At 71.7% G+C, this 45,376-nt stretch carries 34 protein-coding genes and 3 pseudogenes; 25 read left to right on the top strand and 12 right to left on the bottom strand.

Translation table 11 applies throughout. The features are described 5' to 3' along the window. Positions 1 to 202: 202 nt before the first annotated feature. Entirely contained in the window at positions 203 to 1,225 is a 1,023-nt protein-coding gene (locus tag JNW87_RS05020; RefSeq protein WP_109803842.1) for a DUF4331 family protein, read from the top strand. A gap of 111 nt (positions 1,226 to 1,336) precedes the next feature. On the opposite strand, the gene uxaC is transcribed toward JNW87_RS05020, so the two are convergent. Next, positions 1,337 to 2,776, bottom strand: a complete 1,440-nt coding sequence (gene uxaC / locus JNW87_RS05015; protein ID WP_238453196.1) for a glucuronate isomerase — start codon at positions 2,774 to 2,776, stop codon at positions 1,337 to 1,339. 177 nt (positions 2,777 to 2,953) lie between these two features. Here uxaC and JNW87_RS39275 point away from each other — a divergent pair, with 177 nt between their 5' ends. Genes JNW87_RS39275 through JNW87_RS04965 form a run of 11 tightly spaced genes read left to right on the top strand, consistent with a single transcriptional unit; the run spans position 2,954 to position 13,966 of the window. Further along, entirely contained in the window at positions 2,954 to 3,490 is a 537-nt protein-coding gene (locus JNW87_RS39275; RefSeq protein WP_309233906.1) for a LacI family DNA-binding transcriptional regulator, read from the top strand. Beyond that, the gene (locus JNW87_RS39270; RefSeq protein ID WP_255543440.1) at positions 3,433 to 3,942 is read left to right on the top strand and encodes a LacI family DNA-binding transcriptional regulator; all 510 of its coding nucleotides are present in this window, start codon (positions 3,433 to 3,435) and stop codon (positions 3,940 to 3,942) included. Before JNW87_RS39275 ends, JNW87_RS39270 begins: the two co-directional genes overlap by 58 nt. 60 nt (positions 3,943 to 4,002) lie before the next feature. Continuing rightward, entirely contained in the window at positions 4,003 to 5,220 is a 1,218-nt protein-coding gene (locus tag JNW87_RS05005; protein WP_109803839.1) for an ABC transporter substrate-binding protein, read from the top strand. Further along, on the top strand, positions 5,217 to 6,368 hold the full coding sequence (locus tag JNW87_RS05000) for an ABC transporter ATP-binding protein (RefSeq protein ID WP_238453195.1): 1,152 nt from the start codon (positions 5,217 to 5,219) through the stop codon (positions 6,366 to 6,368). The genes JNW87_RS05005 and JNW87_RS05000 overlap by 4 nt, the downstream gene beginning before the upstream one ends. Next, a complete protein-coding gene (locus tag JNW87_RS04995) occupies positions 6,365 to 7,294 on the top strand; it encodes an ABC transporter permease (RefSeq protein ID WP_109803837.1) in 930 nt (309 codons plus the stop codon). Before JNW87_RS05000 ends, JNW87_RS04995 begins: the two co-directional genes overlap by 4 nt. After that, positions 7,294 to 8,187 carry an ABC transporter permease gene (locus JNW87_RS04990; RefSeq protein WP_109803836.1) on the top strand — a complete coding sequence of 298 codons (894 nt, stop codon included), beginning with the start codon at positions 7,294 to 7,296 and terminating at the stop codon, positions 8,185 to 8,187. The genes JNW87_RS04995 and JNW87_RS04990 overlap by 1 nt, the downstream gene beginning before the upstream one ends. Continuing rightward, a complete protein-coding gene (locus JNW87_RS04985; RefSeq protein ID WP_201749833.1) occupies positions 8,184 to 8,795 on the top strand; it encodes a bifunctional 4-hydroxy-2-oxoglutarate aldolase/2-dehydro-3-deoxy-phosphogluconate aldolase in 612 nt (203 codons plus the stop codon). The genes JNW87_RS04990 and JNW87_RS04985 overlap by 4 nt, the downstream gene beginning before the upstream one ends. Further along, a complete protein-coding gene (manD, locus tag JNW87_RS04980) occupies positions 8,792 to 10,000 on the top strand; it encodes a D-mannonate dehydratase ManD (RefSeq protein ID WP_109803835.1) in 1,209 nt (402 codons plus the stop codon). Before JNW87_RS04985 ends, manD begins: the two co-directional genes overlap by 4 nt. After that, positions 9,994 to 10,959 (top strand): PfkB family carbohydrate kinase, encoded by a 966-nt coding sequence (locus JNW87_RS04975; protein WP_238453194.1) that lies wholly within the window; start codon positions 9,994 to 9,996, stop codon positions 10,957 to 10,959. Before manD ends, JNW87_RS04975 begins: the two co-directional genes overlap by 7 nt. Then, positions 10,956 to 12,476 carry a UxaA family hydrolase gene (locus JNW87_RS04970; RefSeq protein WP_236648203.1) on the top strand — a complete coding sequence of 507 codons (1,521 nt, stop codon included), beginning with the start codon at positions 10,956 to 10,958 and terminating at the stop codon, positions 12,474 to 12,476. The genes JNW87_RS04975 and JNW87_RS04970 overlap by 4 nt, the downstream gene beginning before the upstream one ends. Next, the gene (locus JNW87_RS04965) at positions 12,473 to 13,966 is read left to right on the top strand and encodes a mannitol dehydrogenase family protein (protein WP_236648202.1); all 1,494 of its coding nucleotides are present in this window, start codon (positions 12,473 to 12,475) and stop codon (positions 13,964 to 13,966) included. The genes JNW87_RS04970 and JNW87_RS04965 overlap by 4 nt, the downstream gene beginning before the upstream one ends. A gap of 1,601 nt (positions 13,967 to 15,567) precedes the next feature. Here the strand turns inward: JNW87_RS04965 and JNW87_RS04960 are convergent. Together JNW87_RS04960 and JNW87_RS04955 are read right to left on the bottom strand one after the other, a co-directional pair. After that, positions 15,568 to 16,683 carry a DUF1349 domain-containing protein gene (locus JNW87_RS04960; RefSeq protein WP_238453198.1) on the bottom strand — a complete coding sequence of 372 codons (1,116 nt, stop codon included), beginning with the start codon at positions 16,681 to 16,683 and terminating at the stop codon, positions 15,568 to 15,570. Beyond that, complete coding sequence (locus tag JNW87_RS04955; protein WP_238453193.1) at positions 16,623 to 19,316, bottom strand: glycoside hydrolase family 2 protein; 2,694 nt, start codon at positions 19,314 to 19,316, stop codon at positions 16,623 to 16,625. Before JNW87_RS04955 ends, JNW87_RS04960 begins: the two co-directional genes overlap by 61 nt. Positions 19,317 to 19,698: 382 nt before the next feature. Here JNW87_RS04955 and JNW87_RS41325 point away from each other — a divergent pair. Then, positions 19,699 to 20,082, top strand: a pseudogene (locus JNW87_RS41325) (glycosyl hydrolase family 28-related protein); the annotation flags it as partial. A 639-nt stretch (positions 20,083 to 20,721) separates the two neighbouring features. Here JNW87_RS41325 and JNW87_RS04950 read toward each other — a convergent pair. Further along, positions 20,722 to 21,216 carry a hypothetical protein gene (locus JNW87_RS04950; protein ID WP_238453192.1) on the bottom strand — a complete coding sequence of 165 codons (495 nt, stop codon included), beginning with the start codon at positions 21,214 to 21,216 and terminating at the stop codon, positions 20,722 to 20,724. Positions 21,217 to 21,586: 370 nt separating this feature from the next. On the opposite strand from JNW87_RS04950, the gene JNW87_RS04945 reads away from it, so the two are divergent. The 7 genes from JNW87_RS04945 (at position 21,587) to JNW87_RS04915 (ending at position 30,763) form a co-directional block, all read left to right on the top strand. Beyond that, positions 21,587 to 23,170: a hypothetical protein gene (locus JNW87_RS04945; protein ID WP_109803830.1), complete on the top strand. Its 1,584-nt coding sequence runs from the start codon at positions 21,587 to 21,589 to the stop codon at positions 23,168 to 23,170. Positions 23,171 to 23,393: 223 nt separating this feature from the next. Further along, positions 23,394 to 25,070, top strand: a complete 1,677-nt coding sequence (locus JNW87_RS04940) for an ABC transporter substrate-binding protein (protein ID WP_238453191.1) — start codon at positions 23,394 to 23,396, stop codon at positions 25,068 to 25,070. Between the two features lie 6 nt (positions 25,071 to 25,076). Next, positions 25,077 to 26,033: an ABC transporter permease gene (locus tag JNW87_RS04935; protein ID WP_109803828.1), complete on the top strand. Its 957-nt coding sequence runs from the start codon at positions 25,077 to 25,079 to the stop codon at positions 26,031 to 26,033. Further along, positions 26,030 to 26,914 (top strand): ABC transporter permease, encoded by an 885-nt coding sequence (locus JNW87_RS04930; protein ID WP_109803827.1) that lies wholly within the window; start codon positions 26,030 to 26,032, stop codon positions 26,912 to 26,914. The genes JNW87_RS04935 and JNW87_RS04930 overlap by 4 nt, the downstream gene beginning before the upstream one ends. Then, on the top strand, positions 26,914 to 27,978 hold the full coding sequence (locus tag JNW87_RS04925; RefSeq protein ID WP_109803826.1) for an ABC transporter ATP-binding protein: 1,065 nt from the start codon (positions 26,914 to 26,916) through the stop codon (positions 27,976 to 27,978). Before JNW87_RS04930 ends, JNW87_RS04925 begins: the two co-directional genes overlap by 1 nt. Continuing rightward, on the top strand, positions 27,975 to 28,976 hold the full coding sequence (locus JNW87_RS04920; protein WP_109803825.1) for an ABC transporter ATP-binding protein: 1,002 nt from the start codon (positions 27,975 to 27,977) through the stop codon (positions 28,974 to 28,976). The genes JNW87_RS04925 and JNW87_RS04920 overlap by 4 nt, the downstream gene beginning before the upstream one ends. Next, positions 28,973 to 30,763 carry a gamma-glutamyltransferase family protein gene (locus JNW87_RS04915; protein WP_238453190.1) on the top strand — a complete coding sequence of 597 codons (1,791 nt, stop codon included), beginning with the start codon at positions 28,973 to 28,975 and terminating at the stop codon, positions 30,761 to 30,763. The genes JNW87_RS04920 and JNW87_RS04915 overlap by 4 nt, the downstream gene beginning before the upstream one ends. Positions 30,764 to 30,766: 3 nt before the next feature. On the opposite strand, the gene JNW87_RS04910 is transcribed toward JNW87_RS04915, so the two are convergent. Beyond that, positions 30,767 to 31,447: a GntR family transcriptional regulator gene (locus JNW87_RS04910; RefSeq protein WP_236648201.1), complete on the bottom strand. Its 681-nt coding sequence runs from the start codon at positions 31,445 to 31,447 to the stop codon at positions 30,767 to 30,769. 158 nt (positions 31,448 to 31,605) lie between these two features. Between JNW87_RS04910 and JNW87_RS04905 the strand changes: the two genes are divergently transcribed. Then, a complete protein-coding gene (locus JNW87_RS04905) occupies positions 31,606 to 32,265 on the top strand; it encodes a YoaK family protein (RefSeq protein ID WP_161557940.1) in 660 nt (219 codons plus the stop codon). Positions 32,266 to 32,297: 32 nt separating this feature from the next. Here JNW87_RS04905 and JNW87_RS04900 read toward each other — a convergent pair whose 3' ends face one another. Next, positions 32,298 to 33,563, bottom strand: coding sequence for an MFS transporter (locus JNW87_RS04900; protein WP_109803821.1), 1,266 nt, complete (start codon positions 33,561 to 33,563; stop codon positions 32,298 to 32,300). An 84-nt stretch (positions 33,564 to 33,647) separates the two neighbouring features. On the opposite strand from JNW87_RS04900, the gene JNW87_RS04895 reads away from it, so the two are divergent. Further along, positions 33,648 to 34,529, top strand: coding sequence for a winged helix-turn-helix transcriptional regulator (locus JNW87_RS04895; RefSeq protein ID WP_109803820.1), 882 nt, complete (start codon positions 33,648 to 33,650; stop codon positions 34,527 to 34,529). A gap of 178 nt (positions 34,530 to 34,707) precedes the next feature. Here JNW87_RS04895 and JNW87_RS04890 read toward each other — a convergent pair whose 3' ends face one another. The 3 genes and pseudogenes from JNW87_RS04890 to JNW87_RS04880 form a co-directional block, all read right to left on the bottom strand. After that, complete coding sequence (locus JNW87_RS04890) at positions 34,708 to 35,487, bottom strand: ABC transporter ATP-binding protein (protein WP_375373464.1); 780 nt, start codon at positions 35,485 to 35,487, stop codon at positions 34,708 to 34,710. Positions 35,488 to 35,552: 65 nt separating this feature from the next. Then, positions 35,553 to 36,579 (bottom strand): annotated as a pseudogene (locus tag JNW87_RS04885) (FecCD family ABC transporter permease). Next, the gene (locus JNW87_RS04880; RefSeq protein ID WP_238453197.1) at positions 36,576 to 37,640 is read right to left on the bottom strand and encodes an iron ABC transporter permease; all 1,065 of its coding nucleotides are present in this window, start codon (positions 37,638 to 37,640) and stop codon (positions 36,576 to 36,578) included. The pseudogene JNW87_RS04885 and the gene JNW87_RS04880 overlap by 4 nt, the downstream one beginning before the upstream one ends. A gap of 68 nt (positions 37,641 to 37,708) precedes the next feature. On the opposite strand from JNW87_RS04880, the gene JNW87_RS04875 reads away from it, so the two are divergent. Together JNW87_RS04875 and JNW87_RS04870 are read left to right on the top strand one after the other, a co-directional pair. Further along, positions 37,709 to 38,728 carry an ABC transporter substrate-binding protein gene (locus tag JNW87_RS04875; protein WP_109803816.1) on the top strand — a complete coding sequence of 340 codons (1,020 nt, stop codon included), beginning with the start codon at positions 37,709 to 37,711 and terminating at the stop codon, positions 38,726 to 38,728. Beyond that, positions 38,725 to 39,555, top strand: coding sequence for a siderophore-interacting protein (locus JNW87_RS04870; protein ID WP_109803815.1), 831 nt, complete (start codon positions 38,725 to 38,727; stop codon positions 39,553 to 39,555). The genes JNW87_RS04875 and JNW87_RS04870 overlap by 4 nt, the downstream gene beginning before the upstream one ends. A gap of 7 nt (positions 39,556 to 39,562) precedes the next feature. Here JNW87_RS04870 and JNW87_RS04865 read toward each other — a convergent pair whose 3' ends face one another. Both JNW87_RS04865 and JNW87_RS04860 read right to left on the bottom strand, forming a co-directional pair. Next, a complete protein-coding gene (locus tag JNW87_RS04865; RefSeq protein ID WP_109803814.1) occupies positions 39,563 to 41,014 on the bottom strand; it encodes an ATP-binding protein in 1,452 nt (483 codons plus the stop codon). Then, entirely contained in the window at positions 41,011 to 42,669 is a 1,659-nt protein-coding gene (locus tag JNW87_RS04860) for an FAD-dependent oxidoreductase (protein WP_109803898.1), read from the bottom strand. The genes JNW87_RS04865 and JNW87_RS04860 overlap by 4 nt, the downstream gene beginning before the upstream one ends. A gap of 174 nt (positions 42,670 to 42,843) precedes the next feature. Between JNW87_RS04860 and JNW87_RS04855 the strand changes: the two genes are divergently transcribed. Further along, on the top strand, positions 42,844 to 43,353 hold the full coding sequence (locus JNW87_RS04855) for a DUF5709 domain-containing protein (protein WP_201749832.1): 510 nt from the start codon (positions 42,844 to 42,846) through the stop codon (positions 43,351 to 43,353). Between the two features lie 76 nt (positions 43,354 to 43,429). On the opposite strand, the pseudogene JNW87_RS04850 reads toward JNW87_RS04855, so the two are convergent. Further along, positions 43,430 to 45,376 (bottom strand): annotated as a pseudogene (locus JNW87_RS04850) (glycosyl hydrolase family 28-related protein); the annotation flags it as partial.

Below are 45,376 nucleotides of genomic sequence, written 5' to 3'. Positions count from 1 at the left end.
CGACTCCCAGCGTCAAGCTAATCCACGAGATCCACGGCATCAAGGAGAGGACGACGTCGACCCGGCCGAGCGTAAGGCCATTTTCCCGCCTCCGCGGCGGCCCCGACAGGGGCATGAAGAGCTAATCCCGAACTGCGGGGCTTATCGGCGCTCTGCGTAGATAAGCTCGGATTGACCAGAAGTGTAATTTCGGGAGCAGTCGATGTCGCATCACCTTGATACTCCGCTTGCCGCCCAGAGCGGCCAGCTCTACCTCAACGATCTTTTCGTCTTCAACGGCGAGCAGGGCACCGTTTTCGTGATGGACGTCAACAGCTCGGTCACGAGGGCCGACATCAAGCGGGGATTCCACGCCGAGGCGCGGTACGAATTCAAGATCCACATCAACGGCGGGGAGCTCGAGGAGTTGACCTACCGGGTGGCCTTCGGCGAACCGGACGGTCAGGGGAAGCAGGAGCTGACGCTGCACGCGCTCACCGGCGCGGACGCCCGGGACGACGGCGCCACCGGCACCCAGCTCGCCCGAGGGCGGACCGGCGAGGAGGTGAGCGGCCAGAACCTGCGGATGTGGGCCGGGCGGATCACCGACCCCTTCTACATCGACCTCGACCAACTCGCCACAGTCAACGACGCCTTCAAGAACGGCGCCGAACTTGACCGCTCGGCCTGGCGGCCGGAGAACGCCAAGAACAGCTTCGCCGGCACGACCGTCGACTCGATCGTCCTCGAAGTCTCCCGGGACGAGCCGATGCTGGGCGACGGCACCCGGATCGGCGTCTGGGCCGCCACCAAGCTCGCCACCGACGCCGGGGGATGGCGGCAGATCAACCGCGCCGGCCACCCCATGATGTGGCCGATCTTCTGGCCGACCGACACCGACTTCTCCAACCCCGCCAACGTCCGGCACCCCTGCGAGGACCTCAGGGCGGACGGCGAGGAGATCGCCTCGGCGGTCGCCCGGGTCGTCGCCGCGAACGGCACCGCGCCCGACCCCCAGGCGTACGGCTGGAGCGTGGCGCGGGCGGTCTACCCCGACGTGCTGACGTACCAGGTCGGCACCCCCGCCAACTACGGCTTCGCCACCCGCAACGGACGCAGCATGTCCGACAACCCGCCAGAGGTCATGTTCTCCCTCGTCCTCAACACCGGCATGACCTCCGGGCTCACCCCCGACGTCACCAAGGATGCCCGCTCGACCACCTTCCCCTACGTCGTCCCCGCCTGACATGGCCGGCAGGAGCGGCAACCCGTCGTGGCGCGCCGGCAGGTGAGATCGACGCGGTCGCCCGCGGCGAGGACGCGGGGATTCTGGTACGGCTGCTCAGGGCCCACACGGTCACGTACGTGTCGTCGGGGTTGACGTGGCGGGTGCGTACACCTCCTGCGGCAGGCGGTACGCCAGGTCGACAGCCGTCTCGACGGCCTCGTCCTCGGAGAGCCGGTGCTCGACCACGAGGCGGGCCAGATAGCCGGCGTCGATGCGCCGCGCCAGGTCGTGCCGTGCGGGGATCGACAGGAACGCCCGGGTGTCGTCGACGAAGCCGGAGGTGTTGTAGAAGCCGGCTGTCTCGGTCACCAACTCCCGGAAGCGTCGCATTCCGTCGGGGCTGTCGAGGAACCACCACGGCGCGCCGAGCCGTACCGAGGGGTAGACGCCGGCGATCGGAGCGAGCTCCCGAGAGTAGACGGACTCGTCGACGGTGAAGAGCACCAGCCGGAAGTGCGGGTCCCGGCCGAAGGCGTTGAGCATCGGCTGGAGGGCGCGGGTGAATTCGGCCGCCACCGGGATGTCGAACCCCCGATCGGAGCCGAAGGCGGCGTGGACCGCCGGATCGTGGTCGCGTAGCACTCCGGGGTGGATCTGTATGACCAGGCCGTCGTCACAGGACATCCGAGCCATCTCGAAGAGCATGTGGCTGGCGAAGGCGGCGGCCGCCGTGTCGCTCACGCTGCCCTGGCACGCCTCGGCGTAGACCCGCCTCGCCTGCGGGACCGGCAGCGGCTCGGCGGCGGCGGTGAGGTGGCCGTGATCAGTGGCGCGCGCCCCGGCCAGGGCGAAGGTCTCCCGGCGGCTGCGCAGAGCCGCGATGAATCCGTCGTAGTCCCCGGTGTCCACGCCGGAGAGCTCCTGCAGCCGCCGCACCTGCCGGATCCAGCCGGCGTGCCCGACATGGGTCAACGCGTCGGGCCGGAAGGTCGGCACCACCCGTGCGCCGAGCCCTGCCACGGCCAGCCTGGCGTGGTCCTCGAGCGTCGAGGTGGCGGAGTCCGTGGTGGAGATCAGCTCGATGTTGAAGGCGTCCAGCAGCGCCCGCGGCCGGAAACCCGGCTCGGCCAGCCGGGCGTCGATGAGGTCGTACAGCTCGTCGGCGGTGTCGGGACCGGGCGCGATGTCGATCTTCAGGACCTCGGCGATCTCGTGCTCCAGCCAGTACCGACTGGGCGTGCCGCGGAACAGGTGCCAGTGGGCGCAGAAGCGCCGCCAGATCTCCCGGGGATCGGCCTCCACCGGACCGCCGTCCACGCGGGGCACTCCGAGCTGCTCCAGCGGCACGCCCTGCGAGACCAGCATCCGCGTGACGTAGTGGTCGGGCACCACCAGCAGCTGGGCCGGGTCGGAGAAGCGCTGGTCGTCGGCGAACACGGCCGCGTCCACGTGCCCGTGCATGCACAGCAGCGACAGCTCACGGGTGGCCTGGTAGATCCGGCGGGCGACGGGTCGGACGTCCTGCCCTGCCGGCAGGGCTCGGTCGGGATGCAGACGCAGCTGTGCCACGCAACTCTCCTTTGGCGCCTCGTCGAACCGGTCCTGCAAAGGATTGCACTAGGGCCCGTCGGCTACAAGGCGAGAGGCGTTCAACGTTCCGAAACATCTACGCAACCGAGTATTGACATGTAACTGCAAACGGTTTCAGACTGACGGTTGTCGTTCACCGGCGGAGGAGGTGGGGCCGTGCGAGCAACGATCCGAGAGGTGGCTCGCGAGGCGGGCGTCTCACCGTCCACCGTGTCCCGCGCCCTGTCGATGCCCGAGATGGTCAACCCGACGACGCGTGAACGCGTACTCCGGGCAGCCCAGCGGCTGGGCTACGCGCCCAACCGCGCCGCCCGGGGTCTCATCACCGGCCGCACCGGGAACATCGGCCTGATCGTGCCGGACCTGGCCAACCCCTTCTTCCCGAGCGTCGTGAAGGGCGTGCAGGCCAGGGCGCGGGAGGCGGACTACGCCGTGTTCCTCGCCGACACGGACGAGGACCCGACGGCCGAGGTCGGACTCATCCGGGTCCTCGGCAAGCAGGTGGACGGCCTCATCCTCTGCTCTCCCCGGCCCGGGAGGAAGAGATCCGCGACCTGTGCGAGAGCACCACCCTGGTCATGGTCAACCGCCGCTTCGGCAGCGTTCCGTCCGTCGTCTTCGACAACGTGGACGGCATGCGGCAGGCGGTCGCTCATCTCCAGGCGCTCGGCCACCGACGGGTCGCCTGGGTAGGCGGGCCGCGTACCTCCTGGTCGTCCCGAGACCGGCTCCGCGGCCTGCGCGCCGCGACCGCCGCGGCCGGCATGGAGTTGGTCGTGGCCGGTCACTTCCCGCCCCATTTCGAAGGCGGGGTCGCCGCGGCGGATCTCATCATCGCCTCCGGCGTCACGTCGGTCATCGCCTACAACGACCTGATGGCACTCGGTCTGCTCGGCCGGCTGCGCGACCGCGGCGTCCAGGTGCCCGAGGACATGAGCGTGATCGGCATCGACGACATCCAGATGTCGACCATGTCCGCGCCGGCACTCACCACGGTCTCACTCAGCAAGGCGCAGGCCGGGCGCGCCGCCGTGGACCTGCTGATCTCACTGCTGGAGCAACCCGAGGGCGTACGCAACGCCCGCCGGGAACTGCCGACCCAACTGCTCGTGCGTGCCTCGACCGGAGTCGCGCAGACCAACTGACAATCCTGGCCGGAACGCGGCCGTACCCGGCCTTCGGGCTGATCGAGGAAGGGAACGTTCATGGGCATTACCCGGCGGAGCGCCCTGATAGCCGCAGCATCGTCCATCCTCACCGTCACCGCTGCCTGCGGAGCGCCGGACAACTCCGGTGCCGGCGGCGACAGCAACGGCGAGGTGCCGCAGAAGCCGAAGAAGGCGGTGACGCTCAACGTCCTCGACGTGGCGGGCAACCTTCAGCTGACGCAGGGGATGATCGACGAGTTCGTCAAGAACAATCCCGACATCATCTCCCGGGTGACCTACTCCAAGTCCCCGGCGCCGGAACTCGCCGGCAAGATCAAGGCGCAGCAGAACGCGGGACGCGTGGACATCGGCCTGGTGCTCACCGGCGTGGACGGGCTGGCGGCCGGCATCGACCAGGGCCTGTGGATGGACGTGCTGCCCAAGTTCGAGGACCGCCTGACCGGCATGAAGGACTACCTCGAACCGGCCGCCGCGATGCAGAAGCTCGCCGGCAACGCGGGCGTGACCGTCACCTACTACCCGTCCGGGCCGCTGCTGGAGTACCTGCCGGCGAAGGTCCAGAACCCGCCGACCACCGCGGACCAGCTCCTGGCCTACGCCAAGGCGCACCCGGGCAAGGTCCAGTACGCCCGTCCGTCGAACTCGGGCCCGGGGCGGACCTTCCTGATGGGGCTGCCCTACATCCTCGGGGACAAGGATCCGAAGGACCCGGTGAACGGGTGGGACAAGACCTGGGCCTACCTCAAGGAGCTCAACCAGTACGTCTCCTACTACCCGAGCGGTACGACGGAGACGATGAAGAACCTGGCCAACGGGTCCGTGGAGGTGATCGCCTCGACGACCGGCTGGGACATCAACCCCCGCGTGCTCGGGACGGTGCCCAAGGAGGCCAAGGTCAGCTCGATGCAGGGGTTCCACTGGGTGACCGACGCGCACTACGCCGTCATCCCGAAGGGCGCCTCGACGGACACGCAGGCGGCCGTCCTGGCCCTGCTGGCTTTCATGCTGACCCCGCAGCAGCAGGCGAAGGCCTTCGACGACGGCTACTTCTACCCGGGGCCCGCCGTCAAGGGAGTCGAGCTTTCGATGGCGCCGCAGAAGAGCCAGGACGCCATCAGGAACTTCGGCCGTCCGGAGTACGACGCGCTGATCGCGAGCAACCCGACGGAGGTTCCGCTGGACGCGAAGGCGCTGGTGGCGGCGTTCGACCGGTGGGACCGCGAGATCGGCAGCGGAAAGGTCAAGCAGGGATGACCGGGACCACGCCCGGCTTCTCGCAGCTGCGGCTCGATGGTGTGTCCCGCCGCTTCGGCAGCCAGGACGCACTGGCCGGCCTGGATCTGACGATTCGGACGGGCGAGTTCATCGCGCTGCTCGGTCCCTCGGGCTGCGGCAAGTCGACCGCGCTGAACTGCCTGGCCGGGCTGCTGCCGCTGACCGCCGGCAGCATCTGGCAGGACGAGCGGCGGGTCGACACCCTGCCGCCGGAACGCCGCGGCTTCGGCATGGTCTTCCAGAACTACGCGCTGTTTCCGCACATGTCCGTACGCGCGAACGTCGCGTTCGGACTGCGGATGCGGCGGCTGCCCAGGGACGAGATCCGCCGGCGCACCGCGGAGGCCATCCGTCTCGTCCGTCTGGAGGAGCACGCCGGCAAGCTGCCGGGGCAACTCTCCGGCGGACAGCAGCAACGGGTGGCCATCGCCCGGGCCGTGGTCCTCGAGCCGTCGCTGGTGCTGATGGACGAGCCGCTGAGCAACCTCGACGCCAAACTGCGGCTCGAGATGCGTACGGAGATCCGGCGGCTGCACCAGTCGCTGGGCCTCACGACCGTCTACGTCACCCACGACCAGGAGGAAGCGCTGTCGCTGGCCGACCGCCTCGTCGTGCTGCGCGCCGGCCGCGTCCAGCAGATCGGCTCGCCGCAGACGTTGCACACCCGGCCGGCCAACTGGCACGTCGCTGACTTCATGGGCTACCGCAACCTGTGGCCGATGCGGGCGGTGTCCCCGCAGGGCGCGCTCGTGGCGGTGGAGGCCGACGGGTTCCGCCTCGTGGGCGACCCGATGGGCGACGTCGCACCGGGCGACGCCGTGATGGCCGGAGTGCGACCGGAGGACGTGCGGGTCGGCGAACCGGGTGAGGCGGCGACGAACACGATGCCGGCGGAGATCGAGGTGGTCGAGTACCAGGGCCGGGAACTGGCGGCAGAGGCGCGTACCGCTACCGGCATCCGGGTCCACCTGCGCACCGACCGGCGGGTCGCACCCGGCGACGCGGTCGCGCTGAGCATCGACCCCGAGCGGCTGCTCGTCTTCCCGAGCGACTCCGACGAGGCCCCGAGCGCCCCGCTGGCCGATCCGGCGGGCGCCAGGTTGGCGGAACCGGGGCGGGTCGGATGAGCGTCACGACCTCCCCGCACGCCACGGTTGCCACCGGCCCGCCGCGTACGCCTCGCGCCCACTGGCGGCACCGCCTCGCCGAACGCGGCGTGGACGGTCAGCTGTGGCTGCTCGCGCCGGCCGTGCTCTTCGTGGTGCTGCTGTTCCTGTATCCGTTCTTCTACGGGCTGGGCCTGTCGTTCCAGCCCACCAAGGGTGGCCCGTTCAGCGACTACGCCCGCTTCTTCGGGGACGCCTACCAGCGGGGGACCATCTGGACGACCCTCGGGCTGGCACTGCCGGCGGCCCTGCTCAACGTGCTGGCGTCGGTGCCCATCGCGTACCGGATGCGGGGGCGGTTCCGCGGCAAGCGGCTGGTCACCATCCTGCTCGTCGTACCCATCACCCTGGGCACCGTGCTGACCGCCCAGGGCCTGCTCAACTTCCTCGGCCCGACGGGCTGGTTCAACCGGGTCCTGATGGCGCTGCACCTCACCGACGAGCCGGTACGCCTCGTCCACAACTACTGGGGCGTCTTCTTCTCCCTGATCATCACGGGTTTCCCGTTCGCCTTCCTGCTCGTGCTGTCGTACCTGTCGGGCATCGACCCGACCCTGGAGCGGGCCGCGGCGACGCTCGGCGCCGGCTGGTGGCAGCGGTTCCGGACGGTCACCCTGCCCCTGCTGATGCCAGGACTGGCCACGACGTTCTGCCTGACCTTCGTCCTCGCCTTCAGCGTCTTCCCCTCGGCGGTCCTGGTCGGCAACCCGGCCGGCGAGACCAGGGTCATCTCCATCGCCGCGTACCAGGCGGCGTACGAGCAGTACGACTACCCGTACGCCTCGGCGATCGCCATGGTGATGGGCGCCATCGAGCTGGTCATCATCTCGGTGGTGCTGCTCGCGCGGACCCGCCTCTACACCGGATCCTCTGGAGGTAAGGGCTGATGGTGAGCGTCACCGGTATCCCCGGCACCGGCGTACCGGGCGTCGGCCCGGCCCGGCCACGCCGGCGACTGGTCGCCCGTCCGGCCGCCTGGCTGGTCTGGGGCGCGGTCATCTTCTTCTTCCTCAACCTCCTCGGGGTCGTCGGATCCGTGCTGGTCAGCTCGTTCGGCCGGCAGTGGTTCGACACCTGGCTCCCCGAGGGCTTCACCGCGAAGTGGTACAGCGACGCGTGGCACCAGTTCACCCTGGGCCAGGTCATCCTGGTGACCCTGGAGGTGTCGCTGCTCGTCGTCGGGCTCTCGCTGCTGATCGGCGTGCCCGCGGCATACGTGCTCGCCCGCCGCAGCTTCCCGGGCAAGCGCGCCGCCTATCTGGTCTTCCTGCTGCCGATCCTGATGCCGCCCATCACCTACGGCATTCCCCTGGCGACGGTGCTCTACAAGTTCGGACTCGCCGGCCACCTGTCCGGCGTCGTCCTGGCGAACCTGGTGCCGTCGGTCCCCTTCGTCATCCTCACGATGACGCCGTTCATCGAGCAGATCGACCCACGCATCGAGAGCGCGGCCCGGATGTGCGGAGCGGGGTTGCGGTCGATGTTCCTGCGGGTGCTGGCGCCGCTGCTGCTGCCCGGGATGCTGGCCTCCGCCATCCTCGTCCTCGTCCGGACCGTCGGCATGTTCGAGCTGACCTTCCTGACCGCCGGTCCCGATTCGCAGACCCTGGTCGTCGCCCTCTACTACTCGATGTCGGCCGCGGGCATCCGGGCGCAGCAGTCGGTGGACGCCATGGCCGTGATCTACACGTCGATGATGCTCGTGCTGCTCGTCATCGCCCTGCGCTATGTCAACCCGACCCAGCTCGTCGCCCGGGTGAAAGAGGAGCCGGAGCCGTGACCTGGGCGCGTGCCACCCTGCACGGGCAGCGCGTGCTACCGGTGCTGCGGCTGCCGTCGGCGAGGGAGGCCACGGCAGCCGCGGCGGCGATGTTCGCGCAGGGGCTACGAGTGGTCGAGCTGACCGCCACGACCCCGGACTGGGCACTGGCGTTGCGGGACGCCCGCCGCGAGGCGCCCGAGGGCGCGTTGCTCGGACTGGGCACCGTCACGAACGACACGATCGCGCGGCAGGCGGTCCAGGCGGGCGCGCAGTTCCTGGTCAGCCCGTGGCCGGCACCCGACGTGCGGCAGGTCGCGCAGAGCAGCGGTCTGCCCTTCCTGGAGGGCGCGTTCACCCCGGGCGAGGTGGCGGCCGCAGCGGGTCGCGGGGCGGTGAAGGTGTTCCCGGCCCACGTGGGTGGCCCCGCCTATCTGACAAGTCTGCTGCAGCTGATGCCCGGCGCAGATCTCGTGCCCACCGGCGGAATCGCCCTGGACGCGGTGCCGGACTGGCTGCGCGCCGGTGCCTGCGCCGTGGGCGTGGGCAGCGACCTGCTGCGGCCGGGCGCCGCGGACCGGCTGGCCGAGCTGCTCGCCGCGGCCGACGACCGGAAGGAGGAAGCGTGAAGATCGCTGATGCCCGGGTCATCGTCACCTGTCCCGGACGCAACTTCGTCACCTTGAAGATCGTCACCGACGAGGGGGTCACCGGAGTCGGCGACGCCACCCTCAACGGCCGCGAGCTGGCCGTGGCGTCGTATCTGCGCGACCACGTCGTACCGCTGCTGATCGGCCGCGACCCGGCCCGCATCGAGGACACCTGGCAGTACCTGTACCAGGGGGCGTACTGGCGCCGCGGGCCGGTCACGATGAGCGCGATCGCCGCGGTCGACACCGCGCTGTGGGACATCAAGGGCAAGGTGGCGGGCCTGCCGGTCTACCAGATGCTCGGCGGCCGGTCCCGCGAGGGCGTGACGGTGTACGGCCACGCCAACGGTGAGACGGTCGACCAGGTGCTGACCGAGGTGGCGCGCTTCGTCGACCTCGGCTACCGCGCGGTGCGCGTGCAATGCGGTGTGCCGGGCCTGGCCAAGACCTACGGCGTCAGCGGCGACAAGATGTTCTACGAGCCGGCCGACGCCGCACTGCCCAGCGAGGCCACCTGGTCGACCGAGCGATACCTGGCGCACGTGCCCGCCGTGTTCGCCCGGGTCCGCGACGAGTTCGGGCCCCACCTGCGGCTCCTGCACGACGTGCACCACCGGTTGACGCCCATCGAGGCCGCCCGGCTCGGGCGCAGCCTGGAACCGTACGCGCTGACCTGGATGGAGGATCCCGTCCCGGCCGACCTGCAGGAGGGCTTCCGGCTCATCCGACAGCACACCACCACACCGGTGGCGGTGGGAGAGGTGTTCAACACCGTCTGGGACGCGAGCCAGCTCATCCGGGAGCAGCTCATCGACTACATCCGTACCACCGTCGTGCACGCCGGTGGCATCACCCACCTGCGCCGCATCTTCGACTTCGCCGCCCTGCACCACGTTCGCAGCGGCTCGCACGGGGCCACCGACCTGTCCCCGGTCTGCATGGCCGCCGCCCTGCAACTCGACATCGCGATCCCGAACTTCGGACTGCAGGAGTACATGCGGCACACCGACCAGACCGACCAGGTCTTCCCGCACGACTACCACTTCGAGGGCGGCTACCTGCACCCGTCGGAGGCGCCCGGCCTCGGCGTGGACATCGACGAGGAGGCCGCCGCCCGGTACCCCTACTCGCCCGCGTACCTGCCGGTGAACCGGCTCGAGGACGGCACGGTGCATCCATGGTGACGGGCTTGCCCGGCCAGGCCCCGGACGTACTGGTCATCGGCGAGGTTCTCGTCGAGCTGACCGCGCTCGAGCCGCTGCGCGACGGGACGCAACTGCGGCTGGGCTTCTCCGGCGACGCCCTCAACGCCGCTGCCGCGGCGGCCGCCGCGGGTGCCCACACCTGCCTGCTGGCGCGGGTTCCCGACGACGAGTTGGGCGACCAACTGGTGGCCCGGGTGGCGGCACTCGGGGTGGACACGTCGCTGCTGGTGCGGACCGCGGGCCAGCACGGTCTCTACCTCCAGCACGCCGACCCGGAGGGGCAGCGCGAGTTCGTCTACGTCCGGCGCGGGAGCGCGGGGTCCAGCCTGACCGACAGCGATGTGCCCGAGGCGGCGGCTCGGGCCGGGGTGGTCCTCGCCAGCGGCGTGGCCTGCGCCATCTCGGCGTCGGCCCGGTCGGCCGTGCACGCCGCCGCACGCGCTGCCCGCTGCTTCATCTACGACCCGAACTGGCGTCCCCGACTCGTCGACGCGGCCACCGCCGGCAGCCACCTACGGACGCTCGCACCGTACGCGCGGTTGGTCACCCCGGCATGGCCCCGAGAGGCCGGCGCGCTGCTCGGCGCTACGCCCGCGGGACCAGCCGAGGCCTGCGCCGCGCTGCGTGCTCTCGGGGCCGGGGCGGTCGCCCTCACCCAGGGCAGCAGGGGAGTGCTGCTCGACGACGGCGGCGACCTGACTGCGGTTCCCGCCTACCCGGTCGATCACGTCGCCGACCAGACCGGCGCGGGCGACGTGCTGACCGGCACGGTGGCGGCCCGGTTGGCCCTCGGCGACGACCTGTGCGCCGCGGTGCGGCTCGGCGCGGCCGCGGCGGCGCTGTCCCTGCGGGGGCACGGCGGCACCGGCTACCTGGCCGGCCTGGACGAGTCGCGCCGGCTGGTCGCCCGTACATCCGGTCTGGAGGTGTCGACGTGAGCCTGGTGGTGCTGAACCACGACGACGACGTGGCCGTGGCGACGTCGGCGATGCCCGCCGGCGCCTCCGTGCCGGCGGGCGGCGCGGGACCCGTCGTCCTGCGCGACGACATACCCCCCGGACACAAGGTCGCCCTGCGCGACCTGCCGGCCGACGCGGTGGTACGCAAGTACGGCCAGGTGATCGGGCGGACCCTCGCCCCCGTACGCGCCGGCGAGCACGTGCACGTACACAACCTGGGAATGCCGCAGGACGCCGCCGTACGGGACGGGGGTGGCTCGGCGAAGCCCGCGCCGCAGGTGCCCGCCGACCTCCGGCGTACCTTCCACGGCTACCGCCGTCCGGACGGCCGGGTCGCCACGCGCAACTACGTCGGCGTCCTCACCACGGTCAACTGCTCGGCGACGGTCGCCCGCAAGGTCGCCCGGGTCACCGAGGACGACGCGGAGGGCGTCGACGGCGTCGACGGGGTGGTCGCCCTGACCCACGGCACCGGCTGTGGCATGGCCGACCGGGGCGAGGGGTGGGAGTTGCTGCGCCGCACCCTCGCCGGCTACTCCCGCCACCCGAACATCGGCGGGCTGGTGGTGATCGGGCTCGGCTGCGAGGTCAACGCCGTGGCCGGATTCATGGCGGAGCTCGGCGTCGCCGAGCACCTACCGGTCTCCGCGTACACGATCCAGGACATGGGCGGCACGGCGGCCGCCGTGGGTCACGGCGTCGAGCTGGTCCGCGCCATGGTGCGCGAGCTCGCCGGGACGGAACGCCGCGAGGTCGGCGTGGAGGAGCTCGTCCTCGGCCTGCAGTGTGGCGGCTCCGACGGGTGGTCGGGTCTGACCGCCAACCCCGCCCTGGGCGTCGCCTCCGACCTGCTCGTCGCCGCCGGAGCGACCTCGGTGCTCGGCGAGACCCCCGAGGTGTACGGCGCGGAGCACCTGCTCGCCGACCGGGCGACCAGCGCCGACGTCGCCGGGGCGCTGATGGAGCGGATCCGCTGGTGGGAGGAGTACACGCGGCGGCAGGGCACGACGCTCGACGCGAACCCCTCGCCGGGCAACAAGGAGGGCGGCATCACCACCATCCTCGAGAAGTCGCTGGGCGCGGTCGCCAAGGCGGGCCACAGCCCGCTGGCGGCGGTGCGGCACTACGCCGAGCAGATCCCCCGTCCGGGACTGGTCTTCATGGACACCCCCGGCTACGACCCCGTGTCGGTGACCGGAATGGTCGCGGGCGGCGCGAACCTGATCTGCTTCACCACCGGCCGCGGCTCGGTCTTCGGCAGCCGCCCGGTCCCGACGGTCAAGCTCGCCAGCAACGGCGAGCTGGCCCGGCGAATGGCCGGCGACATCGACTTGGACTGTTCGCCCGTCGTCGAGCGGAATCTCCCCGTCGAGGAGATGGGAAGGCGGGTCTACGACCTGCTGCTCGACGTCGCGTCCGGCCGGCGCACCGCCAGCGAGGAGATGGGCCTCGGTGGCGAGGAGATCGTGCCGTGGCAGCTCGGGGCAGTGCTGTGAGTGACGGGGCCGTGGGCCAGCGGCTCGACCTGCGGACGCTGGAACAGCAACTGCGCCGGACCGGGTCGGGCGGGCGGTGGACGCCGCCGCCGGTCGACCCGCGGTCGCTGCGGGTGGGGATCGTGCACCTCGGGATCGGCGCCTTCCACCGGGCCCACCAGGTGGTCTTCACCGAGTTGGCCGCGGCGGCGGCCGGCCACGACGACTGGGGCGTCGCCGGCGTGACCCAGCGGTCGGCGTCGGTGCGTGACCAACTGATTCCGCAGGACGGTCTGTACTCCGTGCTGGAACGCGGGCCCGGCGCGGCGCCGCTGCGGGTGCTCGGCAGCGTCCGGGAGGTGCTCTTCGGCGCGGCCGAGCCGGCCGCCGTCGTGGATCGGATCGCCGACCCGGCGGTACGGGTGGTCACCCTGACCGTGACGGAGAAGGGCTACCGCCGTGACGGGGCCGGCCGGTTGGACCTGTCCGACCCGCAGGTCCTGGCCGACGTCGCCGGCCAGCCGCCCCGGACCGTGGTCGGCCAGCTCGTGCGGGGCCTGCAGCGCCGGTGGGAGCGGGGCGCCGGACCGGTCACGGTGCTCTCCTGCGACAACCTGGTCGGCAACGGTCACGTCCTGCGGGGACTGGTGCACGACTTCCTGGACGCGCTGCCGTCGTCCGGGCTCGGCGGTCTCGCCGACTGGATCGGGACGTCGGTGCGCTTTCCGTGCTGCATGGTCGACCGCATCGTGCCGGCCACGACGGCTGCGGACCGCGCCGACGCCCGAAGGGTGCTGGGGCTGGCGGACCATGGCGTCGTCGTGGCCGAGCCGTTCGGCCAGTGGGTCATCGAGGACGACTTCGCCGCCGCCCGGCCCGCCTGGGAGCTCGCCGGCGCGGTGACGACCAAGGACGTCGCCGCCTGGGAGGCGGTGAAGCTGCGGATGCTCAACGCCACCCACTCGCTGCTGGCCTACCTGGGCGCCCTGGGCGGGTACGACACGATCGCGGCGGCGCTCTCCGACGACCAGCTGGCGGCGGCCGCCGAGGCACTCATGGTCGAGGACGTGGCACCGACGCTGCGGGTGCCCGACGGCCTGGACCTGACCGACTACCGGCGGGGGGTGCTGCGGCGCTTCGCCAACCCCGCGTTGCGGCACCGCACCGTCCAGGTCGCGATGGACGGATCCCAAAAGCTGCCGGTCCGGCTGCTCGGCACCGTCCGGGACCGGCTGGCCGCCGGCGCCGTTCCGCAGCACGCCGCGCTCGCCGTCGCGGCGTGGATGACGTACGTGGCCCGGGGCCGGGACGTCCACGGCCGCGACCTCCCGCTGGACGACCCGCTGGCAGACCGGTTGCGCGCCGCCGCGGCCGCCGACGCGGGCGATCCGCCACGGCTGGTCGACTCGCTGCTGCGCGTCGAGGAGATCTTCGGCGCGGACCTTCCCGAGCACGACGGATTCCGGGCGGCCCTGACGGACCACGTGGCCCGGCTCACCGCCAACGGATGAGCCGGACGCGTCCACCCCGGCAGCCCGTCGATGCGTACGCCGGGTGCGTCGAGGGTGCGGCCGGCGCCGCTCGGGTCGTCCGGCGTCATCCGGTCGATCTCGTACGTGGCGCCGGGCGCCGCCACGTCGAGTGAAACCGGCTGGTCACCCTTGTTGATGAGGAACGCCCGTCGCTCCGACGCGCCGCCGTCGACGCGCCAGGCCTTCACCTGCCCGCCCTGCGGTGCGTTGACCGCCACGGGCATCGGCCGGAGCCCGGTCGTGCCCTGCGCGAGCCGAGCGAACAGCAGCAGTGCGTAGTACTCGGGCGCCGGGGTCGGCGCGCCCATTGCCGCCGACGGGTCGAAGTTGATCGCGTTGTAGTAGCCGTTGCCCTCCTCCGGGTGGAAGAAGGCCCGCACCTCGGCGTTGTGGAAGTTCACCCCGATGGCGCCGGTGCCGCACTCCGCGTTGACCGACGGGGCGTGCGGCGGCTGCGGGCACGCCGCGTTGAACATCGTGTCGAGCGCCCAGACGGCGCTGGCGGCGACGTCACTGACACCGTGCGCGCCCCGCCCCGCGGCGGTGTTCAGCTCCTCGACCCGGTAGCCCAGGCCGCGGCGGGCCGCCTCGTTGGCGTGCGTGTACACCTGGTAGTTGAAGTTGGCCGACCGCTCGTCGGAGAGCAGCGCCGGGATCGTCGGGCAGCGGTACGGGTCCGTGGCGCACGTGCGGGCCAGTGGGTAGAAGTGATCAGCGGCCCAGGCCCCGAACGCGCCGGCGTTCGCCTTCGTCGCCGGGGCGGTGGCGTCCAGGATGGCCGGCCAGTCCCAGAAGAAGCGCGTTTCCACGCTGCGGTTGGCGATGCTGGTCCAGGGCGCGATGGGTTCGCTCGTGTTCGGGGTGACGATCGGGTACGGCCGGGTGGCGTTCGCGCCGGAGAAGGCGGCGAAGTCGCCCAGGTACTGCTGCAGGTCATAGCGGTAGGAGAGGTCCGGCTCGTTGCCGAGCGAGACGGCGGCCACGTCCTCGTCAGCCCCCGCGAACGCCGGTCCGACCCCCTGTGTGACGAAGGCCCGGGCGTGCTCCGGGACCCGCCACGGCCGCTGGGCGGTGGGCGGCGACATGGCGGTGCCGAGGATGACACCCCAGTTCGGCGTGCCGTCGCCCGCGATGTGGTCGGCGTTCGCGGCGTCGAGGGTCGCGCGGATGTCGGCGAGGTCCTCCGGGGTTATCACCTCATTGGTGTTGACCGCGGTCGCGTCGAAGGGCATGACGTCCTGCGACGACCCACCGATCCGCAGCACGCCGGTCCCCAGGTTGCCCAGCAGGTTGGCGAAGGCCGGCCGGGCGGTCGGTCCCATGTACCGCTCGATCAGGGACCACTCGACACTGAAGCCGACGAAGTGTGCGGGGACGGACCCGCCGCCGACCATGGGCCGTGGGTCGAGCCGTACCGACGCGTGGACCGGGCCCGTCGCCGTACCGGGGGACTCGGCGAAGCTCACGCCGGGACAGGCGAGCACCACCAGCGCCACAGCGGCGGCGACGCCGCGGGCGGGACGATTCCTCATGCGCGTACGCCTTTCGTGGTCGGATCAGGACATGTTCCGTGGTCGGGATCAGGACATGGCGAGTGCGGCGAACCGCCAGTACTGGCCGGCGTTGTCCGCGGCGAGGGTCAGGTCGACCGTGCGGCCGTTCGGCCCCCCGTCGATCGGGAACGTGAGCCAGCGGAACTCGCCGGTCGGCGACGGGCTGTCCAGGTGGGCGAGCGTGCGGCCCTCGCTGGACACCGTCATCGGGTCGGCGGCGAAGCTGGCGTCGCCGACGAGGAGGTGGACGTCGTGGCTGCCGGCCGGTACGTCGAGTCGCAGGGTGGCGGCCGCGCGGTCGGTCACGATGTCCCGGCGCAGGCTGTCCGGTCCGCCGCGGTCGCGGGACTGCGGCGGGGTGCCGATCCAGCCGTAGCCCCTGGCCGGATCCCAGCCGTCGGAGGGCGACAACCGGCGGTACGTCGGCAACAGCGGGCTGTTCGCGGTGCCGGCATCGAGCGCGAGCCGCACCTGGTCACCCCGCGGCGCGGTCACCGCTCGTGCCTCCGGCCGGCCGTACACCGGCGAGTCGGTCGCCGTCACCGCCGTGGCGAGGGTCGCCACCTGCGGCGCCTGCGCGGGGGTCACGGAGACCGGGATGGTGACCTTCGCGAACGCCGGCACCGCTTGCGAGGTCGCCCCCGACACCCAGCCCGCGGGGACGGCCAGGCGGGCGTCGACGGAGACCGGATGGTCGGTGCCGTTGGCGACGGTGATCCCGACCTGCCCCGCCTCGCCCGTGAACAACGGCTGGTCGGGGAGCATCAGGCCCTGCACCGAGACGTGCCCGGAGGTCAGGACGGTGAGGTCGTCGACGTATGTCGGGACAACCGGTGGTGCGGCGCCGCCCCCGACGGCCTGCACCGCCACCTTCGGCGACCCGCCGAGGCTCGCGGTGCCCAGCGGGTACCAGTCCCGGCCGTCGCTCGAATACTCCGCGGCGACGTCCGCGCCCCGGCGCACCAGCCGTAGGTGCGCGGACTGTCCGCCGTACGGGATCGACAGTCGGCTGCCGATCTTTCCGCCCGACTCGGCCAGGAACTCCAGTGCGCGTCGCCCGTCGACCCAGCCGAGGTCGGCCTTCACATAGTTGTCGTCGTCGACGTACGCGTAGAGCCCGACCTGCTGGAAGTCCGCGGACAGTTGCGGCGCGTCGAGCGTGGCGGTGGCGCTGAAATCGGCCTGCGGCGTGTCGGTGCGCACGAACAGGTTCCGGCCGTCGCCGCCGGCACCGTCTCGCCACCGGCGAGGGTCGACAGCCGGAGCGAGCCGGGCCGGTCCTGGAGACTCCAGCCGGAGCCGTCCGGCCGGATGATCTGCCAGCCGGAGTCCAGCGTGCCGGAGTCGAAGTCGTCACCTGCCGGGCTGGTGACGGTGTCGCTGCTGCGCACGGTGAACGGCGCCGGCAGGGCTTCGGTGTCGGCGTCGACGACGGCCCGCACGAACCCGACCGAGGAGAGGTGGTCGGCGGTGAGTGTCCCGGTCAGCGTGACGTCGACCGTGGTTTCGCCGCCGGCGGGCACCGTGAAGGGCACCGGCTGCGCGGCGAAGCCCGGCGGGGGTTCGACCACGACCGTGCCGTGGCCGCCGTGGCCGAGCGCGTCCACGATCGTCACCCGCTGGTGCAGCGTTCCCGGCTGGTCCAGAGGCGCTGCGAGGACGCTGGCCCGGGCGATCCGCACCGGCGAGAACATCACCCGCCAGCCGAGTTTGTGGGACCGGTGGTAGGTGTCGAGCCCCTTGGTGTGGAAGGGCGGCACCGGTTCCGGGTTCTGTCCGGATCCCCACGTCGGAGTGCACCAGAACTCGGTCGAGGTCCAGTACATCTTGCCGATGAGGTGCGGCCGGTTGTTCAACAGCCGGTTGTGCTCGTCGATCAGGGAGGCCTGGTAGAACTCGGTCCCGCGACCCACCCCGTCCCGCTGGTGGACCGCTTCCGCCCCGTACTCGCTCAGCAGGATCGGCTGCCCGGTCATCTTCTGCAACGCGTCCAGGTGCGAGGTCAGGCTCTCCAGCGTGGAGTACCAGCCGGCGTAGTAGTTGGTCGCGAAGAAGTCCTGGTAGGGGTAGGCCCGGTCGCGGGTGTGCCGGTGGGAGACCTGGGTGTAGAGCCGGGTCGGATCGATGCTGCGCCCGTAGCCGATGACGTCGCGGACGTAGTCGACGGCCCCGTCGGTCTCGGTGGCGTTCTCGTTGCCGACGGACCAGGCGAACAGGCTCGGGTGGCTACGGTCCCGGGCGACCATCCGGGCCAGCGTCCGCTTGCCGAACTCCTGCACCTCCGACCTGCCGAGGAAGGTGCCCGGCTGTGAGCTGATGTTGTTGATCTCCTCGATGACCAGCAGGCCGTACTTGTCGGCGGCATGCAGCTCGGCCGGGGTGGTGGGGTAGTGGGCGGGCCGGAAGATCCGGAAGCCCTTGTCGTGCAGTGTCTTGATCTCGCGGTCGGCCAGCCCGTCCGGTTGGGTGCGACCCAGTCCGGGGTAGTCGGCGTGCCGGTTGAAGCCGGGCAGGTCCTGGATCGGCTTGCCGTTGAGCAGCAGGTCGAGGCCGTGGACGGCGACGGTGCGGAAGCCGGTCTGCTCGACGAGTTCCTGCCAGGCGGCGTCGCCCAGCGGACGAAGGCGCACTTTGTAGAGGTTGGGGTGGTCGAGGTCCCAGAGGGCGGGTCGGGGGACGTCGAGCTCGATCGGGGTGGCGGCTCCGCCGCCGGCGGGCACGGTGGTGTGCACCTGCTGCGGGCCGAGCACGCGTGAGCCGTCCGGCCCTTCGACGGTCAGCAGCGCGGTCACCTGCCGGGGGGACGTGGTGGCGTTGACGCCGGTCGGGCGCAGGGTCAGCTGCCCGTCCGCCGTTCCCTCGGCCCGGGTCTCGGTCAGCGCCACAGCGGGCGTGCGCTCCAGGCGTACCTGCTGGAGCAGGCCACCCCAGTTCCAGTACAGGCCCTGGACCGGACGGGCGTACTCGCCCATGGTCGAGACCCGGTTGTCGATCACGACCGCGATCGTGTTCGTACCCGGCCGTACCGCCCCGGTCAGGTCGAGCCGGGTGGGCAGGTACCCGCCGGTGCTGCTGCCCACGTCCACGCCGTTGACGAAGTACCTGCAGGTCCAGAAGCACGATTCGAAGGCCAGGGCGGTGCGTTCACCCGGATCGGGCGCGTCGAGGTCGACGGTCCGGCGGTAGACGCCGACCACGCCGTTGTCGTCGTTCCACTTCGCCCGCACGGCCCCGAACGAGTCGGGTACGACGATGGTCGGCCAGGCGCCGGTGTCGTACTCCGGCCGCACCGCCGGCGGTACCGTCCCCGCCAGGGCGCCCTCGGGCAGTTCCGCGGCGGTCGCGAACTGCCACCCGCCGTCGAGGTGCTGGACTCCGGGGCCGGCCGGTGGCGCCTCGGTCACGACCCGCCTGGTCGCCGTGAGCGTGCCCGACGGGGTGTCCGCTTCGGCCTTCAGCGTGTGTGAGCCGGTCGGAAACCAGGCCGCGTCGGTGGCGGTCGCCCAGACCGGGGTGGTCCTGGTCTGCCGCGCATACACGTCGGTCAGCTCGGACAGCTGGACGTCGTCCAGGTAGAACCGTACGGCCGTGGTATCCGGCGGAGCGTCGACCTCGAGATCCACGGTGCCGCCGAGCAGGCTGCCGCTCGGCGACGTGAAACGGATCCCCGTTTCGGCCGCGCCGGCGCCGTGGGCGGGCGCGACCAGCACCATCGCCAGCGCGACGGCGAGGGCGGACAGGCAGGCGGTGATCGGTCCGGGAAGGCGGATCCTCATGACTACGTCCTCGCGTTGGTGCCGGGATGGACGGGTTCCGGTTCGTCAGGCGCCTGCGTGCGTCCGGAGCAGCGCAGCTTCCTGAAACCGTTTGCGGTTCCCCTGATGCCAGCAAACGGCTGGTACATCAGTCAATGCATTCGGTGGGATGAAACAAGTTTCAGTCTTCGAACGCATTGACCGCTGGCCCAGGTGTTTGGTGTCGTGAACGTCGGACCGCAAACGGTTTCAAGGCTTTCCGTACGCGACGAGGGCTCGGAGGAAACGCCATGCCGCCGATCACGCATCCCGCCATCAGCCGACGAGGGCTCTTCGGCTTGGGGGCGGCCACCACCGTCGCCACAACCCTGGCCGGCGCCGCTCGCCCGGCCCGGGCGCAGCGGTGGACGCCGTCTCGCAGCCGAGGGACGCCTCCGCTGACCTCCTCGAACAATGGCGGGAGGCCCCCGGCTGTCATCCACTCGTGCCGGACGTGTCGGCCGCCGGCTACCGGCTCGGCGAGCGGCCGCCGACGCCCTCGGTGGTCACGAAGGTCACCGACTTCGGCGCCCGTCCCGACGGGACAGACTGCACGGCAGCGTTCAATGCGGCCGTACGACAGGCGGGCGAGCACGGTGGGGGCGTCGTGCTGGTCCCGCCGGGGACCTACACGCTGTCCGGGCCGGTCTGGATGCACTGGTCCGGAGTGGTGCTCCGCGGGGTCGGTCGGGACTCCACCGTGCTGCATTTCGCGCGCACCCTTGACGACGGCTACCGGCCGAACCGCCAGTCCAACGGCAACAGCCGCTGGTCCTGGACCGGCGGGCAGATCTGGTTCGTCTCGCCCGAGCGCCGCGCCCGGTCGGAGGCGGAGGACTACGCCGGGACCGAGGGGTGGCTGCTCGGTGACGTGCTCGCCGAGGTCGGTGCCGCATCCCGCGGACAGCGGACCCTTGTCGTGTCCGGCACGAGCCGGCTGACTCCCGGTGACATGGTCGTCCTGGAGTGCCAGAACCCGCCGGACGCCGGCCTGCTGAAGCACCTCGCCGGCGACGTTCCCGGGACCCGGGACTACGACTGGCCACGCGGGGCGCCCCAACTGGTGACGGGATCCGGCGGGCAGTACGTGCAGTACGCGACGCTGCAATGGCCCGTGCGGGTCGAAGCGGTGCTCGGCGAGCGCCTCGTCCGGCTGGCACAGCCACTCAAGTACGACCTTCGGCCCGGCTGGCCGGCGCGGCTGCGCGCGATCGGCCCCACCGTGCGGGACGCCGGCGTCGAGCACCTCACGGTCAGGAACGAGCTCGTCCCCCAGACCGCCCACAACCGGCACCCGGGCTCGAACGGGGTGTGCTTCCAAGCGGTCCACGACTGCTGGGCGCGGGACGTACGCGTCGAAAACTGCGACCTCGGGTTCGGGCTCACGTCAGCCAAGTCGATCAGCATCACGGACGTGACCGTCGGCGGGCGGGCCGCCCACCACAGCTTCGCCTGCCGCATGCAGTCCAACGACAACCTCGTGGAAGACTTCGAGATCGAGCGGTTCAGCGTCCCCGTTCCCTCCGGCGCCATCCATCACGGTCTCAACCTCGAGGGGCTCTCGGCCGGGAACGTCTACCGCCGGGGGCGCATGGCGGAGGGGACGTTCGACACCCACCGCGCCCTGCCCTTCGAGAACGCGCGGACGGACATCACGCTCGAGAACAACGGGCGGGTGGGTGGTTCCGCCGCGTCGGGCCCCCTCTTCGGCGCGCGGATGGCGCATTGGAACGTCAGGATCACGAACGGCCGACCGTACGCGGTCACGATCGCCGATGTGGCGCCGCGCAGCGTGACCGTCGGCGTGCAGGGCGTCGAGGACACCAGCAGTGGCCTGTCCCGCGATTTCTCCGGCGACCTCGAATCGCTGCTCGCCGATCACGGGTCGCGCCGTCCGTCGCCGACCTGTACGCCGCGCAGCGTGGACAGGTGCCCCTGTCCGGCTGAAACTTGTTTCATCGGTGTGAATCCTTGCCCAGTCGTACCGCTGGTGCTGGACTTGCCATCACGCAGCAAACGATTGCACCGCCACCAGTTCGGACGATCTCGGGCCGATGTTGCGCGGCCGTACGCCCGGTCCCGCCCGCTCAGGGGTGAGAGGCCCGGCGAGAGGTCACAGCTGCAAGGGAGAACCAGTGCGCATGAGTGCTCAAACCGCAAGCCCACCTGTCGAGCCGGATCGCGGAGCCCGAACCGCGACGTCTGCCGCCGTTCGCCGACGTCGCCTCCTGCGACGGTCGCTGGTCGCCGGCGTGCTGGCGGCCGGGCTGGTGGCGGCCGGGAGCGGCATGCGAGCCGCCGCCGACGACGCCCTTCCCCCGACTGCAAGCCTCACCCTCACCGCCACCGTGAACGGGCAGAACGCGCGGCTCGGCGACGAGTTCCAGGGCTTCTCGGTGGAGTCGGCGGACTTCGCGCACGGCTTCCTGACGAGGGAGCGGATGGCCGAGCGGCTGCGGACCCTCGGGCCCCATGGCGTGATCCGACTCGGTGGCTACTCGATGGACCTGGTGTGGCCGGCCTTCGGTGCGTGGAGTGACGCGCCGGCTCCGCCGCAGGCGATCGGCGGCACCGTCGACCAGTCAGACCTGAACGGCCTCAAGCAGTTGCTGGACGACACGGGCTGGAAGGTGACCCTCGGCGCGCCGCTGAAGACGGTCATCGACCCCTCCAAGATCAAGAATCCGGCGCGGGACCCGTCCCCCGACGTGAGTCTCGACCAGGTGGTCGCCGAGGTGGCGGCCGCCTACGAGACCCTGGGCGGGGACCTGCTGGGCGTGGAGTTGGGCAACGAGTACGACAACGTCACCACGCTGACCGATGCCGAGATGTGGGAGACGGCCAAGCAGTATCAAGCCGCCATCGACCGGGCACTGCCGCAGGCGCGCCTGAAGGTGATCGCTCCATCGGCCAACACGGCGAAGACCAACACCAGGCTGGACGGGTTCGTGACCGCGGCGCTGGCCGACGAGGCCACCAACCCGCAGCAGGTGCTCTCGGAACTCGCCTCCCACTGGTATCCGTGGAGCCACTGCGGCTCGTCCCGGGTGACCATCGATCAGCTGATGTCCCCCCTCACGTACACGAACACCCGGAGCAAGCTTGCGGGCATCATGGCGGTCGGCGACCGGCTGCCCGGCACGATCCCGATGACGCTGAACGAGTCGAACTCCGCCTCGTGCAGCGGGATGCCGGAAGTGAGCAACTCCTACGCCACCTCCCTGTGGTCGCTGGACTACCTGCTCCAGGCGGCCCAGAGCGGTGTCGACAGGCTGCAGTTCCACACCAACACCGCAGCGATCTGCGGCGACTTCCAGCCCCGCGACTCCGCCGACTACCCGATCTCCTACCGCTACTACGGCGCCTTCTGCGCGGCGGACCAGTCGGCGCTCGACGCGAACGAGCTGTCGGCGACTCCGCTGTACTACGGCATCTGGGCGTTCCGGCAGGTGCCGCAGGGGCGGTTCGTCGACCTGGACCTCGCCGACGCCGACCTGGACAAGCTCCGGGCGTACGCCGTCATGGGTCTGAACGGCACGCTGACGGTGGTGCTCATCAACGTCCAGGACCCGGCCAGGGCGGAGAGCGCCTACGACGCGGTGACCCTCCAGCTGCCATCGTCGTACCGCACGGGACAGCAGGTGACGCTGCGGAGTTCGGCGCCGGAGGGATTCGCCTCGCTGGACGCCGGTCGCATCACCCTCGGCGACCGCACCGTGACGCCGGCGGGAACTGCCGCCGGTACGGCACAGTCCACCGCCGTCCCGGTCGAGCACACCTCGTCGACGGTGACCGTCGCGCCGGGCACCGCCCAGATCATCACCTTCTCGCACTAGTCGGGGTCCGATGACGGTGGCGCAGCGGCGTCACCGTCATCCCTCGGCCCGACCCCGCCGGTCACTGCTGACTGGATGTCTGCCAGCTGGCCGACCCGGATCACGGGCCGGGTCTATCCATGATCTTCGTATGTGCGGCCGTGCGGCGGCTACCTGGAGATCCCTTGCGCCATGCATCGTATACAACATACGCTCCCCGAATCGCCCACTTGAGGAGCTCCCAATGACGAACCTCTTCTTCAGCGAAACGAGCCCGGGGAGGCTCGCTCCACTCCGGGCCGCGGTGGCGGCGGTCGTTGTTGCCTGCACCGTCGTGGCCTGCTCACCGGTGTCGGACAACGGGGGCGGCGGCCAGTCCGACGGGAACCAGTCCGCAAGCCAGGATTCCTTCGGCACGCCGGCCGACCCCGCTGCGGTGAAGCAAGGCGGCAAGCTGGTCATCGCCCTCTCCGCGGAGCCCGACGCCCTGGACCCGAGCCTGTCGCGGAGCCTCTACTCGCGCTACGTCTTCCAGGCGATGTGCCAGAAGCTCTACGACGTGAACGAGCAGGCGCAGGTCGTGCCGCAGCTCGCGACCGCCCTCCCCGCCATCAGCAGCGACGGTAGGACGGTCACCATCCCGCTGCGTCAGGGCGCACGCTTCGCGGACGGAACCCAGTTCGACTCCGCCGCGGTGAAGGCCACCCTGCAACGACACCTGACCCTCCCCAGGTCGGCGCGCAAGAGCGAACTCGGTCCCATCGAGAGCGTCGACACGCCTGATCCCCAGACGGTCGTCGTTCACCTGAAGCAGCCGTTCGCACCCCTGGTCGGAGCGTTGGCGGACCGCGCCGGAATGATCATGAGCCCGAAGGCGCTGGGCAGCCTGGGAGAGAACTTCGCCTCGGCGCCGGTCTGCGTCGGACCCTTCAAGTTCGCCAAGCGGGTGCCGCAGAACTCCATCGACGTCGTAAAGGACCCCAACTTCTACGACGCTGGCAAGGTCCACCTCGACGCCATCTCGTGGCACATTCTCAGCGACGCGAGCATCCGCGCTGCCAACCTGCGCTCCGGCGACGCCCAGGTCGCCGACAGCATCTCCACCCAGGATGTCGGCTCGTTGCGAGCGGACGCCGCTGTCTCCGTCCTGCAGTCGCAGTCTCTCGGGTACCAGGGCCTCACCTTCAACATCGGCAACGTCGACGGCGTCGGGACACCGCCCAAGCCCATCGACCGCCCCATCGCGAAGAACGCCAAGGTCCGACAGGCCTTCGAGTACGCGATCGATCGGAAGGCCCTGGTCCAAGCGGTCTTCAACGGGCTCTTCGGTGTCGCCTGCTCGCCGATCTCTCCCGCCAGCCCGTTCTCGTCCCCGGAGGCGCAGACGTGCCCGGCGCACGATCCCGCCAAGGCCAAGCAGCTGCTCGCCGAAGCGGGTGTTCCGACGCCGTACCCGGTGACAATGCTCGCGTCGAACACGCCCGACACATTGCGTCTCGCGCAGGCGCTGCAGGCCATGGTCAAGGAGGGCGGATTCGACCTGAAGATCAATCCGGTGGAGTACTCCTCCCTGCTCGACGAGCAGGACCGCGGCAACTTCGAGTTGCTGCAGCTGGGCTGGAGCGGGCGGATCGACCCGGATGCCAACATCACGAACTTCGTCGGTACCGGCGGCAGCCAGAACGTCTCGGGCTACAGCAATGCCCAGCTCGATGCCGTGCTGACCGAGGCTCGTCAGTCGAACGACGTCGAGGCGCGCAAGAAGCTGTACGGGCAGGCGGTGACGATCCTTCAGCAGGATGACGCGCTGATCTACCTCTACCGGCAGCGGAACCTGACCGCCGTCTCCAAGAAGGTGCAGGGCCTGCAGGTCTTCCCGGACGGCGTGATCCGAGCGGCCTTCGCCGGGTTCACCAAGTAGGTCCTCGTGATCCGCTACCTACTCAGGCGCGCCTGGCAGTCAGCGCTGACCCTGTTGTTGTCGACCGTCGTGGTGTTCCTCGGTGTGCGGGCCCTGCCTGGGGACCCGGCGCTCGCACTGGCAGGAGAGGACCGGTCGCCCGAGGCGCTGGAGGCCATCCGTCACCACTACGGGCTGGACCAGCCGCTGCCACTCCAGTTCGCGCAGTACGTGGAACGCGCTGTGCAAGGGGACTTCGGGGTCTCGATCCGAACCGGGACGCCGGTTTCGTCGATGCTCACGACCGCCCTGCCCGTGACGGCCGAGCTCTCCGTCCTGGCGATCCTCATCGCCGCGGTGCTGGGCGTCGGCGCCGGTGTGCTCGCGGCGGTACGCCGCGGGCACCCGGCGGAGTGGTTGGCCAACGGACTGGCACTGGTGGGTCTGTCGGTGCCGCACTTCTGGCTCGGACTGCTCGCGATCCTCTACCTCTCCGTGGCGACGGGGCTGTTTCCGGCCTCCGGTTTCGTGCCGCTCCTGCAGGATCCGGTGGACAACCTGCACCACATCGTCCTGCCGGCCGTGATTCTCGGCACGGGGCTCGCCGCCATCATCATGCGACAGACGCGATCCGCGATGTTGGACTCGCTCTCCTCGGACTACGTGCGTACGGCGAAGGCGAAGGGGCTTCGGCCGCGAGCGGTCATCACCCGGCATGCTCTCCGGAACAGCCTCATCGTGGTGGTGACGATCGTGGGCCTCCAACTCGGAGGCCTGATATCCGGCGCGGTCGTCACCGAGCAGATCTTCGGACTCCCGGGCTTCGGCAAGATGACCATCGATGCGGTGTTCCAGCGGGACTACCCGGTGATCCAGGCTGTCGTCCTGCTCACCGCGATGGCCTACATCGTGATCAATTTCTTCGTTGACCTGCTCTACTCGGTCATCGACCCACGAATTCGTGTGACGGGGGATCCGGCATGACCGTCCTCACCGTTCCGATGGCGGAAGCCGGGCCCGCCAGCCTCACTCGGCGCACCCGGGTCCTCAGACGGTTGAGAAGGAACCCTCTCGCCGTGGTGAGCTTCGTCGTGCTGGCGCTCGCGGCCGTCGTCGCCCTGCTGTCGCCCTGGATCGCCCCCTATTCCGTCGAGCAGACCGACTTTGGGCACACGTTCTCGCCTCCGGGCACTCCCGGACACGTCCTGGGAACCGACGACCTGGGCCGTGACGTCCTGTCCCGCATCATGCTGGGGGCACGAGCGTCCCTCGAGGTGGGACTCCTGGCGGTGGCCACCTCTCTGATCATCGGCGTGCCGCTCGGGCTCGCGGCGGGCTATTTCCGGGCATGGGACGCGGTGATCTCACGGTTCACCGACCTCCTGCTCGCGTTCCCGTTCCTGATCATGGCAGTGGGGTTGGCCGCCATCCGGGGCGCCAGCCTCGGCAACGCCGCCGTGGCCATCGGGATCGCGCAGATCCCGGGGGTGATCCGCGTGGTGCGCTCGGACACGCTGCGGCTCAAGTCGCTGGACTTCGTCGCCGCGGCCGTCGTGGACGGTGCGAGCGACCTGTGGGTGCTCGCCCGGCACATCCTGCCCAATGCCACGTCGGTGATCCTGGTGCAGGCCACGGTCGCGATCCCGGCGGCGATCCTGGGAGAGGCGGTGCTGTCGTTCCTCGGCCTCGGCATTCAGCCCCCGGCCCCCAGCCTGGGAACCATGCTGGCCACTGCTCAGCAGTTCGCCGCCCGCGCCCCGTGGGCAGCGATCTTCCCTGGTGTGGTGATCATGATCCTGGCGCTGGCGTTCAACGTCTTCGGTGACGCCCTTCGTGACGCCCTCGACCCGAAGGGAGACCGGTGATGACCACGGTGGAAAGCCCGGGCGCCGCCTCCTCCGTGCTCGGCGCACCCGTGCTGGAGATACGCGATCTTTCGGTCTCGTTCACGACCGAGGGCGGGACGGTCTCGGCGGTCGACCGGGTAAGTCTGGATCTCGCCCCCGGGGAGATCGTCGGCATGGTGGGCGAGTCAGGCTGCGGCAAGAGCGTCACCGCGATGAGCATCGCGGGCCTGCTGCCGAGCAGCGCCCGGATCTCCGGTTCGGTGCGGCTGAGGGGAACCGAGCTGGTCGGTACCCGGGAGTCGGTGCTGCGCCGAGTGCGCGGTAAGGAGATCGCCTACATCTTCCAGGAACCGATGACGTCCTTGAACCCGGTGCTCACCGTCGGGCGCCAGATCGGTGAGGTGCTGCAGGTTCACGAGCGGATGTCCAGGCCGGCCGCCCGGGCGCGGGCCGTGGAGTTGCTGTCGCTCGTCGGGATCCCGTCCGCCTCGAAACGTGTCGACAACTACCCGCATCAGCTCTCCGGAGGCATGCGCCAGCGGGTGATGATCGCGATGGCGGTGGCCTGCGGCCCGAAGGTGCTGGTGGCCGACGAACCCACCACCGCCTTGGACGTCACGGTCCAGGCCGGCATCCTCCAGGTGCTCCGCGACCTGCGCGACAGGCTGGGCACGACCATCCTCATCATCACGCACGACCTCGGCGTGATCGCCGACGTCGCGGACCGCGTCGTCGTCATGTACGCCGGGCGGGTGGTGGAACGGGCGCAGGTCACCGACCTGTTCGCACATCCGTTGCACCGGTACACGGCCGGGCTGCTGTCGGCCTCACCGACCCCGGGAAAGCATGCCGGCACCGCGCGGCTGCAGGAGATCCCCGGCCTCGTGCCCGTCCTGTCAAGCCAGCCCGACGCGTGCACGTTCGCGGACCGGTGCCCGGCCGCCGACTCGCAGTGCCGTGAGTCCGCCCCGCCCCTCGAGGTGGTCGGGACCGGAGGCGCGCTCGCGGCGAAGGACCACCTCGCGGCATGTTGGCACCCCTGCCCGGCACCTCGGACGCAGCCTCAGGAGACGGACCTATGACGCCGCAGCCGAACGCCCTCGAACTCGAGGACCTGGTGATGCACTTCGGGCCGGTGCGAGCTGTGGACGGTGTGTCTCTCGCCATTCCGAAGGGCCGGGTCACGGCGCTGGTGGGCGAGAGCGGCTCCGGGAAGTCGACGGTGGGCCGGTGCGTGGTGAGGCTCGTGGAGCCCACCGCCGGCGTGGTCAGGATAGGCGGGACCGATGTCACGCACCTGTCCCGGCGACAGCTACGCCGGCACCGAAGTGAGGTGTCCATCGTCTTCCAGGACCCCGCCGGCTCGCTGGACCCGCGCATGCTGGTGGGCGACGTGGTGGCTGAGCCGTTGCGTCTGTCGGGTGAGCGGATCTCGCGACGCGACCGGGAGGCGCGCGTCGCCACGGAACTCGGGAGGGTGGGCCTGCGGGCCGAAGTGGCGCGCCGCTATCCCCATGAGCTCTCCGGAGGGCAACGCCAACGGGTCAGCATCGCCCGGGCGCTGATCTCCGAGCCAACGCTGCTCATCGCGGACGAACCCACGAGCGCGCTCGACGTGTCGGTGCAGGCGTCGGTGCTCAACCTCCTGGCCGACCTGCAGCGGGACATCGGGTTCGCCTGCCTCTTCATCACCCACGACCTGTCCGCGGTGGAGTACCTGGCGGACGAGATCGCCGTCATGTACCTCGGGCAACTCGTCGAGACGGGCTCGCGTGAGCAGATCTTCACGCGACCCGCCCATCCCTACACACAGGCGCTGCTGGCGGCCGCACCGGTGGCCGACCCGGTCCGCCAACGGCAGCGTCAGCCGGTCCTGCTCGGCGACGACCTGCCGTCCGCCCTGGACCCTCCCTCCGGCTGCCGCTTCCGCACCCGGTGCCCGCTCGCGTTCGACAGGTGCGCGACGGAGGTGCCGGCGCAGGTTGAGGTCGGTGGTGGGAAGGCCGCGTGCCACCTGGTTCAGCCGGACGGCACCCGGCCTGACGTCCGGACCGCTGACAACAGTGAGGTGCTTTCATGACGTTCACGACCAGGCCCACCCTGCAGGGAACCTTCGGGATGGTGTCCTCGACGCACTGGCTCGCGAGCCAGGCCGCCATGGGGGTCCTCGAGCGCGGTGGGAACGCCTTCGACGCGGCCGTCACCGCCGGGTTCGTCCTGCACGTCGTGGAACCACACCTCAACGGGCCAGCCGGTGAGGTGCCCGCCATCGTCGCGACGGCCCAGGACCCGGCCCCGAAGGTGCTGTGTGGGCAGGGGCCCGCGCCCGCCGGTGCCACCATCGAGCACTTCCGGTCCCTCGGGATGGACCTGATCCCGGGATCCGGCCCGCTCGCGGCGGCCGTGCCCGGTGCCGTGGACGCCTGGCTCCTCCTGCTGCGGGACCACGGCACGCTCTTCCTGGAGGAGGTGCTGGAGCCGGCGATCGGATACGCCGGCGCCGGCCATCCGCTGATCGGCAGGGTCGGCGACACCGTGGCAGCCGTGCAATCGCTGTTCGAGGAGCACTGGCAGACCTCTGCGGAGCTCTGGCTGCGCAACGGCAAGCCGCCGGCGGCGGGCGAGATGTTCGCCAACCCGGCCTACGCGCGGACTCTTCAAAGACTGGTCAAGGCCGGACAGGCAGGCGGCTCCGACCGCGAGGCGCAGATCGACGCCGCACGTCGTGCCTGGGGTGAAGGTTTCGTCGCCGAGGCGATCGACCGGTTCTCTCGGGAATCGTTCCGGGACTCCAGCGGGCGTCCCCACGCCGGCCTCGTCACCGGCGCGGACCTGGCTGCCTACTCTGCGACCTGGGAGGAGCCGGTAACCCTCGACTGGAACGGCTACTCGGTGGCGAAGACCGGTTTCTGGGGCCAGGGCCCGGTGCTGCTGGAGACGCTGTCGGTCCTCGACGCGCTCGACGACCCCCACGCGTACGACCCGTCAACCGCTCGCGGGATCCACGCCCAGGCCGAAGCGCTCAAGCTCGCTTTCGCCGACCGCGAGGCCTGGTACGGCGATGGCATCGACGTGCCCGTGAAGGCGCTCCTCTCCAGGGAGTACGCGCGGGAGCGGGCAGGTCTGATCGGAGGACGGGCGTCGGCGGAGCTACGACCGGGGCGTCCCGATGGAGCGGAACCCCGCCTCCCTGCCCATGCCCAACGGAGTGCCGGACGTCGGGCCGACGTGGTGGATCCCACGACGGGCGAGCCGACGGTGAAGCCGGACGGCGTGACCCGCGGCGACACCTGTCACGTCGACGTGGTCGACCGCTGGGGCAACATGATCTCCGCCACCCCGAGCGGCGGCTGGCTGCAGAGCTCTCCCACCATTCCGGACCTCGGCTTCCCCCTCGGCAGCCGACTCCAGATGTTCTGGCTCGAGGAAGGTCTCGCCTCATCGCTTGCCCCAGGGCGCCGACCCCGTACCACCCTGAGCCCGACGATGGTGCACCGCGACGGCGCGCCCGTACTGGCGTGCGGCACCCCCGGCGGCGACCAGCAGGATCAATGGCAACTGCTGTTCCTGCTTCGTCATCTCGCGGGAGGTCGGGCCCTGCAGGAGGCCATCGACGCGCCCATGTGGCACACCACCAGCCTGCCGGCGTCGTTCTACCCGCGCGACTTCGAGCCCGCCGTCCTCGTGATGGAGGACCGCCTGGACGAGGATGTCCTGGCGGCACTGCGCGCGTACGGGCATGAGGTACGGCTCTCCGGCTCGTGGAGCCTCGGCCGGCTCTGCGCCGTGACCCGCGACCCGGCTACGGGTGTGCTCGGGGCCGGGGCGAACCCGCGGGGCATGCAGGGCTATGCCTGCGGCCGTTGACCACTAGTGGGCTCCGTACCCGCCTTCGGCGTTCTCGTAGGCGGCCGCGGATGCCGCGTCAAGGTGGGAGAGCGCGGCTTGCTCGGCTCGCTCACCGTCACCCGACTCGATGGCGTCCACCAGCTGAATGTGCTCGCTCCACGAGTGGGGTGCTCGTTCCGCGGCTCCCAGCCGGAAGACCCATTGCACATGGAGGTACAGCGCCTTGGCGATCGATGACAGCCAGGGGTTTCCGCTGATCCGGAGGATGCGCAGGTGCAGGGCCGTGTTCAGTTCGGCGACCCGCCGCAGATCCTGCTGCTCCGTCGCCTCGCGGCCCTGCTCCAGCAGCGCCCTCAGGGCGGCCACGTCCGCCGCCGTCGCCCGCTCGGCCGCCAGCCGGGCGGCCAGCGCCTCCAGGCGCTCGCGCACGGCGAACATGTCGGCGATGGTTCCGCTGCTGGGGGAGGCGACAACCGCCCCTCGTCTGGGCAGGATCACGACGAAACCCTCTGCCTCTGCGACGCGCAGTGCCTCCCGGACCGGGTTGCGCGAGACGCCGAAGTCCTCGGCCAACCGGTCCTCGGTCAGCCGCTCACCGGGAGGGTAGTCGCCATTGATGATGGCGGTCCGTAGGGCGGCGAGGACCTGGTCGCGTAGCGGCAGGTGTTGAGCACCGAGCTTGTCCCGCAGGTCTTCAGCCACCTGATCGCCTCTCCATGAACGTCCAGCCGAAGTGTATACGAAGAACAATTTGTGGAGGATAGCCGACAGTGTTGAGAACAAAGCCCCGCGTCATGCGCTTCCGCGTCACAGCGAGAGGAAACCCGGATCTCCTGAAGCGAAGGCAAGCCCTCGTTGTCGTGCTCACGTTCCTGACCGGCTGCGCCGACGCCGTTGGCTTCCTCTCCCTGGGTGGCGCCTTCTCGAGCGTGATGACGGGCAACATGGTCCTGCTCGGGCTCTCCGCGGGCAGAGGCGAAGCAGATCTGGCCCTGACGTCAGGCTGCGCCATCGTCAGCTTCATCGCCGGAGTCCTCGCGGGAGCCCGACTCGCCGGTTCGGCGCAGCCGGGCGACCCCGTCTGGCCGGGTCGGGTCACCCGGGCGCTCGTCCTGGAACTCCTGGTGTTCGTCGTCTTTCTCGTCGTCTGGGAGCTCAACCCTGCCAACCGCTCGGAGCACGTCGATCTTGCTCTCCTGATGCTGTCGGCAGCGGCGCTGGGCGTGCAGAGCAGTGCCATCCAGCGGTTCGGCGTACCGGGCCTCTCCTCCACATACCTGACAGGCACGCTCACGAGCCTGATCGCCGGTGTTGCCGCTCGGACCCCTTGGCGTGGCTTGCGGCCCAAGGCTCAGGTCCTGGCGGCCCTGATGAGCGGCGCCGCTGTCGGTGCCCTGGTGGCTGTACACCTGTCCGCGTGGTCACCGGCACTGCTGATCGTGCCACTCGTGTTCGTCATCGCCGTGTCGTCGCGGATGGCTGAGGAACCCGGCGTCGAGGTGTCGCCCACCGCTCGGTAGGGCAGAAACAGTACGGCGGGGGCGCGGCGACGTCAGGGCGCGGCTGCCACGTGCTCCCGCGCGGTCGGTCCGTCGACCGCCAGGTCGGTCAGGTCGCGCAGACTGCGGACGGGGGAGAGGAGCAGGGCCAGCGGGGCCAGCACTGCCGCCCCGGCGAAGGCGAAGAGGGTGACCCGGGCACCGACCAGCCCGGCGAGGGCGCCGGCGACCAGCCCGCCGACCGGGATGGCGCCCCAGGAGACGAACCGGACCGTGGCCATCACCCGGGAGAGCAGCTCCGGTGGGCTCGCGGTCTGCCGGTAGGTGCGGGTGGTCACGCTGAGCACCACCACGCCGCCGGCGAAGGCCACGTTGCCGACCGTGAAGGCAAGGTACGCCGGCCAGCCGACACCCACCGGGACGGCGAACGCGCCGCCGACGGCGACCAGGCAGGCCACCACGAGGGAGCGGGCCGTGCCCCACCGCCGGGCGATCCACGGGGTCAGCGTGGCGCCCACCAACGACCCGACGCCCTCCACGGCCAGCAGGACGCCGACCAGCGCGGCCGGCGCGTGCAGCTCCCGGACCAGGTAGAACGGGTAGACGGCGAGTTGGGCGCCGCAGACGAAGTTCACCGCCGTGGCCGTCCACATGGTCGGCCCCATCACCGGGTGGCGCGTCACGTAGCGCCAGCCCTCACCGATCATCTCGGCCAGCGGGGGCCACCGGTCCGGGGCGTCGACCCGCCGGGCCGGCAGCGAGCGCAGCAGCGCGGCCGAGACCAGGTAGCTGGCCGCGTTGACCAGCACCGTCGGCACCGCGCCGAGCGCCTGCACCGCGAGCCCGCCCAGGGCGGGGCCGCTGAGCTGGGTGGCGGCGTGCGTGGCGGAGGTGAGGCTGTTGCGGGCATGCAACTGCTCCCGGCCGACGATGGCCGGCAGGAAGGTGGCGTTGGCGACGTCGAAGAGCACGTTGGCGAAGCTGACAACCAGCGCCACGACGACCAGTTGGGCGACGGTCAGCCAGCCCCACCACCAGGCGACGGGGATGGACGCCACCGCCACGGCGCGGGCGAGGTCGGCGCCGACCTGGGCGCCGCGCAGCGGCAGCCGCTGCACGATGACGCCGGCGGGCAGCCCGACCACCAACCAGGCGACGTAGCTCGCGGCGGCGATCAGACCCATCTCGAACGCGGACGCGTCCAGCACGGTCAGGGCGGTCAGCGGCAGCGCCACCGCGCCGACCGCCGACCCGACCGAACTGGTCGTGCCGGCGGTCCACCAGCGCCAGAACACTCCGGCCCCCTGCCTGACGGTCATGCCGTCGACCCCCGTTCACGAGGCAGTGAGTTCCAATCTGAAACGGACTATAGTCGACGAGGGCGACCGGGCGGGAGGTGGCAGGTGAAGCGGACGGATCTCGGCGACGCCGACTGCGGCATCGCGCAGGCCCTCGGCGTGCTCGGCGACTGGTGGACCGTGCTGATCGTCCGCGACATCGCCGGCGGCACCACCCGGTTCGACGCCCTGCAACGGGAGCTGGGCGTCAGCCGCCGGGCACTGACCGAACGCCTCGGCGCGCTGGTCGAGCACGGCGTGCTTCGCCGCCAGCCGTACTCGGCGCACCCGCCGCGCTACGACTACCTGCTCACGGCCAAGGGGGAGGGCCTGCTGCCGGTGCTGGTCGCCCTGCAGGGCTGGGGCACCCGGCACGTCATGGGCGCCGGCGACCTCACCGCCACCGCCGACGCGGACTCCGCCGAGGCTCGCCGCGTACACCAGCTGGTCGGCCGACGGGTACCGACGATGACCCTGGCCCGGCACGACGGTGGCGAGGACGCCCCAGCGGCGGCCGGCAAATGGACTGCGCTCTACCTCTTCCCTGGGGCCTTCGCCCCCGGCGCCCAGGGCCTGCCACCCGGCTGGGAGGACATCCCCGGCGCCGTCGGCTGCACCCTCGAATCCCGCACGTACGCCGACCGGCACGACCTCTTCCGGGCCGCCGGCGCCGAGGTGCGCGGGGTGAGCACCCAGCGCCCCGACCAGCTGCGCGCGTTCGCGGAGCACGCCCGGCTGCCGTACCCGCTGCTCTCCGACCAGGACGGCCGGCTCGCCGCCGGCCTGCTCCTACCGACCTTCCGGGCCGGCGGGGTGGACCGGCTCAAGCGGCTCACCCTGCTGCTCGACCCGGACGCCGTCGTGCGCGCGGTGCAGTTCCCGGTCGCTGACCCGGCCGGCTCGGTAGACGAAATGCTGGACCTCGTCGCGCGGCAGCGTTTCCCCTGAGCACACGTTGCGGAAACCTCGGTGCGGCCGCGCGGGGCGAGCGAAACGGGGGCGGGATCGGCGTATCCGGGGGGAACTGGCTGAGCCACTCCCGGAACTCTCCTGCGGTCACCGGCATCGCTGGCTCCTGCCCTTGTTCGACCGGAACCTACATCGGGGTCGACGGATCGGCGGAGCGTTACGCCGGCGCCGGGCCGACCCGGCGGCGGGCGGCGGGCACGACCAGCGGCGTCCCGGTCTCGGGGTCGTCGATGACCCGGCAGGGCAGCCCGAACACCTCCTCGACCAGGGCGGCGGTCACCACCCGGCGCGGCTCCCCGGCGGCGACCACCGCGCCGTCGCGCATGGCCACCAGGTGGGTGGCGTAGCGGGCGGCCTGGTTGAGGTCGTGCAGCACCGCCACCAGGGTGCGCCCCTGCTCCTCGTGGAGCCGGGCGCACAGGTCCAGGACCTCGACCTGGTGGGCGATGTCCAGGTACGTCGTCGGCTCGTCCAGCAGCAGCAGCGGGGTCTGCTGGGCGAGCGCCATGGCGATCCACACCCGCTGCCGCTGCCCGCCGGAGAGCTGGTCTACCGGCCGGTCGGCGAGGTCGGCCACGCCGGTGTCGGCCATCGCCCCGGCGACGATCCGCTCGTCGTCGCGGGACCACTGGCGCAGCAGCCCCTGGTGCGGGTGGCGACCGCGGGCGACGAGGTCGGCGACGGTGATGCCGTCCGGGGCGACGGAGGACTGCGGCAGCATGCCGAGGACGCGGGCGACCTCGCGGGTGCCGCGCCGATGGATGTCCGCGCCGTCGAGCAGGACCGCGCCGGCGGCGGGGCGGAGCAGCCGGGCCAGCGCGCGCAGCAGCGTGGACTTGCCGCACGCGTTGGGACCGATGATCACGGTGAACGAGCCGTCGGGTACGGGCACCGTCAGGTCCTCGGCGACGGTCCGCCGCTCGTACGCGAGGGTCATCGCCCGGCCGACCAGCCGGGGGGTGTCGGCGCGCATGGGTGGTGCTCCGTTCTCGTGGGGGCGGGTCACAGCCGGCCGGCTCGACGTTCGGTGGCCAGCAGCCAGACCAGGTGCCCACCGCCGAGCACCCCGGTCACCACGCCCACCGGCAGTTGGTGCCCGGTGACGGCGCGCTGCGCGAGCTGGTCGGCGGCGACCAGCAACGCGGCGCCGAGGAGGGTGGCCGGCAGCAGGTTCGGTCCCGGCGCCCGGGTCAGCCGGCGGGCCAGGTGCGGCGCGGTTGAGCGCGACGAACGACACCGGTCCGGCGGCGGCCGCGGCGAGCGACACCAGCGCGACCGCCGCCGCGAGCAGCAGCGGCCGCAGCCACCGCACCGGCACGCCGAGCGCCGTGGCAAGGTCCTCGCCCATCCCGGTCACGCCCAACGCCCGCCCGCCGGCGAGGACGGCCGGCGCGAGCAGGGCCAGCGCCGCCAGCAGGGGCAGCGAGTTCACCCAGCCCCGCCCATCCAGGCTGCCGGTGAGCCAGAGCGTGGCCCGGGCGGCGTCCATCAGCGGCGCCCGGGTCAGCAGGAAGCCGTTCACCCCGGCGAGGATCGCCGTGACGCCGATCCCGACCAGCACCAGCCGGTGACCGGACAGGCCGCGCCGCCCGGCGAGCGCGTACACCGCGGCGCCGGTGGCGAGTCCGCCGGCGACGGCGGCGGCGCCCAGGGCGAGGCTGCTGCCGCCCAGCACCACCACGGTCAGCCCGCCGGTCGCCGCGCCCTGGGTGAAGCCGAGCACGTCGGGGCTGCCGAGTGGATTGCGGAGCAGCGCCTGGCACACCGCGCCGGCCAGGCCGAGGGCCGCCCCGACGCCGAGGGCCGTGGCGAGCCGGGGCAGCCGCAGGTCGAGGACGATGAACCGGTCGGCCGGTGCGCCCCCGCCGGTGAGCGTGCGCAGCACGTCGGCCGGGCGCAGGAGCTGTTCGCCGCCGGCCAGGGCGAGGACGCCGAGGGCGAGGGCGAGCAGCGCGATCCCGGCGCCGACGGCGAGCGCCCGGGCCCGCAGGCGCAGCGACAGACCGCCCGGCAGGCGCAGCACGATCATCGGCGGGCTCCCCGGTGGACCAGGTGCAGGAAGAGCAGGCCGCCCAGCACCCCGGTCACCGTGCCCACCGGCAGTTCGCCGGGGCGGCCCAGCACCCGACCGGTCAGGTCGGCGGCGAGCAGCAGCACCGGCGCGAGCACCGCGCAGTACGGCAGCGACCAGCGCAGGTCCGGCCCGGTGAGCGCCCGGACCAGGTGCGGCACCAGCAACCCGACGAAGACCAGCGGCCCGCACGCCGACGTCGCCGCCCCGCACAGCAGGGTGACCGCCACGATGGCCGCCGCCCGGATGGCGCCGGGGCGGGCGCCGAGGGTCCGGGCGGAGTCATCGCCGAGGGCGAGCGCGTCGAGCGGGCGGGCGCTGACCAGCGCGACCAGCAGTCCGACGGCGACGAAGGGGAGCACCCGCGGGACGGTGTCGTCGCGCGCGCCGGCGAGCGAGCCGACGGTCCAGAACCGCAGCCGCTCCAGCGACGCCGCGTCGAGCAGCATCACCGCGCTGACGTACGAGTAGAGGACGGCGTTGAGGGCCGCGCCGGCGAGGGCCAACCGGGTGGGGGTGGCACCGCGACCACCGCCGACCGCGTACACGGCGACGGTGACGACGGCGGCGCCGAGCAGCGCGTACCAGATGTCGCCGGACGCGACGCCCAGGACGGCGGTGGCGGTGGCGACCGCGGCGGAGGCGCCGGCGTTGATGCCGAGCAGGCCGGGGTCGGCCAGCGGGTTGCGGGTCAGCGTCTGGGTGACCGCGCCGGCGACGCCGAGCGCCGCGCCGGCGACGAGGCCGAGCAGCGTACGGGGCAGGCGCATCCGGTGCACGACGGCGTACTCGGGGGAGTCGGGTCGCAGCAGGCCGTGCCACACCTCGGCGGGGGAGAGCTGTTTCGCCCCGACGGCGATGCTGAGGCCGGCCACCACGGCGAGCAGCAGCAGGCTCAGCGCGAGACCCGCGAGCCGGCGGGCGGTGCGGCGGGGCGCCCGGGCCGCCGGCGGTGTCGTCGGGGGCGGGGCCGTACGGGTGAGGGACAGGGCGGACTCCGATGCGGACGTTCTTGACAGCGCTTTAGGTTAGGCTAACCTAACTCCGCTGTCCATGGTCATCCCGACCTGTACCGAAGGACCTCGCCATGCTCGAATCCACCGTCACCCGTCGTGGGCTGCTCGCCGCCGGCGCCGGCCTCGCCGCGCTGCTCGCCGGCTGCGGACGCGGCGGCGATCCCGCCGCACCCGTCGCGAAGCCCACCGGCGGCCCCTGGTCCTTCACCGACGACCGCGGCGAGAAGGTCAGCGCGGCCAGCCGTCCCGCGCGGATCGTCGCCTTCACCGGCGTCGCCGCCGCGCTCGTCGACTTCGGACTGGACGAGCAGATCGCCGGCGTGTTCGGCGAGACCCGGCGCGCCGACGGCAGCCGCGACCCGCAGGCCGGCGACCTCGACGTCGAAGGCGTCGAGATCCTCGGCAACGCGTGGGGCGAGTTCAACCTGGAGCGGTACGCGACCCTCCGACCCGACCTGCTGGTCACCCACATGTACGACCCGGGCGCGCTCTGGTACGTGCCGGACGAGAGCCGGGCGAAGATCCTCCCGCTCGCGCCCACCGTCGCCCTGACCACCGCCCGGGTTCCGATGACCCGCCCCATCGAGCGGTACGCGCAGCTCGCCGAGTCCCTCGGCGCCGACCTGTCGGCCAAGAAGGTCACCGACGCCCGGGCCCGCTTCGCCGCCGCCGGCGACGCGGTCCGGGCGGCGGTCAAGGCCAACCCGGGAATCCGGGTGCTCGCCGCCTCCGGCAGCCCCGATCTGTTCTACGTCTCCAACCCGAAGATCAGCACCGACCTGATGTACTTCGCCGAGCTGGGCGTCGACATCGTCGTGCCCACGAAGCTGGCGCAGGGCGACTACTTCGAGTCGCTCAGCTGGGAGAACGCCGGGAAGTTCCCGGCCGACCTGATCCTGCTGGACAACCGCGGCACCGCGTTGCAGGCCGCCGACCTCGCCCGGAAGCCGACCTGGGCGCAGCTGCCCGCCGTGCGCGCCGGCCAGGTCGCCCCGTGGGACGCGGTGCCCCGCTTCTCCTACGCCGGCGCCGCCCCGCTGCTAGAGAACCTCGCCACCGCCATCCGGGGCGCGAAGAAGGTCGCCGGATGAGCACCGCCCTGGCACCGGCCCCGCCCCGGTACCGCTGCTACCCAGCGGTCGTCGTCGGCACCCGGCGCGTCGGCGCCTCCCTGGTCCGGGTCACCCTCGGCGACGACGGGCTGGCCGGCTTCGCCGGCGGCGGACGCGACCAGAGCGTCTCCCTCTTCCTCCCGCACCCCGGTCAGCTCGAGCCGGTGCTGCCCCCGGAGACGGAGGAGGACTGGTTCACCGCCTGGCGCGCCATGGACCCCGCCGTCCGCGCGGTGATGCGCTCGTACACCATCCGGGAGCACCGCCCGGAGCGGACCGAGGTGGACATCGACCTCGTCCGGCACGGCGACACCGGCCCGGCGTCCCGCTGGGCCGGGCGGACCGGGCCCGGCGACCGGGTGGTGGTGCTCGGCCCGGCGGTGCAGGACGAGCGGACCGTCCGATTCCGCCCGCCCGCCGACACCGACGGGGTGCTGCTGGTCGCCGACGAGACCGCGCTGCCCGCCGTCGAGCGGATCCTGGCCTGGCTGCCCGCGGGCACCCGCGCCCGGGTCCTCGTCGAGGCGCCGGACCCGGCCGACCTGCGGCCGTTGCCCACGGCGGCCGAGGTCGAGGTGACCTGGGTCTTCCGCGCGGGGCGTCGGGTCGCGCTGCTGCCCGCCCTGCGTGCCGTTGACCTGCCGACCACGACCCCGTACGCCTGGGTCGCCGGCGAGGCGGGGATGGTGCGGGCGGTCCGGCGGCAGCTGGTCGGCGAGCGCGGGCTGAACCGCCGGCAGGTGACCTTCGCCGGGTACTGGCGCCGGGGTCTGTCCGAAGAGGAGATGCGAGCCGCCGGCGATTAGGAGGTGGTCACCCGCCGCCGGGCGTGCCCGCGGGACGCTGGGTGGGCAGGGGGAGCAGCACGCGGAAGACGGTCATCCCGGGCGCGGACTCGACCCGGATGTCGCCGTGGTGCTTGCGCACCACGATCCGGTACGAGATGTCCAGCCCGAGTCCGGTGCCGGTGCCGACCGGCTTGGTGGTGAAGAACGGCTCGAAGATGCGCGGGCGGATCTCGGGCGGAATGCCCGGGCCGGTGTCCGCCACCTCCACCACCAGCTGGTCGCCCGCGCGTCCGGTACGCAGCGTCAGCACGCCCCGGTCACCCATGGCGCCCAGCGCGTTGTCGATCAGGTTCGTCCAGACCTGGTTCAGCTCGGCCGCGTACGCGGGCACCGGCGGCAGCGCGTGGTCGTACTCCCTGACCACCCGGACGTCGGCGGGGATCTTCGCCTTGAACATCACCAGGGTGGCGTCCAGCAGGTCGTGCACGTCGACGACCTGGAACGGCGCGCGGTCGAGCTGGGAGTACTGCTTGGCGGCGCCGACCAGGCCGGAGATCCGGGTGACCGCGTCCCCGATCTCGCGGATCAGCAGCTCGGTGTCCACGGTGTAGGTCAGCCAGCGCACCGCCGACTCCAGGTCCGCCCGGCCCACCGCCGGCTGCACCCGGTCCAGCCAGGCGGCGTCCAGCCCGCCGGCGACCAGGGTCGGCGCGAGGTCCCAGCCGCCGCGTACCTCGTGTTCGTCCAGCCAGTCGGTCACCGCGTCCTCGGCGTCGGAGGCGGCCATCGGGGACAGCTTCGGTGCGGTCGCCACCCGGGCCACCGCCTCCTCCTGCAACTCCACCAGCCGTTGCAACGCACGGCCGTCCAGCCGGCCGTCGGCGATGAGCGCGAGCTTGTGCCGCATCCCGGCGACCCGGTCCCGCAGCACCGAGGTGGCCCGGACGGCCGCGCCGGCCGGGTTGTTCAGCTCGTGGGTCAGGCCCGCGGACAGCGAGCCGAGGGCGAGCAGCCGCTCCCGTTCACCCACGATCGCCTGGCTGTCCCGCATGCCGAAGAACAGCCCCTCCAGCAGGTGCATCGCCATCGGGAACCAGGAGCGCAGGGCGTGCGCGAAGTGCTCCGCGGGCAGGACGAAGAAGTCCGCGTCGGTCACCGCCCGCATGGAGTTGCGGTAGACCTGCTCGACCTGGTCGTCCAGGTACGCCTGGGTCGCGCCGCCGTACACGCCGCGCTGGTCGGTCCGGCTGACCTCGACGTCGTCGCCGCCCACCCGCCGGTGCAGCGAGACCGTCCCGCGCAGCAGGACGAAGAAGCAGGTCGCGGCCTCGCCCTCGCCGTACACGACGGTCCCACCGGCGCGCTGCTCCACCCGTCCGTGCTCGGCCAGCCAGGCGAGCTGGCCGTCGTCGAGCGCCGCGAAGAGGAACAGGGTGCGCAGCTCGTCGGGGGTGAGCCGGTCGGCCGGGGTGGTCACTGCGCCTCCAGGTAGCGGTGCACGAGGGACACGGCCATCGCTCCCTCGCCGACGGCGGAGGCGACCCGTTTGACCGACTGGGCCCGGACGTCGCCCGCGGCGAACACCCCGGGCACGCTGGTCTCCAGGTGGTACGGGTCGCGGGAGAGCGGCCAGCCGGCGGGGCGTCGCCCGCCGGCGAGGAGATCGGGGCCGGTGACGATGAAGCCCCGCGGGTCGCGGACCAGCAGTCCGTCCAGCCAGTCGGTGCGGGGTTCCGCGCCGATGAAGATGAACAGCCAGGACGTCGGCACGGTCCGGGTCTGCCCGGTACGGGCGTCGCAGAGGGTCAGCTCCCGCAGGTGGTCCGCGCCCGCGCCGCCGACCACCGTGGTGTGCGGGTGCACGGTGATCTGGTCGATCCGTTCCAGCTGGTCGATGAGGTAGCGGGACATCGAGGCGGTGAGGTCGGCGCCCCGGATCAGCAGGTGGACCCGGGAGGCGTACCGCGAGAAGTGCACCGCGGCCTGGCCGGCCGAGTTGGCCCCGCCGACGATGTAGACGTCCTGGTCGACGCAGCTCGGCGCCTCGGTGGCGGTGCTGCCGTAGAAGACGCCCCGGCCGGTGAAGTCCGACAATCCGGGCGCGTCGAGCACCCGGTACGACACCCCGGTGGCGAGGACCACCGTGTGGGCGGCGATCTCGCCGCCGTCGTCGAAGCGCAGCAGTCGGGCCGACCCGGCGGCGCTCAGCCCCACCACCTCGCGGGTGCTCAGCAGCTCGGCGCCGAACTTCGTCGCCTGCCGCCGGGCCCGGTCGGTGAGCTGGGCGCCGGAGACCCCGTCGGGGAAGCCGAGGTAGTTCTCGATCCGGCTGCTCTGCCCGGCCTGGCCGCCGGTGGCGCGGCGTTCCACCAGCACCGTCCGCAGCCCCTCCGACGCCCCGTACACCGCTGAGCCGAGTCCGGCGGGGCCGCCGCCGACCACCACCAGGTCGTAGAAGTCCGTCGCCGGCGCCACTGTGAGCCCGGCCACTGCGGCCAGCTCCGTCTGGGTCGGCGCCACCAGGGTCTTGCCCTCGGCGGTCACCACCAGCGGCAGGTCCGCCTCGGTCGCCCCGGCCGCGTCGAGCAGCCGGGCGCCCTCCGGCTCGTCCACCAGCAGCCAGCGGTACGGCACCAGGTTGCGGGCGAGGAAGTCGCGGACCGTGAACGACGGCGCGGACCAGCGGTGCCCCACCACCCGGAGCTCGGCCAGGGCGGCGTCCGGGCTGGCCGCCCAGGCGTCGAGCAGGGTGTCCAGCACCGGGTAGAGCTTCTCCTCCGGCGGATGCCACGGCTTGAGCAGGTAGTGGTCGAGGTCGACCACGTTGATCGCGTCGATGGCGGCGTCGGTGTCCGCGTACGCGGTCAGCAGCACCCGGCGGGCGGCCGGGAAGAGGTCCATCGCCGCCTCGAGGAACTCGATTCCGGTCATCTCGGGCATCCGGTGGTCGGCCAGCAGCAGCGCCACCTGCTCGCTGCGTAGCTTGATTTCGCGCAGCGCGTCCAGGGCCTCCGGCCCGGAGTTCGCCCGCACCACGCGGTAGCGGTCGCCGTACCGGCGGCGGACGTCGCGGGCGACCGCCCGGGACACCACCGGATCGTCGTCGACGGTCAGGATCACCGGGTTCGCCATGGCGCCCATAAAACCACCTCGCCCGCGCCGGGTGAACGGGCCTGCGACGGGAGTTCCCGCTTCGCCCCTTCGGGCACGAGCCGTGACCCGGATCGGCCGCGCGGTGGCCCAGCCGCGGAAGTGAGTAACATCGGCAGCTGAGCAACGATCGCGCCACCCTTTGAGAGGTTCCCCATGAGCGCCGATGCCGGTAGCTACGAGGTGCAGCAGTACGACGACATCGAGGACGACGGCGTCCTCGACGGTTCCGACACCCTCGAGGACGGTGTCGAGGACCCGCTCGACGTCGGGATCGTGGCGAGCGATCGGTGGTCGGGCGCCAACCGCTTCGGGACCACCGCAGCCGAGGAGCACGCGGGCGAGTCGCTCGCGCAGCGGCTCGCCGAGGAGGAGCCCGACCTCTCGTCCGACGAAGATCCCGCCCCCTACGGCGACGAGGACGAGCTGACCCGGCGGGGGTTCGACCGCGACCTGCGGGCCGGGCGGCTCGTCGACACCAACGACGGCTTCGGCGAGGATGTCGAGGCGGACTCCGTGGGCAGGGACGTCGGGGTCGACGGGGGTGGCGCCAGCGCCGAGGAGGCCGCGGTGCACGTGATCGATGAGCCCTATGCCGAGTCGGAGACACCGCTGTGGGACGCCGACGTCGAAGGCGGTCTGGGCGGCCTGGTGAACGACCGGTAGCGGCCGGTTCGCCGGGTCCGGCCGGTCACCCCGTCCAGGGCTGGGGGCCCGGACAGGGTGACGGCCGGTCGCCGACTCACCAGGGCGCGGGCGCCGGCGGCGGTACGACCGTCGGACGGTCGTTGCAGGTGATGGTGTTCGGCAGCAGCCACGGCGCCAGCCAGCCACCGTCGTTGCCGCCGAGGTCGGTCAGGCTGAACTCGGAGCCGGCCGGGGTGAAGTGGAACGATCCGCAGTTGTTGACCCCGACCGCCCCGACGTTGCGGGCGTCGACGTCGGCGAACGAGGCGGCCCCCGCCGCCCGGGCGCTGACCACCGAGGTGCCGGTGCCGTCGACCCGGATGCCCTGGAAGTGGACGCCGGTGATGGACACCTGGTCCTTCACCGGCCAGTCGCTGACCAGCATGATCGCGTTGAAGGTGTTGTCGAGGAAGGCGTCCCCGACGACCTGGATGTCCGCGTCGATGCTGCGGTCCAGGGCGTAGAACCAGATCGCACCGAGCCCGATGTTCCAGTTCAGCTCGTACGTGCCCGCGCGCACGGTGGTGTTGTCGGTGATCCACAGCTGCCCGGTGAACGGCTCGGCGCCGAACCGGGAGCCGACCTGGATGGCGCTGCCCTCGCGGACCGGATCGGCGACGAGGTTGTGCGACACGGTGTTGTCGGTGCCGCCGTAGAGCGCGATGCCGTTGGCCAGGACGGGCGACTGCACGGTGTTGTGGTCGAAGGTGTTGTGCGCGTTGCCGGTCCGCTCGGACCACATGGCCAGGCCGTCGTCGCCGGTGTTGCGGACGAAGCTGTTCGAGACCGACGAGTGGGTGACGCCGGTGTGGAAGTTGACGCCGTCGGCGATCTGGTCGGCGATGACGGTGTCGGTGACCCGCAGGTCGGTCATCGGTCCGTCGAACCACATGCCCACCTTGGTGTGGTGCAGGTACAGCCCGTCGATGGTGGAGTGGTTGAGCGCCCCGCCGATGGCGTTGACCTGGTCGAGGTCGATCCGCTCCCGGACGTCCCCCTCGATGGCGAAGCCGGACAGGTGCACGTTGCTGCTGCCGCCGGCCGCCGCGTCCCGGCCGTAGAAGCCGACCCCGGTGTGCACCGAGCCGTCGGGGGCGGGGGTGTCCAGGGCGACCTCCCGGCCCCGGAACACCGTGTACCAGCTGCCGGCGCCCTCGATCGTCACGTCGTCGACGATGATGTGCCGGTTGATCTGGTACGTGCCCGGCGGCAGGTAGACCGTGCGGTGGGTGCCGCGGGCGGCCGCGATGGCGCGGTCCAGCGCGTCGGCCGAGTCGCGTCGGCCGGACTGGTCGGCGCCGAGCGCGACGGCGTTCACCGCGTGCGGTGCGACGTGCGGCGGGCCGACGAGCTCGGAGTCCAGCAGGTCGATGACGGTCCAGGCGGCGGCGCTGCCGGCCGGCGCGGTCAGCCGGACGATCTCGCCGGCGCGGTGGGTGCGGCCCAGCAGCAGGCGCTGCTCCTCATAGAAGTGGTGCGGCCGGAACGGCGTGCTGATGGTCGGCGCGGGCGTGGTGGCCGCCGGGACGCAGGAGCACTCGGTGATCCACCAGTCGGGGTGCAGCAGCCCGGCGTCGGGGTCGTTGCTGAACGGGTACTGGTTGTAGAGCCAGGCGTACTGCGAGGTCAGGGTCATCGTGCGGGGCCGACCGTGGCCGACGGCGACGTCGAGGGGCGCGGTGATGCCGCCGCCGTCGGGCGAGTCCGGGATGCTGTACCGGACGGTGATCGCGTCGGCGCCGCCGGCAGGGTGAACTCGACGTACTGCCCGGGGTTCAGCCGGACCGCCCGGCGGCCGGAGGCCTCGCCCGCCAGCGTGTACGCGGACCGGTCGGGACCGATCACCGTGCCGGTGGTTCGGGCGTGTTCGGCCTCCTGCTCGAGGAAGCCGACGGCGGCGCCACGGCCGGCGACGAGCGACGGATCGAGGGCGGCCCGGGTGACCACGGGCGCCGGACCGGCCGCGGCGGCGCCCCCGGTGAGCACGCTCAGCGCCACCGCC

The organism is Micromonospora sp. ATA51 (genome assembly GCF_016802855.1).
GTDB classification, from domain to species: domain Bacteria; phylum Actinomycetota; class Actinomycetes; order Mycobacteriales; family Micromonosporaceae; genus Micromonospora; species Micromonospora sicca.
This window is presented reverse-complemented; position numbering and strand designations above follow the sequence as displayed.

What these genes read in the sequence shown, in the direction of transcription:
- JNW87_RS04855 (WP_201749832.1), top strand. Translation starts at nt 42,844, where the DNA reads ATGAGCGCCGATGCCGGTAGCTACGAGGTGCAGCAGTACGACGACATC.
- JNW87_RS04955 (WP_238453193.1), bottom strand. Translation starts at nt 19,316, where the DNA reads ATGAGGATCCGCCTTCCCGGACCGATCACCGCCTGCCTGTCCGCCCTC.
- JNW87_RS04900 (WP_109803821.1), bottom strand. Translation starts at nt 33,563, where the DNA reads ATGACCGTCAGGCAGGGGGCCGGAGTGTTCTGGCGCTGGTGGACCGCC.
- JNW87_RS05005 (WP_109803839.1), top strand. Translation starts at nt 4,003, where the DNA reads ATGGGCATTACCCGGCGGAGCGCCCTGATAGCCGCAGCATCGTCCATC.
- JNW87_RS04990 (WP_109803836.1), top strand. Translation starts at nt 7,294, where the DNA reads ATGGTGAGCGTCACCGGTATCCCCGGCACCGGCGTACCGGGCGTCGGC.
- JNW87_RS04995 (WP_109803837.1), top strand. Translation starts at nt 6,365, where the DNA reads ATGAGCGTCACGACCTCCCCGCACGCCACGGTTGCCACCGGCCCGCCG.
- JNW87_RS04920 (WP_109803825.1), top strand. Translation starts at nt 27,975, where the DNA reads ATGACGCCGCAGCCGAACGCCCTCGAACTCGAGGACCTGGTGATGCAC.
- JNW87_RS04940 (WP_238453191.1), top strand. Translation starts at nt 23,394, where the DNA reads ATGACGAACCTCTTCTTCAGCGAAACGAGCCCGGGGAGGCTCGCTCCA.
- JNW87_RS04870 (WP_109803815.1), top strand. Translation starts at nt 38,725, where the DNA reads ATGAGCACCGCCCTGGCACCGGCCCCGCCCCGGTACCGCTGCTACCCA.
- JNW87_RS04975 (WP_238453194.1), top strand. Translation starts at nt 9,994, where the DNA reads ATGGTGACGGGCTTGCCCGGCCAGGCCCCGGACGTACTGGTCATCGGC.
- JNW87_RS04875 (WP_109803816.1), top strand. Translation starts at nt 37,709, where the DNA reads ATGCTCGAATCCACCGTCACCCGTCGTGGGCTGCTCGCCGCCGGCGCC.
- JNW87_RS05020 (WP_109803842.1), top strand. Translation starts at nt 203, where the DNA reads ATGTCGCATCACCTTGATACTCCGCTTGCCGCCCAGAGCGGCCAGCTC.
- JNW87_RS04925 (WP_109803826.1), top strand. Translation starts at nt 26,914, where the DNA reads ATGACCACGGTGGAAAGCCCGGGCGCCGCCTCCTCCGTGCTCGGCGCA.
- JNW87_RS39270 (WP_255543440.1), top strand. Translation starts at nt 3,433, where the DNA reads ATGCGGCAGGCGGTCGCTCATCTCCAGGCGCTCGGCCACCGACGGGTC.
- JNW87_RS04860 (WP_109803898.1), bottom strand. Translation starts at nt 42,669, where the DNA reads ATGGCGAACCCGGTGATCCTGACCGTCGACGACGATCCGGTGGTGTCC.
- JNW87_RS04930 (WP_109803827.1), top strand. Translation starts at nt 26,030, where the DNA reads ATGACCGTCCTCACCGTTCCGATGGCGGAAGCCGGGCCCGCCAGCCTC.
- JNW87_RS05000 (WP_238453195.1), top strand. Translation starts at nt 5,217, where the DNA reads ATGACCGGGACCACGCCCGGCTTCTCGCAGCTGCGGCTCGATGGTGTG.
- JNW87_RS04890 (WP_375373464.1), bottom strand. Translation starts at nt 35,487, where the DNA reads ATGACCCTCGCGTACGAGCGGCGGACCGTCGCCGAGGACCTGACGGTG.
- JNW87_RS04915 (WP_238453190.1), top strand. Translation starts at nt 28,973, where the DNA reads ATGACGTTCACGACCAGGCCCACCCTGCAGGGAACCTTCGGGATGGTG.